Source organism: Paenibacillus sp. J22P218 (assembly GCF_056269195.1).
The window spans coordinates 1-57,234 of the sequence record NZ_JBWDNL010000003.1 but is presented as its reverse complement, the minus strand read 5'-3'; the positions used below and the strand labels follow the sequence as shown (position 1 = coordinate 57,234).

Annotated in this window: 53 protein-coding genes and 3 pseudogenes (1 of these 56 only partly in view); 36 read left to right on the top strand and 20 right to left on the bottom strand. The window is 50.7% G+C overall.

Annotated features, from left to right (window positions below; all coding sequences use genetic code 11):
* Both AC0YN0_RS14970 and AC0YN0_RS14965 read left to right on the top strand, forming a co-directional pair.
* Positions 1-344, top strand: the 3' portion of a protein-coding gene (locus AC0YN0_RS14970) for a pyridoxamine 5'-phosphate oxidase family protein (protein ID WP_475821957.1). Its footprint begins 256 nt before the window's first position; the window shows 344 of its 600 coding nt (coding positions 257-600); its start codon lies off the left edge, out of view; the stop codon is at positions 342-344.
* Positions 345-517: 173 nt separating this feature from the next.
* Positions 518-733 carry a hypothetical protein gene (locus AC0YN0_RS14965; RefSeq protein WP_337100273.1) on the top strand — a complete coding sequence of 72 codons (216 nt, stop codon included), beginning with the start codon at positions 518-520 and terminating at the stop codon, positions 731-733.
* A 172-nt stretch (positions 734-905) separates the two neighbouring features.
* Here AC0YN0_RS14965 and AC0YN0_RS14960 read toward each other — a convergent pair whose 3' ends face one another.
* Entirely contained in the window at positions 906-1,244 is a 339-nt protein-coding gene (locus AC0YN0_RS14960; RefSeq protein WP_442049618.1) for a hypothetical protein, read from the bottom strand.
* A gap of 160 nt (positions 1,245-1,404) precedes the next feature.
* Here AC0YN0_RS14960 and AC0YN0_RS14955 point away from each other — a divergent pair, with 160 nt between their 5' ends.
* Positions 1,405-2,640, top strand: coding sequence for a multidrug effflux MFS transporter (locus AC0YN0_RS14955; protein WP_475821956.1), 1,236 nt, complete (start codon positions 1,405-1,407; stop codon positions 2,638-2,640).
* Here the strand turns inward: AC0YN0_RS14955 and AC0YN0_RS14950 are convergent.
* From AC0YN0_RS14950 to AC0YN0_RS14940, 3 genes are all read right to left on the bottom strand, one after another.
* Entirely contained in the window at positions 2,612-3,295 is a 684-nt protein-coding gene (locus AC0YN0_RS14950) for a class I SAM-dependent methyltransferase (RefSeq protein WP_475821955.1), read from the bottom strand. The genes AC0YN0_RS14955 and AC0YN0_RS14950 overlap by 29 nt on opposite strands.
* 138 nt (positions 3,296-3,433) lie before the next feature.
* Positions 3,434-5,182: a sensor histidine kinase gene (locus tag AC0YN0_RS14945; RefSeq protein WP_475821954.1), complete on the bottom strand. Its 1,749-nt coding sequence runs from the start codon at positions 5,180-5,182 to the stop codon at positions 3,434-3,436.
* Positions 5,179-5,928 (bottom strand): response regulator transcription factor, encoded by a 750-nt coding sequence (locus tag AC0YN0_RS14940; RefSeq protein WP_475821953.1) that lies wholly within the window; start codon positions 5,926-5,928, stop codon positions 5,179-5,181. The genes AC0YN0_RS14945 and AC0YN0_RS14940 overlap by 4 nt, the downstream gene beginning before the upstream one ends.
* Positions 5,929-6,084: 156 nt before the next feature.
* Between AC0YN0_RS14940 and AC0YN0_RS14935 the strand changes: the two genes are divergently transcribed.
* Entirely contained in the window at positions 6,085-7,302 is a 1,218-nt protein-coding gene (locus tag AC0YN0_RS14935; protein WP_475821952.1) for a DUF418 domain-containing protein, read from the top strand.
* Here the strand turns inward: AC0YN0_RS14935 and AC0YN0_RS14930 are convergent.
* Both AC0YN0_RS14930 and AC0YN0_RS14925 read right to left on the bottom strand, forming a co-directional pair.
* Entirely contained in the window at positions 7,297-8,391 is a 1,095-nt protein-coding gene (locus tag AC0YN0_RS14930) for a winged helix DNA-binding domain-containing protein (RefSeq protein ID WP_475821951.1), read from the bottom strand. The genes AC0YN0_RS14935 and AC0YN0_RS14930 overlap by 6 nt on opposite strands.
* An 86-nt stretch (positions 8,392-8,477) precedes the next feature.
* The gene (locus AC0YN0_RS14925) at positions 8,478-9,161 is read right to left on the bottom strand and encodes a DUF559 domain-containing protein (RefSeq protein ID WP_475821950.1); all 684 of its coding nucleotides are present in this window, start codon (positions 9,159-9,161) and stop codon (positions 8,478-8,480) included.
* A 408-nt stretch (positions 9,162-9,569) separates the two neighbouring features.
* Between AC0YN0_RS14925 and AC0YN0_RS14920 the strand changes: the two genes are divergently transcribed.
* From AC0YN0_RS14920 to fumC, 4 genes are all read left to right on the top strand, one after another.
* Complete coding sequence (locus AC0YN0_RS14920; RefSeq protein WP_475821949.1) at positions 9,570-9,893, top strand: Dabb family protein; 324 nt, start codon at positions 9,570-9,572, stop codon at positions 9,891-9,893.
* Positions 9,894-9,978: 85 nt separating this feature from the next.
* Positions 9,979-10,647, top strand: a complete 669-nt coding sequence (locus AC0YN0_RS14915; RefSeq protein WP_475821948.1) for a bifunctional 2-keto-4-hydroxyglutarate aldolase/2-keto-3-deoxy-6-phosphogluconate aldolase — start codon at positions 9,979-9,981, stop codon at positions 10,645-10,647.
* An 89-nt stretch (positions 10,648-10,736) separates the two neighbouring features.
* The gene (locus tag AC0YN0_RS14910; protein ID WP_475821947.1) at positions 10,737-11,606 is read left to right on the top strand and encodes a glycoside hydrolase family 43 protein; all 870 of its coding nucleotides are present in this window, start codon (positions 10,737-10,739) and stop codon (positions 11,604-11,606) included.
* Positions 11,607-11,706: 100 nt separating this feature from the next.
* Positions 11,707-13,092, top strand: coding sequence for a class II fumarate hydratase (gene fumC, locus AC0YN0_RS14905; protein WP_337100263.1), 1,386 nt, complete (start codon positions 11,707-11,709; stop codon positions 13,090-13,092).
* Positions 13,093-13,181: 89 nt separating this feature from the next.
* Here fumC and AC0YN0_RS14900 read toward each other — a convergent pair whose 3' ends face one another.
* Entirely contained in the window at positions 13,182-13,745 is a 564-nt protein-coding gene (locus AC0YN0_RS14900) for a guanylate kinase (protein ID WP_475821946.1), read from the bottom strand.
* Positions 13,746-13,916: 171 nt separating this feature from the next.
* On the opposite strand from AC0YN0_RS14900, the pseudogene AC0YN0_RS14895 reads away from it, so the two are divergent.
* The 4 genes and pseudogenes from AC0YN0_RS14895 to AC0YN0_RS14880 all read left to right on the top strand — a co-directional run.
* Positions 13,917-14,750: pseudogene (locus tag AC0YN0_RS14895) on the top strand (ABC-F family ATP-binding cassette domain-containing protein); the annotation flags it as partial.
* 198 nt (positions 14,751-14,948) lie between these two features.
* Positions 14,949-15,263 (top strand): annotated as a pseudogene (locus AC0YN0_RS14890) (ATP-binding cassette domain-containing protein); the annotation flags it as partial.
* Between the two features lie 18 nt (positions 15,264-15,281).
* On the top strand, positions 15,282-15,872 hold the full coding sequence (locus AC0YN0_RS14885; protein ID WP_475822504.1) for a hypothetical protein: 591 nt from the start codon (positions 15,282-15,284) through the stop codon (positions 15,870-15,872).
* 18 nt (positions 15,873-15,890) lie between these two features.
* Positions 15,891-16,523, top strand: coding sequence for a fumarylacetoacetate hydrolase family protein (locus AC0YN0_RS14880; RefSeq protein WP_475821945.1), 633 nt, complete (start codon positions 15,891-15,893; stop codon positions 16,521-16,523).
* Positions 16,524-16,723: 200 nt separating this feature from the next.
* On the opposite strand, the gene AC0YN0_RS14875 is transcribed toward AC0YN0_RS14880, so the two are convergent.
* The 3 genes from AC0YN0_RS14875 to AC0YN0_RS14865 all read right to left on the bottom strand — a co-directional run bounded on the left by AC0YN0_RS14875 (position 16,724) and on the right by AC0YN0_RS14865 (position 20,390).
* On the bottom strand, positions 16,724-17,161 hold the full coding sequence (locus tag AC0YN0_RS14875; protein WP_475821944.1) for a Dps family protein: 438 nt from the start codon (positions 17,159-17,161) through the stop codon (positions 16,724-16,726).
* A gap of 210 nt (positions 17,162-17,371) precedes the next feature.
* Positions 17,372-19,357: a glycoside hydrolase family 15 protein gene (locus AC0YN0_RS14870; RefSeq protein WP_475821943.1), complete on the bottom strand. Its 1,986-nt coding sequence runs from the start codon at positions 19,355-19,357 to the stop codon at positions 17,372-17,374.
* 4 nt (positions 19,358-19,361) lie between these two features.
* Positions 19,362-20,390: a LacI family DNA-binding transcriptional regulator gene (locus AC0YN0_RS14865; protein ID WP_475821942.1), complete on the bottom strand. Its 1,029-nt coding sequence runs from the start codon at positions 20,388-20,390 to the stop codon at positions 19,362-19,364.
* 418 nt (positions 20,391-20,808) lie between these two features.
* Here AC0YN0_RS14865 and AC0YN0_RS14860 point away from each other — a divergent pair, with 418 nt between their 5' ends.
* The 4 genes from AC0YN0_RS14860 to AC0YN0_RS14845 all read left to right on the top strand — a co-directional run bounded on the left by AC0YN0_RS14860 (position 20,809) and on the right by AC0YN0_RS14845 (position 26,004).
* Positions 20,809-22,134, top strand: coding sequence for a sugar ABC transporter substrate-binding protein (locus tag AC0YN0_RS14860; RefSeq protein ID WP_475821941.1), 1,326 nt, complete (start codon positions 20,809-20,811; stop codon positions 22,132-22,134).
* A gap of 75 nt (positions 22,135-22,209) precedes the next feature.
* Entirely contained in the window at positions 22,210-23,523 is a 1,314-nt protein-coding gene (locus AC0YN0_RS14855; protein ID WP_475821940.1) for a carbohydrate ABC transporter permease, read from the top strand.
* Positions 23,520-24,350, top strand: coding sequence for a sugar ABC transporter permease (locus tag AC0YN0_RS14850; RefSeq protein ID WP_442052986.1), 831 nt, complete (start codon positions 23,520-23,522; stop codon positions 24,348-24,350). The genes AC0YN0_RS14855 and AC0YN0_RS14850 overlap by 4 nt, the downstream gene beginning before the upstream one ends.
* 4 nt (positions 24,351-24,354) lie before the next feature.
* A complete protein-coding gene (locus AC0YN0_RS14845; RefSeq protein ID WP_475821939.1) occupies positions 24,355-26,004 on the top strand; it encodes an alpha-amylase family glycosyl hydrolase in 1,650 nt (549 codons plus the stop codon).
* A gap of 759 nt (positions 26,005-26,763) precedes the next feature.
* On the opposite strand, the gene AC0YN0_RS14840 is transcribed toward AC0YN0_RS14845, so the two are convergent.
* The 4 genes and pseudogenes from AC0YN0_RS14840 to trxB form a co-directional block, all read right to left on the bottom strand.
* Positions 26,764-27,402, bottom strand: a complete 639-nt coding sequence (locus AC0YN0_RS14840) for a hypothetical protein (RefSeq protein ID WP_475822533.1) — start codon at positions 27,400-27,402, stop codon at positions 26,764-26,766.
* Positions 27,403-27,480: 78 nt separating this feature from the next.
* Positions 27,481-27,657: pseudogene (locus tag AC0YN0_RS14835) on the bottom strand (transposase); the annotation flags it as partial.
* A gap of 313 nt (positions 27,658-27,970) precedes the next feature.
* Positions 27,971-29,758 carry an alpha-glycosidase gene (locus AC0YN0_RS14830; protein WP_475821938.1) on the bottom strand — a complete coding sequence of 596 codons (1,788 nt, stop codon included), beginning with the start codon at positions 29,756-29,758 and terminating at the stop codon, positions 27,971-27,973.
* A gap of 204 nt (positions 29,759-29,962) precedes the next feature.
* On the bottom strand, positions 29,963-30,904 hold the full coding sequence (gene trxB, locus AC0YN0_RS14825; protein ID WP_442050707.1) for a thioredoxin-disulfide reductase: 942 nt from the start codon (positions 30,902-30,904) through the stop codon (positions 29,963-29,965).
* Positions 30,905-31,063: 159 nt separating this feature from the next.
* Between trxB and AC0YN0_RS14820 the strand changes: the two genes are divergently transcribed.
* The 5 genes from AC0YN0_RS14820 to AC0YN0_RS14800 all read left to right on the top strand — a co-directional run bounded on the left by AC0YN0_RS14820 (position 31,064) and on the right by AC0YN0_RS14800 (position 36,703).
* On the top strand, positions 31,064-31,738 hold the full coding sequence (locus AC0YN0_RS14820) for a response regulator transcription factor (RefSeq protein ID WP_442050708.1): 675 nt from the start codon (positions 31,064-31,066) through the stop codon (positions 31,736-31,738).
* Positions 31,738-33,132 (top strand): sensor histidine kinase, encoded by a 1,395-nt coding sequence (locus tag AC0YN0_RS14815; protein ID WP_475821937.1) that lies wholly within the window; start codon positions 31,738-31,740, stop codon positions 33,130-33,132. Before AC0YN0_RS14820 ends, AC0YN0_RS14815 begins: the two co-directional genes overlap by 1 nt.
* Positions 33,133-33,231: 99 nt before the next feature.
* Positions 33,232-34,110: a UTP--glucose-1-phosphate uridylyltransferase GalU gene (galU, locus tag AC0YN0_RS14810; RefSeq protein ID WP_475821936.1), complete on the top strand. Its 879-nt coding sequence runs from the start codon at positions 33,232-33,234 to the stop codon at positions 34,108-34,110.
* A gap of 191 nt (positions 34,111-34,301) precedes the next feature.
* The gene (locus AC0YN0_RS14805) at positions 34,302-35,564 is read left to right on the top strand and encodes an FxLYD domain-containing protein (RefSeq protein WP_475821935.1); all 1,263 of its coding nucleotides are present in this window, start codon (positions 34,302-34,304) and stop codon (positions 35,562-35,564) included.
* An 11-nt stretch (positions 35,565-35,575) separates the two neighbouring features.
* A complete protein-coding gene (locus AC0YN0_RS14800; RefSeq protein WP_475821934.1) occupies positions 35,576-36,703 on the top strand; it encodes a S1C family serine protease in 1,128 nt (375 codons plus the stop codon).
* Between the two features lie 82 nt (positions 36,704-36,785).
* Here AC0YN0_RS14800 and AC0YN0_RS14795 read toward each other — a convergent pair whose 3' ends face one another.
* Both AC0YN0_RS14795 and AC0YN0_RS14790 read right to left on the bottom strand, forming a co-directional pair.
* Entirely contained in the window at positions 36,786-37,682 is an 897-nt protein-coding gene (locus AC0YN0_RS14795; protein ID WP_475821933.1) for a hypothetical protein, read from the bottom strand.
* A 148-nt stretch (positions 37,683-37,830) separates the two neighbouring features.
* Positions 37,831-38,442, bottom strand: coding sequence for a superoxide dismutase (locus AC0YN0_RS14790; RefSeq protein WP_337104389.1), 612 nt, complete (start codon positions 38,440-38,442; stop codon positions 37,831-37,833).
* A 355-nt stretch (positions 38,443-38,797) separates the two neighbouring features.
* Between AC0YN0_RS14790 and AC0YN0_RS14785 the strand changes: the two genes are divergently transcribed.
* The 7 genes from AC0YN0_RS14785 to folE all read left to right on the top strand — a co-directional run bounded on the left by AC0YN0_RS14785 (position 38,798) and on the right by folE (position 43,081).
* A complete protein-coding gene (locus AC0YN0_RS14785) occupies positions 38,798-39,220 on the top strand; it encodes a GNAT family N-acetyltransferase (protein WP_337104390.1) in 423 nt (140 codons plus the stop codon).
* A gap of 111 nt (positions 39,221-39,331) precedes the next feature.
* A complete protein-coding gene (locus tag AC0YN0_RS14780) occupies positions 39,332-39,886 on the top strand; it encodes a DUF402 domain-containing protein (RefSeq protein WP_442050714.1) in 555 nt (184 codons plus the stop codon).
* Positions 39,886-40,470, top strand: coding sequence for a signal peptidase I (gene lepB / locus AC0YN0_RS14775; RefSeq protein ID WP_475821932.1), 585 nt, complete (start codon positions 39,886-39,888; stop codon positions 40,468-40,470). The genes AC0YN0_RS14780 and lepB overlap by 1 nt, the downstream gene beginning before the upstream one ends.
* A 39-nt stretch (positions 40,471-40,509) precedes the next feature.
* Complete coding sequence (gene rnhA, locus AC0YN0_RS14770; protein ID WP_337104393.1) at positions 40,510-40,944, top strand: ribonuclease HI; 435 nt, start codon at positions 40,510-40,512, stop codon at positions 40,942-40,944.
* A gap of 3 nt (positions 40,945-40,947) precedes the next feature.
* Complete coding sequence (queG, locus tag AC0YN0_RS14765; protein WP_475821931.1) at positions 40,948-42,105, top strand: tRNA epoxyqueuosine(34) reductase QueG; 1,158 nt, start codon at positions 40,948-40,950, stop codon at positions 42,103-42,105.
* A gap of 110 nt (positions 42,106-42,215) precedes the next feature.
* Positions 42,216-42,434: a YneF family protein gene (locus tag AC0YN0_RS14760; protein WP_337104395.1), complete on the top strand. Its 219-nt coding sequence runs from the start codon at positions 42,216-42,218 to the stop codon at positions 42,432-42,434.
* A gap of 53 nt (positions 42,435-42,487) precedes the next feature.
* A complete protein-coding gene (folE, locus tag AC0YN0_RS14755; protein ID WP_475821930.1) occupies positions 42,488-43,081 on the top strand; it encodes a GTP cyclohydrolase I FolE in 594 nt (197 codons plus the stop codon).
* A gap of 66 nt (positions 43,082-43,147) precedes the next feature.
* Here the strand turns inward: folE and AC0YN0_RS14750 are convergent, their stop codons facing one another.
* Positions 43,148-44,224, bottom strand: a complete 1,077-nt coding sequence (locus AC0YN0_RS14750; protein WP_475821929.1) for a Fe-Mn family superoxide dismutase — start codon at positions 44,222-44,224, stop codon at positions 43,148-43,150.
* Positions 44,225-44,325: 101 nt separating this feature from the next.
* A complete protein-coding gene (locus tag AC0YN0_RS14745; protein ID WP_475821928.1) occupies positions 44,326-45,402 on the bottom strand; it encodes an alpha/beta hydrolase in 1,077 nt (358 codons plus the stop codon).
* Between the two features lie 273 nt (positions 45,403-45,675).
* Here AC0YN0_RS14745 and AC0YN0_RS14740 point away from each other — a divergent pair, with 273 nt between their 5' ends.
* Positions 45,676-46,419: an IclR family transcriptional regulator gene (locus AC0YN0_RS14740; protein WP_337104399.1), complete on the top strand. Its 744-nt coding sequence runs from the start codon at positions 45,676-45,678 to the stop codon at positions 46,417-46,419.
* A 204-nt stretch (positions 46,420-46,623) separates the two neighbouring features.
* Here the strand turns inward: AC0YN0_RS14740 and acnA are convergent, their stop codons facing one another.
* The gene (acnA, locus tag AC0YN0_RS14735; protein WP_475821927.1) at positions 46,624-49,335 is read right to left on the bottom strand and encodes an aconitate hydratase AcnA; all 2,712 of its coding nucleotides are present in this window, start codon (positions 49,333-49,335) and stop codon (positions 46,624-46,626) included.
* 227 nt (positions 49,336-49,562) lie between these two features.
* On the opposite strand from acnA, the gene AC0YN0_RS14730 reads away from it, so the two are divergent.
* The 7 genes from AC0YN0_RS14730 to AC0YN0_RS14700 all read left to right on the top strand — a co-directional run bounded on the left by AC0YN0_RS14730 (position 49,563) and on the right by AC0YN0_RS14700 (position 56,668).
* Positions 49,563-50,861: an amidase domain-containing protein gene (locus AC0YN0_RS14730; RefSeq protein WP_475821926.1), complete on the top strand. Its 1,299-nt coding sequence runs from the start codon at positions 49,563-49,565 to the stop codon at positions 50,859-50,861.
* A gap of 39 nt (positions 50,862-50,900) precedes the next feature.
* Entirely contained in the window at positions 50,901-52,010 is a 1,110-nt protein-coding gene (locus tag AC0YN0_RS14725; protein ID WP_475821925.1) for a D-alanine--D-alanine ligase, read from the top strand.
* Positions 52,011-52,110: 100 nt separating this feature from the next.
* On the top strand, positions 52,111-52,428 hold the full coding sequence (locus AC0YN0_RS14720) for a hypothetical protein (RefSeq protein ID WP_337104403.1): 318 nt from the start codon (positions 52,111-52,113) through the stop codon (positions 52,426-52,428).
* A gap of 3 nt (positions 52,429-52,431) precedes the next feature.
* Complete coding sequence (gene uvsE, locus AC0YN0_RS14715) at positions 52,432-53,451, top strand: UV DNA damage repair endonuclease UvsE (protein ID WP_475821924.1); 1,020 nt, start codon at positions 52,432-52,434, stop codon at positions 53,449-53,451.
* Between the two features lie 82 nt (positions 53,452-53,533).
* Positions 53,534-54,355, top strand: a complete 822-nt coding sequence (locus AC0YN0_RS14710; RefSeq protein ID WP_475821923.1) for a sulfite exporter TauE/SafE family protein — start codon at positions 53,534-53,536, stop codon at positions 54,353-54,355.
* A gap of 121 nt (positions 54,356-54,476) precedes the next feature.
* Complete coding sequence (locus tag AC0YN0_RS14705) at positions 54,477-55,331, top strand: inositol monophosphatase family protein (RefSeq protein ID WP_475821922.1); 855 nt, start codon at positions 54,477-54,479, stop codon at positions 55,329-55,331.
* Between the two features lie 167 nt (positions 55,332-55,498).
* On the top strand, positions 55,499-56,668 hold the full coding sequence (locus AC0YN0_RS14700; RefSeq protein WP_475821921.1) for a PQQ-dependent sugar dehydrogenase: 1,170 nt from the start codon (positions 55,499-55,501) through the stop codon (positions 56,666-56,668).
* A 266-nt stretch (positions 56,669-56,934) separates the two neighbouring features.
* Here the strand turns inward: AC0YN0_RS14700 and AC0YN0_RS14695 are convergent.
* The coding region (locus tag AC0YN0_RS14695) for a hypothetical protein (protein WP_475821920.1) at positions 56,935-57,234 on the bottom strand (300 nt) is incomplete at its 5' end.

Below are 57,234 nucleotides of genomic sequence, written 5' to 3'. Positions count from 1 at the left end.
GGCTGGGGAATAGACGAATCGATTCCATGCACAATCTGTTCGCGAATCCGAGACTGGGCATGATTTGTATATTGCCGGGGATGGAAGAGGTGCTGCGGATTAACGGGAAGGCAACGATTATACGCAATCAAGCGTTGATGGAGAGCATGCAGATTAACGGCAGGCCGCCATTATATCTCGTTAAAGTGGAAGTTGAGGAGTGTTTTGTTCATTGTCCGCGTGCGCTGAAATTTTCGAAAGTATGGGATGCCGAAACGTGGTTGCCGCGTGAGGAAAGACCGAGTACGAAGGAAATGTTCGAGGCTCATATTCAGTTGAACGGTTATGTCATCGGGAAAGATTAGCTTTCCCGAGCATGGCCATAAATCCAAGCGGAGAAATATGGATTAAAAGCACAAAACTTATTTATACCATACATGAATCATCCAAGGCAACAGAAATTTTCGGAAAAGTATTGTGGTTTTCGCGATACTGTAGTATCTTCATTATGTGGAAAAAATAAGGGAGGTGAAAGACGATGGAGAAAATGGCGATGCAAATGATGATGAACATGTGCATGGACGAAATGATGTGCAAGATGAAGTCCATGAAGATGATGATGGACATGATGATGGAAATGAACATGATGGACGGCATGGATATGAACATGATGATGATGAAGATGCAAGAGTGCGATGAAATGTCGACGATGATGATGAACATGATGCGCAATATGGAGCAAGTATCGATGTAATCTTATCGAACTATGAATCTGGCCATTCATAGCTCGAAGCAGTACCTATCCATAACGGCAGAGCGGATATCCGCATGCCATAAGTTACGAAAGTGCAACAACCGCGAATCGTTTGGCAGAGCAGACCGCTGCATGCCGACGCTTTTTTTTTATTTCTACGCATAATTAGATGCTAAAATGCGTTCAAGGTTTTCAGCTTGCTGGCGATCATGACGCGTTGAAGCTTGAACTCCCATACCTTCTCCCGAAGCTGACGCTGCTGCGCCTCGTCCTGATTTCTCCGAAGCTGCTCGTATATATCCAACATTTTGCGATTGATCGCATCGAACCGAAGCCATAGGTCTACACGTAAGCCGTGTTCGATCTCAAGATTGATATGGTTGTCTTTGGCGCGCAGCGCCTGAAGAATGTCATGCTGCCATTCGGCGTCGCCGATCTGGGTTGCAAAGTTATATAGATCTAGATAGTCGTCTACCCATTTCGTTGCTATTTCTTTCGCCGAATTCGCCATCGTTAACCGCTCCAATCATCGTTATGTATCTTTACCTAGTATTATACTCGGAATTATAGGAGTTGCAAGTCATTTAACAAAAAGTTTTCGTTGAATCGTTTTGCCCTCAGTGATAACATGAATAACAGTTTTTAAGGCAGGGGAATGAGGGGATTAATTCATGAATCATACCGAATCAATAGCAGTGCCTGCGCAGCGCGGCAGCCGATTGTGGATCGCCATTGTGCTGGGCTCGTTAGCGGCGATAGGTCCGTTGTCGCTGGATATGTATCTTCCGGCATTGCCGGCACTTGCGGAGGAACTTGGCTCGACGACTTCCGCGACGCAGCTCAGCTTAACCGCATGTATGCTGGGGCTTGCACTAGGGCAGTTAATCGCGGGGCCGATCAGCGATGTTAGGGGCCGCCGTTTTCCGCTAATTGTAGGCATAGCCGTCTATGCAATTGTCTCGGGTCTTTGTTTCTTCGCACCGAATATATGGGTGTTCGTCGGCCTTCGGTTCATTCAGGGACTTGCAGGAGCGGCAGGCATCGTGATATCAAGGGCGAGTGTACGTGATTTGTATTCCGGCGTGGAGCTAACGAAGTTTTTTGCGCTGTTGATGCTTATCAATGGTGCTGCACCGATATTAGCGCCGATTGTTGGGGCTGAGGTACTTGTATTTACGTCTTGGAGAGGCGTATTCGCTATACTAGGCGTGCTTGGCACGCTCATGCTATTAGCTGTTGTGTTCGGTCTCAAGGAAACGCTGCCGGTGAATCGTCGCTCCAGCGGCGGTATTCGGGGCACGCTGTCAACCTTCCGCCGACTAGCCGGTGACCGATTGTTCATGGGTTATGCGCTAACGCAAGGGTTCGTCATGGCGGCTATGTTCGCTTATATCTCGGGTTCGCCTTTCGTGCTGCAGGAGTTGTTCGGCGTGTCACCGCGCACGTACAGTCTTATCTTCGGAATGAACGGCGCGGGCATTATTATCGCCAGCCAAGTAGCGGGGAGGCTCGCTGGCCGTGTGGCTGCGCGCAAGCTGCTGGCAAGCGGACTTACATTGACAGCGGCCGGAGCGGTATTGCTGCTGTTAGCCATATGGACGAATGCTGGTCTGAGTTTGATTATTCCAGGGTTCTTCCTGCTTGTTTCAAGCGTCGGGCTCGTATCGACGACAACGACCTCGCTCGCCTTGCAAAGCCAAGGGCAATCCGCGGGGAGCGCCTCGGCACTGCTTGGCATGCTTAGCTTCATTATCGGCGGCTTGGCAGCGCCGCTCGTAGGTATTGGCGGGAACGATACGGCATTGCCGCTCGTTATCGTCATTGCAAGCCTTGTCGTTGTTGCCTTCAGCTGCTTCCGCTTCCTGGCAGCAGAACCGGTTAAGCCTTCTGCGCGAAAAACACATTAAACTCATGATAACGATAAACGGCATCGACATTCGTGAAGCCTGCCGCAAGCAACCAGCTGATCTGATCGGATGCCTTTGCATTGATGTCTTGTTTTCGCCGCTCGATAGAGGCTTCGATCGCTTCGATCGGAAGATAGGTAGCGTGAATGGCTTGCTTCCATAGCTCCATGTAGCGTTGATCGATGGAGGGGGTCAAGCCTTCGGCTTGATCGGCGTTAACGAAGAGGCCTCCGTCCTTCAGTAAGTGGTAAATCGTTTGGAACAGTGATCTTTTGTCTGGATGGGTCAAGTGATGAATGGACAGGGAGGATACGACCGCATCGTAGCTTCCTGCATGCTCATAAGGGTAGTTCAAATAATCCGCCGCTATATAGGTTATATTCTCATAGGCGGAGAGTCTGCGCCGTGCTTGGTCTAACATTTGCTCGCTGAAATCGATCAAGGTCACATGAGCCTGCGGGTACTTCGCCAGGATGAAGGCGGACAGCAGGCCAGTGCCTGCGCCGAGATCGATGATGCGCGGCTGCGGTGTATTAAGCTCTAGCCATTGAACCGCGGTTCCATAGAAGTCGTCGAAGCACGGAATGAGCTGGCGCCTCTGTTGGTCATATTGTTGCGCCACGGCGTCGAATTGCTGTTTCACGATTGGATTCATGTTCATCCTCCCTTGTAATGGTTAAGCCTTATACTACACAAGGAGCAATATTTGCGGAAATATATAAAAGTTATATTGTTTATAGGTTGTAGCTATAGTTAGCCTGTAATAACAAGTAAAGAGCCCTATAAAGGGCTCTTATTTCGTTGCTTTCGTGAAAAAAATGCCGATTTCCGTGCCGCTGCCCGGCGCTGACCGCACCTCGATACGTCCGTGATGGGCTTCTACAATCATCTTCGCAATGCTCATGCCAAGACCGGAGCCTTCGGACGATTGATCGGTATTCGTACCTCGATAATAACGATCAAACAGCTTGCGGCTCGTTTCTTCGTCCATCCCTTGTCCATTGTCCGCTACTTTAATAAAGGGCTCGTCATTAATCATTCCCGTCGTGACGGTGATCGTTGTGCCGGGACGATTATGCTTCACCGCATTCGACAATAGGTTATCCAAGAGGCGGTTCAGCCAAGTGGCATTACCGATAAGCGGAATAGGCAGCTCGTCGTCTTCATAAATGAACTCGTATCCCGTCAATGTTGCGTCGTTGACATACTTAAGCACGGCTCTGCGGATCAGCTCGCCAAGCTCCAACTCATGCCGCTCCACGGCTTCGGAGTGATGCTTTAACTGGTATACGTGAGAGAAATCGGCCACAAGCTCCAGCATATAGTCGCCCTTCTCGCGAATCATGCGTCCCATCTCGCGCAGCTCCTCCTGATTCCAGTCAGAGGAGGGGCTCTCCAGTATGTAGCCATAGCCTTGGATGGTAGCAAGCGGCGTACGCAAGTCATGGGATATGCCGCTCATCCATTCCTCACGCGTTTTCTCCAGCTCGGCACGGTCTTTCTCCGTCTGTGCCAGCTTCTCGGCCATCCGATAGAAGGACCGGATGACCTCTTTATACAGACGATAACGCATTCGCAGCTTACCGTTCTTGCGGAATACGCGTCGCCGGTCGCGATCCGTCAATACTTCCTCGTAGTGTCCTTGCTCCATGCGCTCGAACCATCCAGTGAACATAATGAGCGGTTGACCGTAACGGTAGCCGTGCCATGTCGTAATACCGATGGAGAGTAAAAGGAAAGCGATGCCGATTCCAATCAATATCCGAATGATATCCTGCATAACGGGCTGATGCTTGATCGCTCCCGGCTCTATCGGGGCATGGACAATCCACGTCGGCGATTGATCGTCATGTTGATAGACGGTAATCGCAGCGTCGTATTCGCCTGGCGCTTGGCGCATAGCGAGCACTTCGAGCGGCGCATAGCTTTGGACGTCGGAGTCGGTCCGAGACTCACCGATCTTTTGAATGATTTTGCCCAAACGATCGATAATCGTTAAGGTACTGCCGGATTGCAGCAGCTCGGCATGCAAGTCAGGCAGATGCTCTTCGGCGACTAGTCCGTCCTTCTGATAACGGTCGAACCATTCCTTCAACAGCTCCAGCTGTTCGGTTTCGTAGCCAAGCAAGAATAGAATCGGAGACGAATAAGTAAGATCGAATTCGGTCTCTACCGCAAAATGCTCATATCTCCCCGTGTCCGAAATCGTCAGCAGCTCAGCGGCTGAATAGGAGGTAGGCTGCTGAGCCTCTGTATTCCATGCATAAACCACTTTCCCGTTCTCATCAATGACTTGCAGCCAAACATGATGCTCGGCGAAGAAGTTCTTCCAATGAGCTGGAAGCGTAACGACGCCATTTTCATAATAGGTTTCGGAGACGATGGAATCTAGAGCACCTGCGGGAAAGTTGCGCTTGATCTCATTGTTAGAAAGCTGATTGTATAGAATCATGAAAATGACGAGCACGGCTATGAGCAGGAACACTGAATTAATGAGCAGCTGATAGGTAAAGTGAAAGGCCATCCGTCGTCTGACCTTCATATGCAGGCCTGCTCTTTTGATAATTTATAACCGAGTCCGCGAACGGTTAGCAGATGAGTAGGTACGCTCGGATCAAGCTCAATGCGCTCGCGCAGGCGGCGGATATGCACCATGACGGTGTTGTCGTCCCCTAGTCCGTCCATTCCCCAAACCGTTTCATAAAGCTGCGCCTTCGAGAAAACGATGCCCGGATGCTTGCAGAAGTGCAGCAGCAGTTGAAATTCCTGCGCGGGACAGGGAACCGAGGTGCCGTCGATAAGCAGCTCGCCGGCAGCTTCGCTTAATTGGAACCGGCCATAGCGATAGACAAGTGGAGCTGTGGAGTGCGGCGTGTGCAGTGGCAGATCTCTCGGCAAAGGGCTGAGCGCGTTCATTTCATCGAGCCGCCGCAGCCTTGCTTTAATACGGGCTGCAATCTCCAGCGGGTTGAAAGGTTTCGTAATATAATCGTCGCCACCCATCGCGAAGCCTGTTAGTATATCAAGGTCGGATGCTTTGGCCGTCATGAACAAAATATGAGGGTTGCCGAATGCTCGGATTTTTGAGCAAAGCTCAAGGCCGCTGCCATCTGGTAGCATAATGTCGAGCAGCACAATATCCGCTCCGTGGCGGGCGATCGTACTGAGCGCCTCCGCACAGCTGCTGGCCGTATGAATATGCTGGAAGCCTTCTTTTTGAAGCACAAGCTGGACCATTTTGACAATGGAGAGCTCGTCATCGACGATTACAATTCGATGGTGGTACATAAGGAAATCCCGCCTTTTAATAATCTGTATAGCATCATGCTAGCATATAAACCTTAACGGGAGTTGAACGATTTTGGAAAAATTAAGGTGATGTTTCGGTGTTGTTTGTTTCATGTTCAAAAGGATGGATTACGATTGGTTAGAGGTGATGAGAGGATGAACGATAGGTTGGAAACGGGAAATCGCGTACGAATAATCGATACGATCCGCGGATTTAGTTTACTTGGAATTTTGATTTCGAACATGCTTATTTTTCAGTACGGGATTTACGGAAAGGATGAAATGGAGCACTTCAATCCGTCAGGGTTGGATATATGGATGCATAAGCTGTTGACGGTGTTTGTGGAAGGCAGCTTCATGCCGATCTTTATGTTTTTGTTCGGATACAGCTTGTTCAAGCTGAGAGAGGGTTTGGTTCATAGAGGACTGCGGCCGGGGGCTCCGCTTGTCAGACGGTTTCTGCTGCTGATTGGATTCGGCTTGCTGCATAGTTTGTTTTTGTGGGAAGGCGATATTTTGTTCGCGTATGGGGTTACAGGCTTCGTCTTGCTCCTGTTCGTAAATCGGAAGGTCAAGACGCTTGTCATCTGGGGAATTGCATTATGCTCGGTGATGCTGTTGACGGGTCTCGTGCCGGAGGAAGAGACGGCGGAAGGGATTGCCCGAATGAGCGAATACGTGGAACGGTCGATTTCCGTATATGGGGGAGGAAGCCATGCGGAAATTATGGATTTTCGGCTAAATGAAGATCCGCTTGGATTGCCGTTAGGCGTCATCTTGGTATCTGTTGTCATTACGCCGCTTATGCTGCTGCCGATGTTCTTATTCGGCATTGCTGCCGCTCGTAAGCAATGGTTCCATAACCCACTGCGTGAGCGCAATACGAATGCAAAGCGTGCCCTCTTGTTCGTCCCAATTGGATTAGCATTGAAGGCGGTCGCGGTATGGCAGATGTCAACGTCATGGAGTTACGCGTTGATAATGGTAGGCGGGTTGCTGCTTGCCTTAGGATACATCTTTACGATGGCGGCTGTGCTCGGATCGTTGGCTAAGGGCAATATCATCGTATCGGCCTTCGAGGGCATTGGGCGGATGTCGATGACGAATTATATTATGCAGACCGTCATTTGCACGACGATATTTTATGGTTATGGGTTAGGCTGGTTTGGCGATATCGGCGTGCTGGGCGGCTTGCTGCTCGCTTTGTTGATCTATAGTTTGCAGGCAGTCGCAACGAGCTTCATGCTGCGGCGGCTCAAGAATGGTCCGCTGGAGCGGGTTCTGCGGATGTGGACGTATTTGACGCTCAGCGGCAAAGCGCGAACAGCAGGGAGACCGGCTGGCGGCGAGCAGGAGCAGAGCGTGCAATTATAGGAAAAGGATACGGTGCGAGCAATCGTCTCCGGCTGCGAATTTGAGCAGTTTTTCTCCTTCTCGGGCGAGTGCGGACCGTTCCTCCTCCGAGCCGATCGGCTCGAATGGCTGGATGCTCAAGGTAGATTCGCCTTTGCGCTGCTCCAGCTTCCATAGTCCACGAACGAAGCCGTCGATGAGGAAGGCGGAGCGGATAATGCCGTTGACCGTGAAGACGAGCGGTTTGTGCGAATCGTCCATAATGCGGCTGCGGTCGGCGTAGGATAGCAGCATGTTGTCGAATTCGGATAAGAAGCGCGGCGGAGCGGGCGTGTCTCCGTCAGGCAGCGGCGCATCCGGAACGTCGAACAACTCCACGCCTTGCTCGTCGCGGAAGGTGCGCAGGGTGGGACGCATGCGCTCAATCGTTTCTTTGAGCTTGGTCATGCCGGACCATACTTGCATATCCTTGATGGAGGCAGGGCCATAAGCAGCTAGGTAGCGCCGGAGCATGTCGTCCGGCGCTGCTTCTGTTGCAAGCGGCTTGCCGAGCCATGCTTCGGCAGTCGTGTGGTATGCTTGGCCGCCGGTGCCCCAAATGCCGCGCGGCGTCACCTGCACGAGCGGAAGCAGATTGCGGGCGGCGTTAGCCAGATCCGCATTGGCGTAGCCGGGCAGCTTCTCGGCGAGGAGCTTGCCGAGCTCGTCGAGCGTTCGCGGTTTCTCTTCTGTGAGCGTACGCGCGCAGAAGAGAAGCTCCTGGCGCTGCTCGCCGGTAAGGCGACTGCGGATCGCGTTGTGAAGGGAACGCTCCAGCATCGAATGCAGAATGGTGCGGAAGGAGAGGCAATCATCCGCGGTGACGAGATGGATCGTGGAGCGGTGAAGCGCGATGCGCACGACTTGGCGGTCGAGCAGCAATTGCGACAGCTGCTCCTGCTTGAAGCTCTCAAGCCGCGTCCACAGCGCGTAATACGGCGGGTCTTGCGCCTGAGCTTGAATGGCGACAAGCCGCTTGATCGCTTCGAGTGGAGTGATGCTCTCCCGCTGCAGCAGCATCTGCCTCGAGAGCAGCGCGCGGTTCAGTTCTCGCTTAGTGAGTGTCCTCATTGCCTATCACCTCTATTTGAAGTTTCGGATTTTACTAGTATTGTCTGGATTATAACGGCTGAACCCTGACAACTGTCTGTCAGCGTTTATTCGAAAATTTCCGTAAGTTGCGTGGCTGCATATTCAGTCGGTTTATACCGGCGAACGCCGTTTCCTGTAGAGAGCGGCTCAAGCAGTCCCTTGGCGGCTAAAGCTTGCAGTCGATTACGTGCTGTTCGAAAGTTGATCTGCAAGGCGTTCTTCACATCAATTGGTCGAATGGAGCGGACTAATGACCAGGCAAGTCGGAGCACTTCTCGTTCGTGGGCATGCAAAGTCGGGGCTAGATTGACTTGGCTGCGAATGAGGTAAGGTGCAAGGGCAAGCTGTAGAAGCATCTGAGCAATATCGGGTCGCCTCTGCACATCATCGAAAGAAAAGTGGAGCATTTTCCAACCGATTCCGGTTAAGAAATTGTCACGGTTCAAGGCGTAGCTATGCTTTTCACGGTCCATATCTTTGATATGTGATTGGAACCCGTCGATCTCTATTCCAAACTTTGCGTTTGCAACTACAAATGCGAAGTCGAGGAATTGCGACTTGCGATTCCAGTCGTATACCTCATATTCGGGATGCAAATGCTCGAATGATCCCATCAACGGCCACCACACATTTTGGGAAAAGAGCTTCTCTGCATAGCCGTGTCCGCGCAGTAGCCTTCCCTTTCGTTCCCCGCTGCGTTTCTCCGTATGTTCATTAAGAAATCCGTCGTATGCTTGATCAAAATTCATAGAATCCCATCCTCCTTATAGTAAAAAAAGAACGCCCCAAGGCCGTAGCGGCTTTGGGACGTTCTTCGTCTGCCCTCATTATAGAATGGAGAAGGGAAGGATTCAATTCTATTTTGGCGCAAGTGATGTCTTGTTGCAGAGACTGCAACAGATGAGGACAAAGCAGTTAGCGAAACATGCGTTGGTTGCACTTTCTGCAACTGATTGGCGAGATTCTTGGGTGTAGGAGGCTTGTTAGAGCGGATCTGTTGCATAATGTGCAATGAGTGACAGTAGAAGAGGGAGTAAATGGCTAATCTGTTGCAGAAAGTGCAATAGAACGTATCAGACGATCGAAACTAGCTCTCACCAGCCTATTTATGGTATTTTAAAACTATTAAAATTAGCTAGATTAGAGGAGAGATATCGATGTCGGAAACGAATAAGCAGTGGATATTGCATTCGGTTATTTTTAGCTTGAAGCATGAGAAAGGTTCGGAGGAGGCACGCAAGTTTCTAGCGGATGGGGAACGGATATTGACTTCGATTCCGGTAGTTTCCAACTTCCACGTCTATAACCAGGTTAGTGCGAAAAACGACTATGATTACGGCTTCGCCATGGAGTTCGCAAGCCAGGCCGATTATGAGGCGTACAACGAGCATCCGCTTCACCAGCAATTCGTTCAAGAACGCTGGGCAACGGAAGTGGAGAAGTTTTTGGAAATCGATTATACGAAACCGAACAAAGATTGAAGATTTGCTCTAAACCGCCTATAATGGGCAGTAGAACGAACATTTTCGAACAAATAGGAACACAAAGGGAAAAGGGGCTAACAGGATGAAGAAGCTTAAGGTGCTGCAGCAGCTTACAGAAGCGGGTGTTGTAGCCGTATTGCGCGCAGACTCCCCGGAGGAAGTAGCAGAAATGGCGCGCCGTGCAATCAAAGGCGGCATTAAAGCGATTGAGATTACGATGACCGTTCCATTCGCGCTCCGCGCAATTGAGCAATTATCGAAGGAATACTCGAGCGATGTATCGCCTGATGCGGATAACTTCGCTATTATTGGCGTGGGCACGGTGCTTGATCCGGAGACGGCTCGCGCAGCGATATTGGCAGGCGCCGAATATGTGGTTGCGCCGGCGTTAAACCCGGACACGATTAAGCTTTGCAACCGTTATGCGATTCCCGTTATGCCGGGCACAATGACGATTCACGAAATTCAAAGCGCGCTTGAGCTGGGCGTTGACGTCGTGAAGCTGTTCCCGGGCAACCTCTACTCTCCAAGCGTCATTCCATCCATCAAAGGACCGCTGCCGCAAGCGAACATTATGCCAACGGGCGGCGTATCGCTTGATAACCTGAAGGACTGGATCAAGGCCGGAGCAGTTGCGGTAGGTATTGGTTCCGACTTGACGAAGGATGCAGTGAAGACAGGCGACTTCTCGCTGATCGAGAAGAAGGCAGCAGCCTATATCGCCGCTTATCGCGAAGCGAAAGACCTTTAGCAGCAAATAGAAATAATAAGCGCCATAGGGGCAACAAACTCCGAGTGGCGCTTTTGTATACATATATAGTTGAAGAGGAGAATTACGTCATGCTGAAACGTGAGCAAATCCGAATTCGCGACCCTTTTATATTGCCTATTCAAGACGATGGTTTGTATTATATGTACGGCTCGACCGATCTCAATACATGGGGCGGCCCGGGTACGGGCTTCGACGTCTACAGCAGCAAAGATCTGGATAACTGGGAAGGACCTTTCGAGGCGTTTCGTCCAGAGCCAGATTTTTGGGCGGATCGGAATTTTTGGGCGCCGGAGGTCTATGCGTACAATGACCGTTATTATATGTTCGCTTCCTTCAAGTCGGAGGATCGCTGCCGCGGCACGCAGGTGCTTGTCGCTGAGCATCCGCTTGGACCGTTCCGCACGTTGACGGACAAGCCGGTCACGCCGGAGGATTGGGAGTGTCTAGATGGGACACTTTACGTGGACGCGGACAACAAACCGTGGATGGTGTTCTGTCATGAATGGATTCAGGTGCAGGATGGCAAAATGTGCGCGATTCCGCTGACGGACGATCTCCGTGAGGCGGCTGGCGAACCGATCTTGCTGTTCACCGCTTCGCAGGCGCCATGGTCGGCCGCGGGCAAGGACTCCTCGAACTATGTGACGGACGGTCCATACTTGTACCATACGGAGAATGGGGAGCTGCACATGCTTTGGTCCAGCGGCTCAAAGACCGGCTATGCGATTGGCATTGCCCGTTCGGAATCGGGAACGATTGAAGGGCCATGGCTGCAGGACGAAACGCCTTTATTCGCGGAGGACGGCGGCCACGGCATGCTGTTCCGCACGTTCGAGGGGCAACTGATGTTGTCCATTCATGCTCCGAACAAGCTGACGGAGGAAAGGGCTGTATTTATCCCTATGACCACGAAGGATGGCAGGCTGCAACCGAGCTAAACAGCGCTGGCAAGCTTGCTTCTGACGGCGAATAGCGTTATAACAGAAACAGGACTGTTTAAGAGAGACCAATCATAGATCAAAAGGAGTCGTTAGGCGAATGGATTATCGGATTGAGAAGGACACAATGGGTGAGATTAAAGTTCCTGCAGACAAGCTATGGGGCGCACAAACGCAACGCAGCCTGCAAAACTTTAAAATCAGCGGAGAGCGCATGCCGATCGAAGTCGTCTATGCGATGGCTATTATTAAGAAAGCTTCGGCTTTTGCCAACAACAAGCTAGGCGTACTCGATGCAGAGAAAGCGGCTGTTATCGGCGAAGCGGTTGACGAAGTATTGGCTGGCAAATGGGATGAGCATTTCCCGCTCGTCGTATGGCAGACAGGCAGCGGCACACAAACGAACATGAACGTGAATGAGGTTGTTGCGAACCGCGCCAACCAAATTCTTCAGGAGAGAGGCAGCGAAGCTCGCATTCACCCGAATGACGACGTGAACCGCTCCCAAAGCTCCAATGATACATTCCCTGCAGCGATGCATATTGCCGGCGTTATCGCGCTCGAAGATCGCCTCTTGCCTGCGCTTGACCTCCTGAACGGAACGCTTCGCGCGAAGTCGGAGAAGTTCGCTGATTTGGTGAAAATCGGCCGTACGCATCTGCAAGATGCGACGCCAATTACGCTTGGCCAAGAAATTAGCGGCTGGTATTCGATGCTTGACCGTACGCGCGCGATGCTCGTGCAAAGCGTAGAAACGATGCGCGACTTGGCGCTCGGCGGCACGGCAGTAGGTACAGGCCTTAATGCACATCCGGACTACGCGGTAGCGGTAGCCGAAGAAGTGACGGCTTTGACAGGCAAAACCTTCATTACGGCAGCTAACAAGTTCCACTCGCTTACAAGCCATGACCAAATCGTGTACACGCATGGTGCGATCAAGGCGCTTTCGGCTGATCTCATGAAAATTGCGAACGATGTTCGCTGGCTGGCAAGCGGCCCTCGTTGCGGCATCGGCGAAATCGTTATTCCCGAGAACGAGCCAGGAAGCTCCATCATGCCGGGCAAAGTTAATCCAACCCAAAGCGAAGCGATTACAATGGCTGTATGCCAAGTCATCGGCAACGATACAGCGATCGGCATGGCGGCAAGCCAAGGCAACTTCGAGCTTAATGTGTTCAAGCCGGTCATTATTTATAACTTCCTGCAATCGGTCGCGCTTATGGCTGATGCCATGGTATCGTTCAACGACAACTGCGCGGTCGGCATTGAGCCGAACGAAGCGGTTATCAAGCGCAACCTGGATCAGTCGCTAATGCTCGTAACCGCGCTCAACCCGCATATCGGCTATGAGAACGCGGCAGCAATTGCGAAGAACGCCCATAAGAAAGGCCTTACGCTGAAGGAGTCCGCTATTGCAAGCGGCCTGCTGACGTCTGAGCAATTCGACGAATTTGTTCGTCCTGAGAATATGATTGGCAAGCGCTAACGAATAGATTTGTACAAAAAGAAGCCGGGTACTGCTCCTTAAGGAGTCTGCACCTGGCTTTCTTGTGTCCGTACCGTGATCGTCAAACGTCACGAATTCGAGTCGAGATAACGGCTTACAATCGTTTTTATTTGCTCGACGGTTCGATCGATCGTCATATTTTCAATAATGTGCTCGCAATGCTTGCGGTAAGTCACTTCTTCGGTGTAGTGGCTCAAATAGTTGTCCATGATCTCGAAGCTTGTTCCCTTGCTTTCGAGACGTTCGGATACGGTTTGCTTATCCGTATAAATGAAGATGCGTACGGCGCGTTCGCCATACAGGCTGCGAATGCGTTCAGTGCCTTCGCTGTTCAGAATAATGTAGACGCTCTTGCCGCTGTTCATCGCTTGATCGAGGTCGCGTCTGCCGATGCCGTAGCGGTGATGATCGATGCGAACAAATTCCGCGAAAAAATCATTATGGTACAAGCTATCGAACTGCTGCTCGGTTACGTAGCGATAGTCGGCATCGGGGAGCTCTTTATTGCGCGGCGGGCGGTCAGTGAAGGAAGCGATATGAACGATGCCGCTGCCTTGCAGCGCGCGGTGTGCGGACGTCTTGCGCCCAGAGCCGCTTGTGCCGGTGAAGATGAACAGATAGGGGTTATTCATGCAGAATCACTCCTCTCATATACCTATTATATCGGCATCTCGGGCAGTGGCGATGATAGGAGCGCCAACATCCATTTCGAAGTGAAGATCGTGTCCGATTATGGTATGATACGAATGGTTGCACAGCAAGCAGCAGCCTATTTCTAATAACGAAAAAAGTAGGTTTGTCTTATGCATTTATTATCGGTTGAACATATAACGAAAAGCTATGGCGAGAAGCTGTTATTCGAGGACGTGACGTTCGGACTTGAAGATGGCGATAAAGTAGGCATTATCGGCGTGAACGGTACCGGCAAGTCGACCTTCCTGAAGGTCATTGCCGGAATAGAGCCTGCCGATGCCGGTTCAGTGGCAATCGGCGGGCGTGTCACGGTTCGAATGCTGGCGCAGGACCCGGCATTCGAACCGGAGGAGACGGCGCTGGAGCATGTGCTCGGCGGCCAGTCGCCGCAGCTTCGCGCCGTGCGTGCTTATGCCGCGGCGATGGAGGCTATTGAACTAAAGCCGAACGACACGGCGCTTCAGGAACAGTTGATTGCAGCGAATCAGAAGATGGATGAGCTGGATGCTTGGCAATTGGAGAGCGACGCGAAGGTCGCGCTCTCGAAGCTCGGTATTTATGATTATGAAGCGAAGGTCGGCACGCTCTCCGGCGGACAGCGCAAGCGGGTCGCGATGGCTGCGGCGCTGCTGCAGCCGTCCGACGTGCTCATTCTGGACGAGCCGACGAACCATATCGACAACGATTCCGTTGCTTGGCTGGAAGGCATGCTGCAGAAGCGGCGCGGCGCGCTGCTGATGATAACGCATGATCGGTATTTCCTCGATCGCGTCAGCAATCGGGTAATAGAATTAGATAAGGGAAAGGCGCATTTCTACCAAGCCAACTACAGCCGGTTCCTTGAACTGAAGCTGGAGCGCGAGGAGCGGGAGGCCGCTTCCGAGTCGAAGCGCCAGAACCTGCTGCGCAATGAGCTTGCTTGGATTCGCCGTGGCGCGAAGGCGCGGACGACGAAGCAGAAGGCGCGTATTGACCGCTTCGAGGCGCTGAAGGCAGATGCCCCGAAGCAGGCTGGGGGCAAGCTCGACGTATCGGTTGCATCCTCTAGACTCGGACGTAAGATCGTGGAGATCGAAGATGTGGCGAAGAGCTACGGCAGTCGCAAGTTGATTCGCGACTTCAGCTACATTGCCGTACCGGAGGATAGGGTCGGCATCGTTGGCCGCAACGGCAGCGGCAAGTCGACGCTGCTGAAGCTGATTGCCGGGAAGCTGACGCCCGATGAAGGGACCGTTGATATCGGACCGACAGTGAAGCTTGGCTGGTTTTCGCAAGAGCATGAAGAAATGAACGAGTCATTAAGAGTCATCGAATACATTCGTGAGGATGCCGAGCAGGTAAAGACGGCTGACGGCTCGCTCATTTCCGCTGGGCAAATGCTGGAGCGGTTCTTGTTCTCGCCGACAATGCAATGGACGCCGATCGCGAAGTTGTCCGGCGGCGAGAAACGCCGCTTGCAGCTGCTGAGAGTACTGATGAACGCACCAAATGTGCTGCTTCTCGATGAACCGACGAATGATCTCGATATAGCGACACTGACCGTTCTCGAAGACTATTTGGACGATTTCCCAGGCGTCGTATTTGTTGTCTCCCATGACCGCTACTTCCTGGATCGGACGGTTGACAAAATTATTGCCTTCGAGGGTGAGGGCGTTATTACGCATCACACGGGCAATTACTCGGACTATCAGGAGACGATCGCGAAGCGGGACGGGGCAGGATCGGGCGCATCTGCCGGATCAGCTGCTGGATCTTCCAAATCGTCATCGAAGGCAGCGGGAACGCCGCAATCTGAGGAAACCTCTAAGCAGGGCAGCAAGGAACGGGCGTTGAAGATGTCGTACAAAGAGCAGAAGGATTACGAGCAGATCGACGGCTGGATCGAAGCGGCTGAAGCAGAGCTAGCAAAGGTTGCCGAGCATATGGAAGCTGCTAGCAGCGATTCGGTGCGTCTGCAGGAGCTGGCCGCCGAGCAGCAGCAACTAGAAGAGAAGTTGGAGCAGTTGATGGATCGCTGGACGGAACTGAATGAATTGGCGGAGAAGATCGCCGCACAGAACAAATAAAGGGAGGCTCACTCAACCATGAGCGCTAACGAAATTCGCAACATCTATTGCATTGGCCGCAATTACCGGCTGCACGCATTGGAGCTCGGTAACGCTGTTCCGACATCCCCTATGGTATTTACAAAGCCAACACATGCGCTTGCGCCTATGAATGGCAACATTGTTGAACTGCCGAGCGGTGTAGGCGAGATTCATTTTGAATTGGAGATTGTCCTTCGAATCGGGCGTGACTTCGAGCCTGGCATTCATGCAGACGAGATCATCAGCGGCATGACGCTTGGACTCGATCTGACATTACGAGATGTGCAGTCGAAGATTAAGGCGAAAGGCGAGCCTTGGCTTCCTGCCAAAGGCTTCAAAGGTTCAGCGCCGCTCGGGGAATGGATTGACTACCCCGGCCAAGCTGCGCTTGAGCAGCAAACCTTCACGCTCGTACGCAGCGGCCAAGAGGCACAGCGTGGTCAAGCAGCCGATATGATCTTCGATGTTGCTACTCTCATTGAGTTTATAGGAACGAACTACGGCCTTGGAGCGGGGGACATCATATATACCGGCACTCCTGCTGGCGTAGCGGCGTTGGCGGATGGTGATACTTTAGATGCCTTCTGGGGCGAACAAAATCTCGGGAGCTGCATAGTCAAGTTTGTCTAAATAATGAAGAAAAAAGCGGATGAGCCTAAGCTCATCCGCTTTTCTGACCACATCAGAATGTTTAAGTGCTTTACAGCGATAAAGCGTGAAGGAGATCATTCAGATTGGCGATAAAAACTTCCTCTTAAACGCGGTCGTTCATCCTCGAACTACTCCGATAAGAGTTTTTCTCATTCATCGTATCATAACTACAATCCAAGTTATCTTCCGTTAAATGCGCTCAGCATCCACACATGTTTTTCAAGCGTCGTATGGATGGCGAGCAGCATATCGGCGGTTGTTTCGTCGCCTGCAGCTTGAGCAGCTTCCATACCTTCCTTCAGCTCACCAATAATTATGGTGAAGTCGGCGATCAATTGATCGACCATTTGCTCGGCAGTTTCTTCGCCGGACGCTTCCTTGATGCTTGCGGCTGATAGGTAGTCGCTCATTCTCGCTAACGGCTGACCCTTCACGGCAAGCAGGCGCTCGGCTATTTCGTCAACATGCAGTGCGGCTTCTTCGTAGAAGAGCTGGAATTTCTCATGCAAGGTGAAAAATTGCGGGCCTTTCACATACCAATGGTAGTTGTGCAGCTTAATATACAGGACGCTCCAGTTGGCAATTTGACGGTTTAAATGTTGTTGTATCGTATTCATTTCGATCATCCTTTCCGAAAAGTAGTGTTTGTAGACAATGGGAAATCCATACATCTATTTAACTGATATAGGAACAATATAACTAACCCATCATAAATATTTAGATCAATTCCTTATTTATAATTATTACAAACTATAAGGAAAATGTCAATGCATATCATACAAAAAAACGGAAGAGAGCAGCTCTCTTCCGTTTTCGCGTCAATTGACTTATAGCGTGTTAGTTTCTTGCAATTGCTGGGCGGCTGCTTCTTTCTCTTCGGCTTCCGCCAGCATAAAGATCGCTAATACGTACATGGCATGCGACCACGTAAGCGGCACGACCCAAGCGGTTGCGCCTGTTTCCTTGTCTACCTGCTCAGGCAATAAGCCTGTTTCGGTGCGGTGCTCAATTGACCATTGCAGCAGTTCCCTCGCCTTATCCAAGCTGCCAGTTTGGATGCGATAGTGTGCCAGCCAAAGCGTCGTAAGAATCCACGGATTCCCGCCGATGTAATGATCGTTTTCGTAACGCTTAATGCCGCCGACACCCGGTACAGTAAGCGCCGCTTCAATCGAATCGGCAGTACGCTGCATATAGTCGTGATCCTTAGGCACGGCGTTGAACGGAATCGATATGCCTAGAAGGCTTATGTCAATCATCGGATCATGCCGCAGCGTATATTTGCGATAGCCTTTGTCGAGCTCGACGATGGAAGCGTCCATGCCTGATGAGACTGCTTCCTCGTATGCCGCTGCACCTACCGAAATATTTAAGCCGCGATAGAAGCTGCTGCGCTCCTCATTCCATCCGCTCTCAAGGATAGCGGAAGAGATCTGATTAGCAGCAGAAGACCATTGTTCTGCGGCCTCATTATTGCCAAGCAGGTGGGCGAAGCTAGCAGCGGCGGTCAATCCGCCGTATACGGCTGCTGAAGAATAGGTATGGGAAGCTTCTCGCTCTTCCCATAGGTCAATGCTAGGTCTCGGCAAACCTGTTTCCGGATCGAGGAAGCTGGCTAGGAAACTGGCGCCTTTCTGGACAGCCGGCCATACTTGCTTGGCGAATTCAATATTGTGACCCTCCAAGTAATGCTGCCACATGCCCCATAAAATAGATGCGCCTTCGTCAATTTGCAAGCCCCAGGAAGGAGCGAGACTGCCATCATGATAATGACGCTGCTGCCAAGAGCCGTCCGGCGATTGAGAAGTAAGCGTCCAAGCATAGAAACGGTCAGATAGCTCACCAAGCCCCGCCTTATCGAGAGCAGTCGTGATGAACGCTGCGTCTCTTCCCCAGCAATAGGAGTAGCCGCCGCAGCGGGAGAATGTCTCGTCGAACTCGGGAGCTGCAATGATGCTTCCCGTCTGATGATCAGCCATCAGCTTAAACATAAGAACGGATCGTTCATATAAGCCGGTCATATCTTCATTAGCGACCGGGGAGGGAGAAGCAGCGGCTAAGTATTGACGCCAATAGTCAGACGTTTCGTTAACCCATTCGGAGCTGTCCTTAGACTTCGCTATTTCCAGTTGAGCAAGAGAACTAGCCTCATCGCGTCCAGCCGTAATATAAAGCGGAATGGTTGCAGAATCACCGGCTTTAAGTTGCTCAATCCGCCATGATAGCGCTCCGTCCGGGCGCATATTAATGACGTTGCCGGCAAGCTGTCCCTCTTGAACGGATTCCCAGTCGAGTCCCGCTTGAAACTTTGTGCATACGTTTGCACTCGAAAGCGCAAAAAAGTACGTATGTCTAAAATGAATTAAAGCGTCAGCAGTAGCGTTGAAGGTCGTCGTATTGTACAAACGATTTTCGCTGACTAGGAAGGAGGAATGCATGATAAATTCAAACGAAACAGCTGCTTCGCTCGTATTTGTAAAGCGGTATTCTCGCACGAGAATATCTTGCTCTGGAACGGCGAAGTGCAAGCTTTCCACTTGTATCGGCTGTTGCTCAGAACGAGCTCCGATGCTAACAATGTTCGTTTTTGGCACATAAGCGATTTCGTGTTTCCAGCCGTCTGTCTCGCTGTCGAACCATGATACGGAGGAATTGCCCAGCAGCTTGATGCCGGTACGCATGGCATCGACATGCTGAGGCATGTCGATGTTCGGCCACCAGAGGCGGTACAGTCTGCCCGTACGGCCAAGCGAAGCGAGCATTTTGGAGTTGCCGATTATAGCGTCGATAAGATAAGGCTTGTTTGTATTCATAAATTCAGCTCCTTTTTGCGACGGTATGGATAGATGATTCACGTACGATTAACCGATGAGGGATAATCATCCGCTGCTGATGTACACTCTCTTCCTGGATAAGGCGAATTAACATTTGCGAAGCGGTATAGCCAAGCTGGTACGTTCCAATATCGATGGAACTGATCGGCGGTTGGGCTAGCTCGGACAGCGCAATATTGTTGAAGCTGACGAGGCTTAGATCATCCGGTACTTTGTAGCCCAGTTCAGTTAAGCCGCGTAGAACGCCGAAGCCGACAACATCGTCGATAACGACAAGGCCGCTTGGCCGCTCAGGTAAGCCCATAAGGAACGACATGGCGCGATAACCGCTTTGTTGCAGGAACTCGCCCTCAACGACCCATTCGGAGCGGAAAGGAAGACCCGCCTCGCGAAGCGCGCGTTGGTAGCCTTGCATCCGGTCGCGAGCGACGGTAAGCGTCGGCGGTCCGCTGACGAAGCCGATACGTTCATGTCCTTGCACGATAAGATGCTGTGTTGCATCATAAGCTGCCTGTTCATTGTTATTGTCCACGGACAGGATGTTCGGATGCTCATCGGTTCTGCCGATAAGGACGGTAGGGAACTTATGCTTATCGAGCATATCGATGAGAGGATCGTTAACCCTAGACGATAGCAAAATAATACCGTCAACTCGTCTGCCGAACACAAGGCGGGACACTGTTTCCGTTTCATCATGCGGCGAGGTTGCGGCAGTAAGCAGCATATCGTAGCCGGCCCTCGTGGATTGCGTCAATATACCGCGAAGCAATTCACCAAAAAAGAAGTCTTGGAACAATTCTTCGGCAGGGCGGGGGAGCACGATCGCAAGCGTTTGCGTCGTCTTGGAAACGAGACTTTTGGCCATGACATTAGGATGGTAGCCCATTTCCTCCATAATTCGTTTGACCTTTTGTGAAGTTTCTTTGCTTATTCTAGGGTGGTTGGAGACGACCCTGGATACCGTTGAAGGGGATACCCCGGCGACTTTTGCAATATCTTTAATGGTTACCATAATGACTTCTGCCCCCATTGCGCAATCGTTTGTGCTATATCATTCATCCTAATGCAATTGTTGCTCAAAAGTAAATATATATATTAGGAAAGCGCTTCAAAATCCGTGAAAAACTAATAGAAACAAAGAAAAACGACGAAAATCGAAGAAATCAATTTATTTTCTCGATAGAACGAACTGTGCAAACGTTTTAACAAAAGCAAACCCTTGTTGTATGATGGGTACACGAATAGAGCGCTTACATTACTTGAAAATCGCCAAAACAACGATGTAAAACAGCAAACATGCTTCTTTACGTCGTTTTTTCTCGAAACTTGTACAAACGTTTGCGCTACTTGTGCAAGGAGATAACTGGCGAAATAGTAGGGCGTGCAATTCAGGAGTACAGCAAACACATTATGGAAGGGGATCTTTACGCATGAAAAAGTGGTTTGTGACGTCTTTAATCGTTGCCCTGTTTATCGTATCTGCATGTGGAGGCACGAATAACGGAGGCAAAACGGAAAATGCAAACAGCGGTACCAACACAGAGAACAAGGCGAACAACGCAGGTACCGCAACAGAAGCGCCTCCCGCAGTAGAAGAATCGACGGATATCGTTCCAGAGGAAGGCGCATCGCTTCTTGTATGGGATAGCAAAAACCAACGCACCGTGCTTGAAGAAATCGCCAAAGAATTCACGGCTCAATACAACATTCCAGTGAAAATCGAAGAAGTAGAGTCGCCGGACCAAGTTGGCAAGCTGACTACGGATGGTCCAGCTAATATCGGCGCTGACGTTGTAACGTTCCCGCATGACAACCTAGGTAAAGCGATTGCTGCCGGTCTTGTTATGCCGAACGACTTCTACGGCGATCAAACCATTGCTAACAACGCTGAAGCTGCTGTTAATGCAGTAACGGTTGACGGTATTTTGTACGGCTACCCGCGTTCCGTTGAGACATACGGCTTATTTTACAACAAGGATCTTGTTCAAACGCCGCCGGCTTCATTCGAAGAGCTTATGGAGTTCTCCAAAACCTTTAATGATGCAGCAGCCAAAAAGTATACGCTCATGTGGGAACTTGGAAACTTTTATTTTAATTATATCTTCTTCTCTTCCACCGGCGGTTACGTATTCGGTGGCAATGGTCAAGATGCAGCAGACATCGGTTTGAACAACGACGGCGCTGTAGAGGGCTTGAAGGCTTACCAAGCATTGAAACAAATTTTGCCGATCAACTCCGGCGATGCTTCGGCCGACATCATCCAAGGCAAATTCCAAGATAAATCGCTCGCAATGACGATTACTGGTCCATGGAAAGTGGGCGACTTCAAAAACCTAGGCATTAACTTCGGCGTAGCTCCACTGCCAACGATTAATGGCAAACCTGCTGTATCGTTCTCCGGCGTGAAAGCTTGGTATGTTAACACATTCACGAAGTATCCGAACGCTGCGAAGTTATTCGCAAGCTTCGTATCGAACAAAGAAAATCAGTTGAAAGACTTCGCAGCAACAGGCGCTATTCCTGCTAATAAGGAAGCGATGGAAGATCCAACGTTCAAGGCGGATGAAATCTCGAGTGCATTCGCAGCGCAGTTTATTAATTCGCAAGCTATGCCTTCGATTCCAGAGATGGGTAACGTTTGGACGCCTGTTGGCGCAGCGCTCTCCGACATTTGGGACAAAGGCACAGATCCAAAAACATCGCTCGACAATGCGGTACAACAAATTAAAGATGCCAACTCCGGCGCAACGAAATAAACAATAACAGGAATGATCGTTCGCCCGCCGAAGAGTGCTTCGGCGGGTGAACATCATGGAAGGGAGCCAGGCGGTATGAATCGTCATCGCAACACCGCGGCCGTTTTGTCCGGGCTATTCATGGGACTTGGACAGCTATATAACCGGCAATATTGGAAGGGACTTATTTTGCTGATCACCTGCGCCGGCTCGCTCGGATACTTCATACCGAATTTGGCCCAAGCCATTTGGGGAATAGTGACGCTCGGCGAGAAGACGGGCGGATTTGTGAAAGTCGGCAAGATGTATGAGCCAATTAAAGGCGATCATTCCATATTTCTGTTAATAGACGGACTTATAGCTATCTTTCTTTTGGTCGTATTTCTTATCGTTTATATTATGAACATTCGCGACGCGTATCGTACGGGAAAGCAGAGGGACAATGGCGAGGAATCAGCTACCTTCCGGCAAACCATTGCCTACATCACAGATCGGAAGTTTCCGCTGTTAATGCTGGCTGTGCCTGGGCTCGGCGTGCTGTTTCTGACCATTATGCCGATTATATTCATGGTGCTGCTCTCGTTTACGAATTACTCGATGCCTCAACATATTCCTCCAGCCAAGCTCGTTGACTGGGTTGGTTTCCAAACGTTTATTGATTTGCTTAGTCTCAAGACCTGGAGCAGAACATTTCTAGGCGTATTTACTTGGACGATTATATGGGCGGTCGTAGCTACAATCACTTGCTACTTCGGCGGTCTGTTCGTTGCGCTAATCATTGAACAGAAGGATATGAAGTTCAAGAAGCTATGGCGGACAATATTCATTCTTCCCTATGCCATTCCGCAGCTCATATCGCTGCTAATAATGAGAAATTTATTTAACGGCGAATTCGGGCCGATCAATAATTACTTGTCCAGCTTCGGTCTTGGCGGACTGCCATGGCTGACCGATCCGTTCTGGGCGAAGGTTACTGCAATTGTTGTTAATATGTGGGTAGGTATTCCGGTATCGATGGTTCTAATTATGGGAGTATTGACGGCGATTCCGAAAGATCTCTACGAAGCAGCCGACGTTGATGGCGCATCTGCATTCCAAAAGTTCCGCATCGTCACGATGCCGTTCGTGTTATTCACGACAGCTCCGATTCTTATTACTCAGTTCGCGGGCAACATTAACAACTTCAATCTGATTTTCTTGTTGACTAATGGTAACCCGGTTAACGGCGATTATCAGTATGCGGGCAGTACTGACTTGCTCGTCACATGGCTCTACAAATTGACGCTCAACAACAGCCAGTTCAATATGGCATCTGCGATCGGCATCATTATTTTCATCATTATTGCATCGTTCTCGATCATCAACTACCGCCGGACGAAATCATTTAAAGAGGAGGATATGATCCAATGACCAAGGGCGTACGCTTGACGCTTAGCTATTTGTTTCTTATTGTGATTGCGATCTGCTGCATTTATCCTGCTCTTTGGGTACTCGTTTCTTCCGTTAGACCAGGCACGTCGTTGTACAGCGCTACCTTTTTTCCGAAAACGATCACTTTTGATCATTATTACGAGCTGTTCCACTCCAAAGTTTTTCAGTACGGCAGATGGTATCTGAACACATTGAAGATTGCGACATTGTCGATGATCTTCTCTACATTGCTGTCCACGGTCAGCATGTACGCACTGTCGCGCTTTCGCTTCAAAGGCAGACAGACGATTCTATCTACCATACTCGTACTCGGTATGTTCCCAGGTTTCATGAGCCTTATTCCCGTTTACATCTTCTTGCTGCAGCTTAATCTGCTTGATACCCATGCGGCAATCATTATCGTATATGCGGCAGGTGCTGTATTGTTCAACGGTTTTGTCATCAAAGGATTCTTCGATACGATTCCGCGAAGTTTGGACGAATCGGCACGTATTGATGGAGCGAATCATTTGCAAATCTTTTACCGCATTATGCTGCCGCTAGGTCGCCCTATTCTTATCTACGTCGCACTTACTACATTCGCCGGAGCATGGGTAGACTTTATATTCGCTAATCTTGTGCTGCGTACGAAGGAGAAATGGACGCTTGCAGTCGGTATGTGGGATCTAGTCAATTCTTATCAAAATAGCAACTTCACCATGTTTGCTGCCGGCGCTGTGCTTATTGCCGTTCCGATTACGCTGCTGTTCGTGCTGTTGCAACGGTTTCTCGTTCAGGGCCTTACATCAGGCGCTTCGAAAGGGTGACGGTATGAGACGAGTAGCTTCAATAAAAAGAGGGCTGCGGCTTGCCGCAGCTCTTTTGCTGACTGCCGTTTTGATAACAACAGGCTGTTCAAGCAATTCCCCCGCGAATAACGTTTCCGAAACAGCTGTACCTGCCACTGCTCCGCCAGTTCAGACAGAGCTTGCAGTCGATGAGCAGCCTGGGAAAGTGTTCTACGAAATATTCGTCCGTTCCTTCTATGATACGGATGGTGACGGTATTGGAGACTTGAATGGGGTGACCGCCAAGCTTGATTACTTGCAAGAACTTGGTATCGGAGGCATATGGCTGATGCCGATCACTGCTTCTCCAAGCTATCACGGTTATGATACGACCGATTATTACGCTGTTAATCCCGATTACGGTACGCTTGACGATTTGAAGAATCTAATTGCAGAAGCGCACAAGCGCGACATCAGCATCATTATGGATCTGGTCGTGAACCATACGAGCAACGAGCATCCTTGGTTCAAGGATGCGCTTGCCGATCCAGCCAGCCCTTACCGCAATTGGTATCAGATCGTGACAAAGGAAGAGAAGGTAAAAGCAGATGGCGCTGTAGGCGGGAATCCTTGGCATGAGTCAGGAGCCGATAAATATTTGGGCGTCTTCTGGGGAGGCATGCCCGATCTGAACTTCGATGAGCCGAAAGTGCGCGAGGAAATGATAAAGATTGGCCAGTATTGGCTGAAGCAAGGCGTTGACGGCTTCCGGCTGGATGCGGCCAAGCATATATACGGCGATTTCTCATCGACGATGAGCACGCCGGACGTGCAGGCAGCTAATCAATCCTGGTGGCAGCAGTTCCGCTCGGGTCTGAACGAAGTGAATGCTGATGTGTATTTAATTGGTGAAGTATGGGATTCCCTGTCGGTCATCGCGCCATACTTCGATAAGGCGTTTAACTCCGCCTTCCACTTTGATCTAGCGGGACGCATTCTAGGCGCGGCGGCCAATGAGCGAGATGCTGACTTCGGCTTCTCGTTAGCTAGAGCATATAGCGTCTACGAGAAATCATCGGGAGGCAGCTTCGTGGATGCGCCGTTCCTAAGCAACCACGATCAGAATCGACCGATGAGTGTCCTGAACGGCAATGTCTCGCAGGCGAAGATGGCAGCGGCCATTCTATTAACCCTCCCTGGCAATCCGTATATTTATTACGGTGAAGAACTTGGGATGAAGGGGGCGAAGCCGGACGAATTGATTCGTGAGCCAATGGTTTGGTATAGCGATCCTCAAGGTGGTGAAGGCCAAACAACCTGGGAGACTTCCGAGCATAACACTACGGCAGGGGTTGTATCGATGCAAGCTCAGCAATCAGATGAGCAATCGTTACTGAGCCACTATCGCAAGCTTATTAAGTGGCGCAATGAAGAGGCTGCGCTACGCGACGGAACCATCGCCGAATATACGCTTGAGTCCGCTAATCCGAAGCTAAGCCTTTACGTCCGCCTCACCCAGAAGGAGCGCGTTCTCGTCGTTCACAATCTATCAAGCGAGCCCCAGTCAGCCATTCTCGCTCCATCGGACCGATACGGATCATTCACAACAATCGCACACCAAACTGATCCAACTGCGACGCTGACCAACGACAATTTTTCCATCCCACCATACAGCACGGTTATACTTAAATAGCGTTATCTCTATAATCGCAGTTAGATCCCTGTTAGCCATAGCCACTAGAAGTAGTAACACCTAACAGGAACGGCCCCTCTATATGAGCCGTTCCTATTAGGTGTTATTTTGCCTTTATCACACTCTCCCCACAACTCAGGAATGAATGAAGCCCTATCTAATGGTGAGGCGTAAGGCAATTTCCTCTGGCTGCAAACAAAATCAAAAACGGGCTGATCCTATGTATACTTTTTACTCCTTTATCACACTCTCCCCGTAGCTCAGGTACAGGAGCGTCTCGCTTATCTATTTTTCTGAGGAAATGGTACGGACAACACTAGAAGATAAACTCAATGATAAGTGCGCAGCAAAAAAAAGGAACAAGGCCCGCAGCGGTTAAGCCGGGAAGTAATGAAACGAGAAACCGAGGAGGCGTAGAATACAGACATGAAAGGAGAACGGGGGGACAGGCACAAGCAAAAGGGAACAAAAAACTAGAAACTTATAGTTTGCAACACTGGGGCGTAGGAGCATGAAAAAACAGAATACAAGTAAGAACGAAATGAGAAACACGAAATAAGAAACACAAAATAAGAAACACAAAATAAGAAATAAGAAATACCAAATGCTAAATAAGAAATGTAAATGAGAAGTAAAATTGCGAAAAGAAGTAAGAAGTAAGAAGTAAGAAGTAAGAAGTAAGAAGTAAGAAGTAAGAAGTAAGAAAAATGAAGAAAGAAAAAAGAAAAAAGAAAAAGAAAAAGAAAAAGTAATAATGGGCTACATCGCTAATTTCAGTAAGGAATAAGTAGTGTGCATAATCGTTGTTGGGTTTGGAATAAGCGAATGACTTAGGAGCAGCTCGAATGACTGGGAAGAAGTAAGGTGCTTGGTGTTTTTGCGGAAACAGTATTCGTCCATATAAAACTGAGCTTTGGCCGCACTTATGCCATGGAAGGTGTCATTCATCCATCGAAATGCAGAAGGGGCGAAATGTCGCAGACGCGGATAGCTTCCCCAGGGGATGAAGGGCTTACGTATCATGTCAATATGAGTAGTCGAAGGACTAATATGAGCTGCTTTAAACGAGCTCTCGGCTACCGGGGACAATGGTTTTCTTGGCTCTTGTTGGGACGGAGCAAACTTTAATTTGTAGTAGGAAGGTTTATTAGTTGCCATCATGCGGGCCACGATGACAGAACGTTCTCGTTGGAGCGTTTCGGCAGAGTGGAAAATGCGTCGTGTATAAATATCGGGTTTTGCTTCAATTTGTCCGGAAAGTAGAATGGATTGATCTAGTTCGGTGATGGCGTGACGAATTTTGTTAAGCATACTCCAAGCTGTTTTGTACGTGACTGTAATAAGCTTAGCGAGATGCACCGCATTTATGCTGGATTTGCTAGCCGCAACAATATACATAACGAGCAGCCACTTGTGCAGAGGTGTTCGAGTTTTGTCCATAATCGAACCGGCAGTAAGCGATGCTTGGTGTCTGCATTTCCGGCATTCGTACAATGGTAACCTACGTGTGTTAATCATATAGTAAGACGTGTTGGAACAGCGTGGACAGTAGTATCCAGTCGGCCATTTCATCCTAAATAGGAGCGGAATACAGTCTGAATCATTAGCGTATTGCGATTGAAATTGTTCGAGATTGAATTTCAATTGTATCACTCCTATCAAGTAAAATGAGAACAAGTGTTCTTATTTCAGGATAACAGATCCTCGGAGTTAAATCAATATTTTTATATGAGGGCGGGCTTACCTGTTGAATAAATTCGATGAAAGTGACCGGTTCTGAGCAAAAGGGAGAGTGTGATAAAGAGAAAAAAAGCGATCTCCACTTGAATTGGTAAAATGGATTTGAGGAGGAGGCCCACGTAAGACGCTAGTTGATGGAAGGAGCGGATGAATGAAAAGCTCCTTGCAAGTGGCTATTGGAGCAGCCAAATGAAGGAGCTTTTTAAAAGTGCTAAACTCAATAAGATTAAAGGATTTGTTTGAAAATATGATAGCCGTAGCTAGGAAGGGTGATTTGGAATTGGCCGCTAGGGCTGCTGACGATATTAGCAGATGAGTCGGCGCTATTGCTTGAAAGAAGCGTTGTCCAGCTCGATAAGGAAGGGGATGCTTCATTAACGACAGAGAAGTTTAGATCAGCCGCTTCGTTACGAGCGTTCATTACGATAAGCAATCGTTCATTGCCTTCTTGGCGTTCATAGGCGAGCGTGCCGTCCTCTGAGCCGATATGGAGGAAGCGGATATACGCGCTGCGAAGTGCGGGATACTCATGACGCAAGTGAATCGCTTGTGTGTAAAAGTGCAAAAGATCTTGATTCTGCTCCTCGGGCTCCCAGACCATGCATTTGCGACATCCAGGGTCTCCGCTGCCGTTCAAACCAACCTCGTCACCGTAGTAGATACAAGGCGTTCCTGGATAAGTCAGCTGGAACAGGGCAGCAAGCTTCATAGCTTCAATATTATCATCGCATATCGTCAAGAGGCGCGGTGTATCATGGCTATCTAGTAGGTTAAATCCTGTTTCGGTTACCTGCTGCGGATATGCGGCAAGCTGCGTGCCGATAGCTGCGGCGAAGGCGTCGGCTTCGATGGTTTGGTGGCCGAAGAAATCTAGTACAGCATTCGTGAACGGATAGTTCATTACGGCATCGAATTGGTCGCCCTGCAGCCATGCCATTGAATCATGCCATATTTCGCCCAGTATATAAGCCTCGGGGTTGACGGCTTTGACGGTCAAACGGAATTCGCGCCAGAACTGGTGGTCAACCTCGTTGGCGACATCCAGCCGCCAGCCGTCTATGCCGATTTCCTCGAGCCAGTATCTAGCAACCTCGAACAAATAATTTTTCACCTCAGGATGCTCGGTGTTTAGCTTGGGCATCATTGGCTCAAAAGCGAAAGTTTCATAAGTTGGAATGCCGTCAATAACTTCAAGCGGCCATTGCCGTACGTGGAACCAGTCAGCATACTTTGATTGCTGTCCCTTCGCGATAGCGTCAACGAATGGAGGGAAGGTGCGGCCGGAATGATTAAAGACGGCATCAAGCAATACACGTATACCGCGCCCATGACAAAGATCGACGAGCTCTTTCAGCTTTTCATTCGTGCCAAAGTGGGGATCGACCTTCAAATAGTCGCGCGTATCGTATTTATGATTGGTTGTCGCCTCGAAGACAGGCGTGAAATAGACAGCGTTAATGCCAAGCCCCGCAATGTGATCGAAATGGTCGATAACGCCCTGAAGGTCGCCGCCGAAGAAATTGGTTGGTGTCGGATCCGTGCTACCCCATGGAAGTACATTGTCAGGATCGATGGAAGGGTCTCCGTTTGCAAACCTCTCGGGAAAAATCTGATAGAAGACAGCGTTTTTCACCCACTCTGGCGGCGCAAAAACATCGATAGGATTGATATAAGGAAAGTCGAAGAAAGAGTTTGATGTATCCGGCTCTGCAAGCTCGAAGCCTCTATCGCTAAGCAGAATAGATTCGCTGCCGTCAATGAGTTGAAAGGCATAACGAAGTCTGCGGTAGGGAGGAACTACGGCTGTTTCCCAATAGTCAAACAAAGCGTCAGAAGACATAATCTTCATCGGGACATTGGTCTTCGTTTGCTTCCAAGCATATTTGTCGCCGACAATGGCGTATACGGAATCCAGATCGTTTTTTTTCGTGCGGATTCTGAGATGAAGCGTCTTCCCGTCGTAAGCATAAGCCCAGTTCTGTTTGGGCCGGTGGTATACGGCTTCTAATAACATGCCTTACATCGCTCCTTCAACGAATGTTCGTTATACATGTAATATAGAGATAAACATGAAAAAGGTACAACCTCTGCTTTTACAGCCGAGGTTGTACCTTTTTCCTAGAATAGGAATGCGGTAGCATTGCCTTTATATTTTATCTCTCAACATTTTAATTATACATAATTTGTACGATTCGTACTAGTGGATTATGAAAATTTTTTAAGAATTTACGGTTTCGTGAGCGAGCGATTCCAAATATCTCTCGCAATCAAGTGCTGCCATGCAGCCGCTGCCTGCTGCCGTAATTGCTTGGCGGTAGTTGCGGTCCTGTACGTCGCCGCAAGCGTAGACGCCGGGAATGTTCGTTTCTGAAGTGCCAGGCTTCACAATAATATAGCCTTGCTCGTCTGTATCGATTTGGCCGCCGAGGAAACCGGTGTTCGGCGTATGGCCGATCGTAACGAACAGTCCATCCGTCTCCAGCAGTTCTTCTTCGCCTGTTTCGTTGTTAAGAACTTTAAGTCCTTGCAAGCCCATTCCCGTCGCAGCCACTTCAAGCGGTGTACGGTTCAAGCTCCAAACGATCTTGTCGTTGGCGCGTGCGCGATCCTGCATGATTTTCGAAGCTCGCAGCTCTTCACGGCGGTGAACAAGACGAACTTCGGAAGCAAAGCGAGTCAAGAACACTGCTTCTTCCATTGCGGAATCGCCGCCGCCGACAACGATAATTTTTTTGCCGCGGAAGAAGAAGCCGTCGCATGTGGCGCAAGTGCTGACGCCGCGTCCGATGTTTTCTTGCTCGCCTGGAATGCCCAGGTATTTCGCAGATGCGCCGGTTGAGATAATGATCGACTCCGCTTGCAGCTCGCCAATTCCTTCTACGTCAAGCGTGTATGGACGTTTGCTGAAGTCGACGCTTTTTACAGAGCCAGTCTTAAATGTAGCGCCGAAGCGTTGTGCTTGCTTGCGCATATTGGACATCAACTCGCTGCCGAGAATGCCTTCAGGGAAGCCTGGGAAGTTCTCGACTTCCGTCGTTGTTGTTAATTGTCCGCCTGGCTGCCAGCCCTCAATAACGAGCGGCTCCATGTTGGCGCGTGCCAGATAGATAGCTGCCGTTAATCCGGCAGGACCAGTACCGATAATAATTGTTTTGTGCATATGAAATGCCCTCCTATGATGTGGCTGAACGTTCTGAATTGAATCTTAATTTAAAATTATTATAAACTGTAACCAATGTCAATACTGTTCATCTAACGTTCATGTTCATGTAGTATGATAACAAGGATGGAATGGCAAGCGGACTGGAGGAGATTGGCTATGCCCAAAATAGTTGTAGCGGATGACGATGCGAATATTCGCGAGCTCGTCAGCCTTTTTTTGAAACGGGAAGGCTTTCAGGTCATAGAGGCAGTTGACGGCATCGAGGCGTTCGATAAGCTGGAGACCGTAAAGCCGGATATGGCAATTATCGATATCATGATGCCGCGAATGGATGGATGGGCGCTTTGCGCAGCATTGCGCGAGAGCTATGATATTCCGCTGCTTATGCTGACGGCCAAGGGGGAGACGACCCACAAGGTGAAGGGCTTCGAGCTGGGGGCGGACGATTATATGGTGAAGCCGTTCGATCCGCCTGAACTTGTGGCGCGTGTGAAGGCGCTGCTGAAGCGGTATCGCATTGCATCGTCGCATTCAGTGGAGTTCGGCGGCGTCGCGATGAATCAAACGGACTTCCAAATGAGTGCGAGCGGCGAGAAGATCACGCTCCCGCCTAAGGAATTCGAGCTGTTGTTCAAGTTGGCAAGCTATCCGGGCAAAACCTTCTCCAGAGATCAATTGATCGAGCAAATATGGGGAATGGATTACGCCGGCGATGAGCGAACAGTCGATGTACATATTAAACGGCTCCGCGACCGTTTTCCGGAGGAGAAATATCGGTTCCGCATTGTGACGATCCGTGGCCTCGGTTATCGACTGGAGGAATGCGGCTAATGCGAAGCTTGTATTTTCGGATTACGGCGACGTTTTTGCTTATTGTCATTATAAGTATCGGAGTCGCTTTCTTATTCACGAACCAGATGTTCAAGCGAGATGCGAGAGGCCAGCTTCCGGGACAAATAAACAGCGCGATTGAACGAATCGAGCAGCTTTATGCCGTGTCCGCTCCTGCGTCTGTGGATCAATACCTGCAGGAGATGTCCAAGCAGCTCGGTCAGAACATCGTCGCCATAAGCGTACGGGGATCCTTGGTTACGGCTGGCGAGGGCAGTGAACGGCTTCTAAATCAAATTAATCGCGAGCAGCTCTCCAATGTATTTAACGGATACCGCGTAAGTATTAACGTGAACAGGACGGAGGAGAATGGACCGCCTTCGCCGTTTGCTATTGGGAAATTGGTGCGGCTAGGAAATATGAATTGGGCGTTGTTCGTCCAGCCGAATCGTTTCCCGCAGAACAGCAACTTTATATGGACGGCCGTGACGCTGCTGGCAACATTGCTTATTGTGGGAAGTATTCTTATTCTGGTGGCGGCGAGATATTTGGTTAAGCCGCTGAAGCTCATGACCTCCGCAGCCAGAAGGATGGCGGAAGGGGACTTTACGGTTAGGCTACCTGCGCGAAGAGGCGATGAGCTTGGCGAGCTGGCGGATGGCATGAACAAAATGGCGGTCAGTTTATCTCAGCTTGAAACGATGCGGCAAGACTTTGTTTCGAACGTGTCGCATGAGATTCAGTCCCCGCTTACGTCGATCGGAGGTTTCGCGGAAGCGCTGCGCAGCGAAGAGTTGACGGAGTCGGAGCGGAATCGCTATGTCAGCATTATTAAGCAGGAAAGCACAAGATTATCGCGGCTAAGCGAAAACCTGCTGAAGCTTGCGTCGCTCGACTCTCAGCAGCATCCATATCATCCGGAAGCGTACAGGCTCGATCGGCAGCTTCGCGACGTGGTGCTTGCAAGCGAGCCGCATTGGGTGGCAAAGCGGCAAACGGTCGAGCTGATGATGGAGGAGACTGTCATTACAGCGGATGAGGACTTGATAAGCCAAGTATGGTTCAACCTGCTCGCTAACAGTATGAAGTTCACGCCGGAGGATGGCAAAATATCGTTCCAGCTTACTGAGCGGGACGGTATGGCGATCATTCGTATCTCCGATACGGGCGTAGGTATCGCTGAAGAGGATCGAGAACGAGTATTCGAGCGCTTCTACAAGGCAGACGTATCGAGAGATCGGAGTCAAGGAGGAAGCGGCTTAGGCTTGTCCATTGCGAAGAAGATTATCGATATTCACGGCGGTGCGATCACGGTGGATCGGGAAGCCAATCAGACCGCAGGCGCCAGCTTTGTTATACAATTGCCGCTTACTCCTCGCTTACAGTCTAGCTAGTTGCGAGCCCTATAGCATATAGCTTGGCTAATATTAGAAATAAGGTTATGATGAACTAAAAATCATTTTAAACCTTAGGGAGAGGGGCTTGTATCTCGAATGGACAAGCGTATAACCAAAGCAATTATTCCTGCGGGAGGACTAGGGACGCGATTCCTGCCTGCAACTAAGGCACAGCCTAAGGAGATGCTCCCGCTTATTGATAAACCGGCCATACAATATATTGTAGAAGAGGCCGTTCAATCCGGAATTGAAAGTATCGTTATCGTAAGCGGACGGAATAAACGGGCGATTGAGGATCATTTTGATAAGTCGGCCGAGCTGGAGGCTGAGCTGGAGGAACGCGGCAACGAGGAAATGCTGGCGATTGTGAAGGAAATATCGCAGCTGGCCGATATTTATTACGTTCGCCAGAAAGAGCCGCTTGGACTTGGGCATGCGGTATTATGCGCGCGTCGCTTCATCGCTGACGAGCCATTCGCTGTTCTGCTCGGTGATGATATATTGGTGTCTCAGCCGCCGTGCTTGCGGGATATGATCGATGTGTATGAACAGGAGCAGTCCTCGGTCGTAGCGGTCATGGAAGTGCCATGGGATCAGACGCATAAATACGGGATCGTCGATATTGAAGCGGGCAAGAAGGTGGCGCGCGTGCGCGACATCGTCGAGAAGCCGCTGCCTGGACAGGCGCCCTCCAACTATGCGGTCGTCGGCAGGTATGTGCTTGATCCGGCTATATTCAATCTGTTGGAGCGGGCGCAGCCAGGCAAAGGCGGAGAGATTCAACTGACAGACAGCTTGCAGGAGCTCAATCGAATCGCAACCTTGTCGGCGTACCGATTCGACGGCAGGCGGCATGACGTTGGCGATAAGCTCGGCTTCGTGCAAGCGACAATCGACTTCGCGTTGGAGCGCGAAGACTTGTCTGCCGATGTGAAGCGTTATTTGCTGGAGCGATTGAAGCTTACTAATCTATAGGTTTAAACTTATGAGACAGGTCAGTTTATACTGGCCTGTTTTCTTATTTCTGCCGATATATAAGCTTGTAAATATTTCATTTCCCAACTGTTGGTATAAAGCACATCTGTCATGTAGAATAGAATGAAGTAGATTGATAGGGAATGAAAAAGCGAAATAGAGAGAGAACATACTGCTGGGAGTTGAAGGAAGTGCAGTGCCATCAATGCGGGAAATTACAGCCAGAGGATGCAGTATATTGCAATAAATGCGGCAAACAGCTGCTTGTAGAAGCTGATGAACAGTCACTGGTAACAGCCATAGATGCTGTCATCGATACGATAGAAAATGAATCGGCTGTCGGCGCGGAGCTGAGCCATTCCTATATACAGGTACAACAAGATGCAGTAGTGATCAGGCAGCGCAATGGGGGCAACTGGTGGATGTGGTTAACACCAGTGGCGCTAGCTGTTCTGGCAGCAGCAGCGGTGACCGTCTATTACGGCTATGAGTCTCGGCTGAATGATAAGGTTATTCTACTGCAGCAGCAGGCAAGAGAAGACGCATTGGCGGGCAAATATGAGGAAGCGCTGGCATCGCTTGATGAGGCTGCCGGGTTCCGTCCGGACTTTGCCCCGGTGCAGGCGGATAAGGACATTATTAAGCGCGCAGCGGGTTATGAGGGAATGCTGGAATCGGCAAAAGGACATTTGGCCGGAGGCAAGCTTATCGAAGCAGAGCGTCTTCTTATACAGGTAAAGGAAGACCTTAAGGATACGGTAGAACCTATCTTCACCCAAGCAAAAAAATCGCTCGACTCGCTCAGCGGAGAGCTTGCGCTGCATAAACTGACAAAGGAGCTTGATACGTCGACGACGATCAATGAACTGGCTGCCAAGCTTAATATCGCCAGCGGCCTTGATGGCGATGAGGCGATTGCCGTTCGCGAGCAGATTAAGGCGAAAATCGTAGACATCGGTTACGAGGAAGCGGACAGTCTGCTTAATAAGAAGAAATATAATGATGCCATGGATGCGGTCGACAAAGCGCTTCTTTATGTTAGTGACGATGAACGTTTGCTTGGGCTTAAGGGCAAGATCGCGAACGAGAAGGATAAGTACGAGCAGGCGGAGCAGCAGCGTCTCGAGCAAGCGATGCAGAAGGCGGCCGAAGAGGATCTGAAAAACCAAACGGCTGCGGTGGAGGTCGTTCGTATTGAGGGCACGCTGGACGAATTCGGCGACCTTGCCATTCACGGAGAACTCAAAAATGCAGCTACACGTCCTATTTATACGGTTGTAGTCGAATATACCGTCTATGATGCTCAGCATAACAAGATTGGTACCGGCACTGCAGAAGCAACACCCGACTACATTGAGCCCGGTGAGGCGATGAGCTTTAGCGGCACCGTATACGGCGTATATGTTGAAAATACAACCGTTGTCGTGGATCACGCGACATGGTATTTGGACTAGGAGGCGATAGGATGCGGACGGGAGCATGGATTAGTCTGATCGCCTCATTCTTCATTATCGGAGGCGCGGGCATCGCGGCATGGGCAATACGCGCCGAGGTGCCGAAGCAATTGACGGGAGCGCCGATGCTTGCTATTTCTGACGATAGCAAGTCGAAGGGGTCTAAGACGCTTAAGGATGTTATTTTTGAGACGCAGAAGCTAGTTGTGATGATTGAGACAGAGAGCGGTACGCAGGGTTCGGGCTTCCTTTATAACAATAAAGGCGATCTCATTACGAATGCCCATGTCGTTGCTGGAGCGGAGGCAGTGAAGATCAAGACGGCCGATGCTCGCGAGTTGGAAGGCGAGGTTATCGGCATAAGTACGGATATAGACGTAGCCGTCGTTAGAGTGCCTGGTCTTGCCGGCATAGAGCCGCTTGAGCTTGTACGCGATCAAAAAGCCGAGGTTGGCGACGAGGTGCTTGCTGTCGGGAGTCCGCTGGGGTTTCAAAATACGGTGACGACCGGCATAATAAGCGGCCTCGGAAGAAGCTTTGATATTGAACCCTATAAATATAGCGATTTATATCAAATATCCGCTCCTATTGCACCGGGCAACAGCGGCGGACCGCTCGTCGATCAAGCATCAGGGGCGGTGCTTGGCATCAACTCTGCGGGAATCGAGCAAGGTTCGATCGGGTTCAGCATTCCCATTGTTAATGTTATCGAGATGGCAGAGGCTTGGTCCGCGCAGCCGATGGATGAACTGCCTGTGTTCTCGTTCTCAGACGAATCGGAGTTACTCCCTGAGAAAGCTTCACTGGAGGAATATGCGGAATACTTGGTGACACACTTCTACGACAGCTTGAATAATGCCGATTATGTATACGCTTATTCTCTGCTGGGCGGCAACTGGAAGGAAGGCACTAGCTACGAGAAGTTCCGCGAAGGGTACATTCCGACTCGCAACGTCGTCATTGACGATATGATCGTGAAGACGATTGGCTCAGACGAAGCAACGGTTACAGCGATTATATCGGTTGACGAGCGTGTCGATGGCAAATATGTGCTAAGCAAGTATCAAGTGACGTACCGTGTCGGTTATGAAAACGACATTCTAAAGTTATTAAGCGGCAAAGGCAAGGTAATCGGCTAATTGCCGGTTGTATGGAGCAAAGAGCTCGAAGCTGGCGTCGGGGGGAGACGCTGCTTCGAGCTCTTTGCTTGTTAAATAGAGTCTATTGCTGAGACTCGTTAATGATTGAGCCCTCTTCAGCTTCTTCACGAAGAAGAGGATTGAAAATCAGATCGATGCCGACAGCATCATTAGGCTGAAGAGGGAAGTTTAACAGCGTCGATGGAATGACGCGTCCGTTCAGTCTCAACTGGTAGCTGACGCGTCCGCCGATGCGAATGCCGTTAACAGCGAAGATTTGCCCGTTGCGCGTAAATTGGACGGCGCCAGTCTGAGCAAGCGCCCAATAAATCGTTAATCCCGGGCGATACGGTACGAAGTAACGCTGCGTTGCGTTCGGGAATGCTGCGCCGCCGTTAATGACAACGATGACGTTCGCTTGAGGACCCGGAGGGAATGGCAGCGGGAACGGAATCGGAACAGGGAATGGGAACGGGAACGGCGGACGTGGCGGCGGGAAAGGTCCCGGCCCTGGCGGGAAAGGCCCCGGTCCAGGCGGGAAAGGCCCCGGTCCTGGCGGGAAAGGCCCCGGTCCAGGCGGGAAAGGCCCCGGTCCAGGCGGGAAAGGTCCCGGTCCTGGCGGGAAAGGCCCCGGCCCTGGCGGAAAAGGCCCCGGTCCAGGCGGGAAAGGCCCCGGCCCTGGCGGGAAAGGCCCCGGTCCAGGCGGGAAAGGTCCCGGCCCTGGCGGGAAAGGCCCCGGCCCTGGCGGGAAAGGTCCCGGCCCTGGCGGGAAAGGCCCCGGACCAGGTCCTGGTCCCGGTCCCGGCACTGGACCAGGCGGAAGTCCGCCCGGCCCTAAAAGTCCGCCCGGACCGAGCAGTCCGCGTTCCGCTCTGGCAAAGCGTGGTCCGCCGCAGCCGCAGTCGCTGCCTGCCGGTGTCGCTTGCCGCTCGGCTTCATAGTATTGCTGCTCGTAAAAGTTGCCGTAAGTATCATACATGCAAACATTCAGTCTCCTTCATGTAGCAGATTAGGCAAATATCATGATGTATCCTATGCGGCATCTGCCTAACCGGTGTAAGGAAGGAAGAACAAAAAAAGCGGCGCTGCCCCAGGTGGGGACAGCGCCGCTTTCCTATTAGCAACGATTACTTAACAGCAGCTTCGTAACGTTTGCCAACTTCAGCCCAGTTTACAACGTTCCAGAACGCTGCAATGTAGTCAGGGCGTTTGTTTTGGTAGTTCAGGTAGTAAGCATGCTCCCAAACGTCCAGTCCGAGGATTGGCGTTTCGCCTTCCATGATCGGGCTGTCTTGGTTAGGCAAGCTGTATACTTTCAATTTGCCGTTAGCAACTGCAAGGAATGCCCAGCCGCTGCCGAAACGAGTTGTTGCTGCTTTCGCGAAGTCAGCTTTGAAAGTATCGAAGCCGCCAAGCTCGCTCTCGATTGCCGCTGCAAGAGCGCCAGTAGGAGCGCCGCCAGCGTCAGGGCCGATTGTTTCCCAGAACAGGCTGTGGTTAGCGTGGCCGCCGCCGTTGTTGCGAACAGCAGTGCGAATGCCTTCAGGTACGCTTGCCAGATCGGAGATCAACTCTTCGATCGATTTGCTTTGCAATTCAGGAGCGGACTCAAGAGCTGCGTTCAGGTTCGTCACGTATGCGTTGTGGTGACGGCCGTGGTGAATTTCCATTGTAGTCGCATCGATATGCGGCTCAAGCGCGTTGTGCGCGTAAGGCAATGCTGGTAGTTGATGTGCCATTATTATTACCTCCTAAATATATGTAGCTTAGCAATTCCATTATCCCTTATCCGATCGAATAAATCAACATTAATGTTGCTAAAGTCGGATGGACAAAAAGAGCGTCTAACCGCAATCCAACATAGCGTAACACAGAAGCAAAACAATTATTCAGAGCATTGCTGGTTAACGTAATTTTAACAAAAAAAGAGATAAAATGAATGAAAACGCTTTATATAAAGCGTTTTCACGAGTAAATCGAAGATTTGTTTAATTTTTATAAGGAATTTCGAAGATTTTAGAAGGAATTCGTATGATTTTGTCGTATAATATTCTAGAAGCAGCACTATGACAAGAAATAGAAGGTGTTAATTTAATGAACGTACGTTCCTTCCAGTTGTCCGATTACAGACCGATTACAGCTCTTCTCGAAGAAGTGTTAACCGAAGAGTGTTACGAACAAACGATGGAAGCTTTTGCACGTCAATTGTCATGGGATAGCGATTTGGTTCTTGTCGCTGTCGAAGATTCCGAGCTTGTTGGAATGATTATCGGAACGATCGATAATAACAAAGGTTATTATTATCGAATCGCCGTATCGCCACAACATCAACGGAAAGGAATAGGCAAGTCGCTTATTCAGGGGCTGCGTCAGCGCTTCGAGCAGCGTCATGTTACAAAGATACTTATTACCGCGGACGAGCACAACGAGCCGGTATTGCCGTTATATGAGTCCATGGGCTACGCGTCCAACGACTTTTTCCGGTCTTTCCAGAAGCTGAGCATCGTAACGGGTTAAACGCGGATTTTCTGCAATTATAATTTGTGCAGGGGCATATCTGCATCGCCATTGCTTTTGGCGGTGAGATATGCTTTTCTTATTACTATAGACATGTGTGAGGAGAACGGTATGGTACGATACATGCACTGTGTTATCAAGAGCTTCAAGCATAACGGTCACATCCATCGTACATGGCAGCGCAATTGGCTCGTTCCCAGTGAGCTGCTTGTTCCGGAGCATCGAGAAGAGTCCATGATCGTTCTAATTAATCGACAGACGCCGATACAGGAATCGGACGGCAAGCAATGGATCAGCCGTGTTCCTGCCGTATCCTTCTTCATACCTGGCATTTGGTTCAATGTCGTAGCCCTTATTGAGGAAAACGGCATACGTTACTATTGCAATATCGCTTCTCCTCCTTATTTGCAAGGGGACGTGCTGACCTATATCGATTATGACCTTGATGTTATTCGTACGACGGACGGCGGATGTTTTGTCGTCGATCAGGATGAGTACGAGCTTCATAGCCATATGTATCACTACCCGCAGATGGTGGATGACAAAGTCCAAGAAGGGCTGGCGGCTTTGCTGTTAAGAATAGAAAGCGGACAAGCGCCTTTTCAAGATGAGCATGTTACAGCCTACTACGAGGCGTGGCTTCAGGCAAACGGCGAGGTGGAATAATGACTTTGGCAGAATCGGAAACGGCTTCATCCCCCAATAAACCTAATGAAAATAACCGCACTTGGCGCTCTGAGGCTTGGGATTGGCTCAGGACGCTTATTGTTGCATTCGTGGTTGTCCTTATTGTACATTTTTTTGTATTCAATTTATCTACGGTAGAAGGCCATTCCATGGAGCCGACGCTGCTTGATGATGAGTGGCTGTTCGTGAACAAGTTCGTGTATTTGGTCGGCAAGCCGAAAGCGGGAGACGTCGTTATATTGAAGGAACCCGATGACGGAAGCGGGGAGAAGAAGTTTCTCGTGAAGCGTGTCATCGGCGTTCCTGGCGATCGGATCGAGATCTATGACAATCAGCTGTACCGCAATGGCGAGCTCGTCATAGAAGATTATATCGACACTTCTATTGAAGGCATGAATTATGGACCAAGCGTCGTAGAGGAAGGACGATACTTCGTGATGGGAGACAATCGTCATCTGCAAGCGAGCTTGGACAGCCGAATTTTCGGCACGGTGCCGCGCAGTCTGATTAAAGGCAGGGCGGATTATATATTATGGCCTTATAACAAAATACACGGATTGTAGTTTATTCCACTCGTTTAGAAGTTGGGAGGTAGAACATTAATGAAAGAAGTTATGATCTATACGGACGGAGCTTGCTCCGGTAATCCTGGACCCGGCGGCTGGGGCGCTGTGCTCTTCTACGGATCGAAGCAGAAGGAAATATCCGGCGGCGAGAAGCATACGACCAATAACCGTATGGAAATTCAGGCGGTTATCGAAGGGTTGCGCCTGCTCAAGGAGCCTTGCTCCGTCAAGGTGTACAGCGATTCGGCTTATGTCGTCAATTGCTTTCAGAAAGGCTGGATACACGGCTGGCTTCGCAACGGGTGGAAAAACAGCAAGAAGGATCCGGTGGAAAATCAGGAACTTTGGAAAGCGTTATGGGAGCTTATGAAGATGCATACCGTTGAATACGTCAAAGTAAAGGGCCATAGCGACAATGAATGGAACAATCGCTGCGACGAGCTTGCGCGCGAAGCGATCCGCAGGCTGTAAGCGATGACTGACCGCTACAGGAAGCTGAAAGAAGAGATGAAGGCTGCGGCGGCCGAGCTTGGCATCGATAAGATCGGAGTCGCCTCGGCTGACCCTTTCACCGAGATGAAACAAATATTAATCCGTCATCGCGAGCTTGGCAGGGAATCCGGCTTCGAGGAGAAGGATCTCGATAAGCGCACGAATCCGGCGTTGTTGTTCGACAATCCGCAATCGATCATCGCGATCGCGGTTGCTTATCCTTCGAAGATGGACAATCCTCCGAAGTCCGAGCGCGGCGCTCGTCGCGGCATTATGTCCCGTTCCTCTTGGGGCGAGGACTACCACCGCGTATTGCGCGACCGACTGGCGCGGCTGGAGGCTTGGCTTCGCGAGCGTGTTCCTGATCTGCGGGTTGAGAGCATGATCGATACGGGCGAGCTCGTCGATCGTGCGGTAGCTGAGCGCGCCGGCCTTGGCTGGAGCGCCAAAAACTGCGCGGTCATTACGCCGGAGTGGGGCTCATGGGTGTATCTCGGCGAGATGATAACGAATATCCCGCTGCCGCCGGACGAGCAAATGACCGATCAGTGCGGTTCCTGCACGATCTGCATCGATGCTTGTCCTACGGATGCGCTGGTTGGACCGGGACAGCTTGATTCGAACAAGTGTATTTCCTTTATTACGCAGACGAAAGGGTTCGTAGAAGAGCCGATCATGCGCAAGATCGGGAATCGGATTTATGGCTGCGATACATGCCAAACGGTATGCCCGATCAATAAGGGGAAGAACTGGACGCATCAGCCGGAGCTGCAGCCTGATCCCGAGCTCGTTATGCCGCTCCTGGAGCCGCTTTTGTCGATGAGCAACAAAGAGTTCCAAGAACGTTATTCTCGCAGTTCCTCTGCGTGGCGGGGGAAGAAGCCGATCCAACGCAATGCCGTCATAGCGCTTGGCAATTACAAGGAAGCGTCTGCCGTACCGGAGCTAGTGAAGGTACTGGAGTCGGATCCGAGGCCGGTGCTTCGCGGAACGTCGGCATGGGCGCTAGGCCGAATCGGCGGTACGGTTGCCGAAGAGGCGCTTCATGCAGCTTATGCCAAGGAGAGCGACGAGGAGGCTAAGGCCTATATGGCGAGGGCGATCGACGCTGTTGGGTCTAGCAGCAAATCTATAGATTGAGATGATTGCTTGTTCAAGCTGTTCCATCCTGATTGCGAACGAAGGATGAACATGCTATCATGAATGCAATTATTACAGCAAGAGATAGAGAGGGTTGGGTGAATTTTTTTATGTGGTTAAACATTGTACTTCCTATCGTGACATTAGTGGTCGGCGCAGTTGGCGGCTTTTTCATCGGCGTATTCTATTTGCGCAAGCAGCTCGAGAAGATGCAGAACGACCCTGAGATGATACAGAAGATGGCTAAGCAAATGGGCTATAACTTGAATAAGCAACAAATGAATCGCGCTCAAAACATGATGAAAAATCAAAAGTTCCCTCGTAAATAAAGGCGCTTGTTAGGTTGTAAACAGTTGTTATGATCCGGAAGGAGTGACCCTACGTGGCGGGTAAGAAAGATTACGTCAATACAAAGGTAACGAGCAACCGGGAGCAAATCGAATACCACGTCAGAGAGATATTAAAGCTGGTAGGCGAGGACGTGGAACGCGAGGGACTTCTAGAAACACCTGCACGCGTCACTCGGATGTATGAGGAAATATTCGCAGGCTACGAGGTTGACCCTCGCGAAGTGCTTGGCGTAACGTTCGATGAGCAGCATGAAGAGCTCGTCATCGTGAAGGATATTGTGTACTACAGCCAGTGTGAGCACCATATGGCGCCTTTCTTCGGTAAAGCGCATATCGGGTATATCCCTAGCGGCAAGATCGCGGGGCTCAGCAAGCTCGCGCGCCTGGTCGAGGCTGTTACGCGCAGATTGCAGGTGCAGGAGCGTATTACTTCGCAGATCGCCGATATTCTCGAGGAGGAGCTATCGCCGCATGGCGTCATGGTTGTTGTCGAGGGCGAGCATCTGTGCATGTGCGCACGCGGCGTGAAGAAGCCGGGCAGCAAGACCGTCACCTCGGCGGTACGCGGAGAATTCCGAAGCAGCTCCGCGCTGCGCTCGGAGTTTCTTGCATTGCTGAAGCAATAGAATAATGAATAAAGGCTGATCGTTCTCTTAACAGAGAGCTGTCAGCCTTTTGTTATTGCTATGGCATTAGTAGGGCTGCCAGACGAGCTGGCGCGCTTCCTCGAAGCGTTTGTTCACATTCGGCCAATGAACGACGCTCCACCAGTCCTTAATGTAGTCAGCCCGCTTGTTCTGATGCTTCAAATAATAAGCATGCTCCCATACGTCGAGCGGCAGCAATGGAATTGCGTCCCACTGCGATAAGTTCTGATGCTTCTCGGCTGTTAAGATTTCAAGCCGTCTGCTGCGCGGACTCCAGACGAGGATCGCCCAGCCGCTGCCTTCGACCTTGGCAGCCGCTTCGCTGAACTGCTTCTTGAAGGCGGCATAGCTGCCGAAATCGTTCGCGATCTGCGTAGAGATCGGTCCGACGGCATCGCCCCCGCCGTGTGGCGACATCACGCTCCAAAACAACGTATGAAGATAATGTCCTGCTCCATTGAAGGCAAGCTCGCGTTCCCAGTGCTTGACCAGGTCGAAGTTGCCGGTTTCGCGCGCGTTTTGAAGCTGCTTCTCGGCTTTATTGAGTCCGTCGACATAGGATAGGTGATGAATGTCATGGTGTATTTGCATCGTCTGCTCATCGATATAAGGCTCTAAGGCATCATAATCATAGGGAAGCGGAGGCAGTGTATGTCCGCCAATGGGTACTTGGGCAATCGGTGCTCGCTGCTCGCGATTGCCTGGACTGTTCGCGGCTTGCCTGTATGCGCCGACCAGTCCCCGATAATAGTTGGTCTCGCGGATGGAATGGGCAATAATTGTCCGGGTACTTTGCGGCACATTGCTGGACAGCAGCATCTCGAGCTGCTCGACATAGCGATGGGATTGTTCGAGCGCGGTATCGATAAGCGATTCGACGGTAAGCTCGGCCTGCTCAGGAAGGCGGGCAGGGTAAGGAAGCCATGATTCCAGCCATTGATTGGCGTAATGCACCGTTCCGGCAAATACGGGCTCCCATGATTGCAGCAAGCCCGCATATTGATGGTCCAGTGACGGCGCGCTTTGCAGGATGACGGCGTTGTGCTCTTTCTCTTGCATTTTCCAGTGACGGACAAGTTCCATTGCTCTTACAGGCATTAGTTTGCCATAAATAAAAAGCACGGCCATCGCCTCCTATATGCTGCAACTATGGAATGCATCTAAGGTAGATGTATTCGTCGCATAAAGGGGTTATGTCGTGCTTGCATAGGTTTAATGTTAGGTTAGGAAGCTTTGTCGGCTTGCAATTGACCGTCGACTTGACTTAGGAAAAGCGCAGCCCGTTGGATGTATTCGCGCGGATGGACCTGGAACAGCATTTCATGCTGGCCGTCAGGCACGATCCAGGAACGGGAGAGCGGATTGCCTTGTACGGATGCGACAACCTCGGCCGTCTCGTAATCAGCCTTCACATCGTTGGTGCCATGAATCACGTAGATTGGCATCCCGTAATCATTCGACATCACTTCTTCGGCGGGGATGGAACCAAAGTTCGAACCCGTCCACAGCGGGATTAATGATTCGATGAGCGGCAATGAAGGGAAGCGTGGCAGCTCTACGAATTGATTCAAATTATCGAACAAAGCCTCAGGGCTTGGGATGAACATGCTGTCGAGAATCATCGCATCAATCTCGTCGGTCTGCAGAGCAGTCTGAAGCGCCGTACCCGCGCCCATCGAGAAGCCCCATACGACGATGTCTTCCGCACCGCGCGACTTCGCATAATCGATGGCTGCGAGCAGCTGCTGAGATTCCTCAAGGCCGCCTGTGGCCGGCGCTTTGTATTCCTTGGAAGCATAGCCATAGTCGAATAGCAACACGTTGTAGCCTAAGCCGTTCAGCAGCTTCGAGAGATCATACATGGGAACCCATGTCTCTTCGCGATTAGCTCCGTAACCGTGGCTGAATACGACGGTTCTTGTGGAAGCCGCTTCAGATGCGTCAGCAGCAGCGAGCTCTGATCCGCCAGCGGGGACGAACCAGCCGCTAACGGTTGTCTGTCCGCTATGACTTGGAAATACGACATCCTCATATTCAAGGCCAATGGCCGCTTTCGGATTGGATGTGAGCGGTGCAACGTATGGATAGGCGAGCATCCAAGCAACATAACCATGAAAGATAACGATCGCAAGCAAGCACATGGCCGTGACGGAGGCGAGGGAGGCTACGACCAGATGCTTGACACGGCTCTTTGCTTTCTTCTTGGCAAATAGCTGATCAGGGTCGATGAAAGGGAACGGCTGCAAGCTGCCCGGGAATCCGGATTCAAGCGGCCGTGATGTCATGGTAGTTATGCTCATATCGTCATCCTCCTTCAATGTTGCTTCCAGATGCGTCGTAGTAGTAGGGAGAGAAGCGGTCGATAAACGTTCAATGAATGTAAGCGTTATTTTTCTAGTACTTTTATCGTAGTCCTACGCTAGTAGCCTGTCAATTGATGTCGATAAGATGTTAATGCTTTGTAATATAGCTGTAACGTAGAGACTTTCCTTTACGGCTCGAGAGCCAATAGGGTATACTAAAATGAGAATGAGTTTCATTGAATGAAACATGGGGCAGGGAGGATGGGCGGCATGGAGGAAGGCAAGTCGACTGTACGCGCGGTAGATCGTGCGCTTGATATTTTACTCTGCTTTACGACGAAGACGGATTGGGCGATGACGGAAATCGCCGAGCATATCGGGCTGCATAAGAGTACGGTGCACCGCATGCTTGCCACACTGGAGGAGAAGGGTTTCCTGGAGCGTGATCGGGCGACGGAACGCTATCATCTAGGTCTTAAGGTATGGGAGCTGTCCGCTAACTTATCCCGATCGGACGATCAAGCGACGATATGGCTGCCGGAGATGGTGCGGCTGCGCGACAGGTTAGGCGAGACGGTCAGCATTTATGTTAGGGACGGATCGGAGCGTATACGAATTCAAGCGGTACAGAGCAATCAGCCCGTTCGGCGGGTAGCGCCGGTGGGCGCACGGCTGCCGCTATATGCGGGAGCATCGAGCAAAGTGCTTATTGCTTATGCCGAGCCTCACGTCCAGCAGGAACTGTTCGTTGATCCTGCATGGCTGTACGCCATTGACCTGGATCAGTATAAGCAGCAATTAGACGAGATTGTAGCCCAAGGTTATGCAACGAGCTTCGAGGAGCGCGAACCGGGCGCTGCGGCGTTGTCAGCGCCTATTCTAACACGCTCGGGCAAGCTGGTAGCGGCATTATCGGTATCAGGGCCTGCAAGCCGTCTAACGATGGATACGATGCGGAGCTACGCGCCCGTTATGATAGAATCAGCCAAGCGGCTGGGGATGATGATTGTATAAAATAGAAACAAAAAAACAGGCCCTCGAGGAAATCCTCGAGGGCCTGTTACATTTAATCATATTACCACATTAGAGAGTAAAACATTCAATGCTAATGAATGCGGACTTTCTGATTGGCGATAAAAACTTCTTTGCTTCCGAAGCGAGTTTGCTACGCAAACTTGTAGGTCGCTCATCCTCGAATTACTTCGATTGAAGTTTTTCTCACATGTTAGCGATCATTTGACGAAGCACCGTTTGCAGGATGCCGCCGTTGCGGTAGTAGTCTACGTCAACGAGGGAGTCCAGACGAACGATTGCTGGGAATTCGAACGTTGTGCCGTCTTCGCGAGTAGCGGTAACGGTAACGGAATCGCCCGGTTGAACGTCGTTGCTGAGGCCAGTAATGTCGAATGTCTCCGTACCAGTGATGCCAAGCGTTTTCCAGCTTTGGCCTTCTTGGAATTGAAGCGGAAGCACGCCCATGCCGACAAGGTTGGAACGGTGAATACGCTCGAAGCTTTCCGTAATAACGGCTTTGACGCCTAGCAGGTACGTACCTTTGGCAGCCCAGTCACGCGAGCTTCCTGTTCCGTACTCTTTACCGGCGATAACGACAAGGTTTTTGCCGCTGTCTTGGTATTTCATCGATGCGTCGTAGATGGACATGACTTCGCCGCTTGGCAAGTAAGTCGTTACGCCGCCCTCAGTACCAGGAGCAACTTGGTTGCGAATACGAATGTTCGCGAACGTACCGCGCATCATCACTTCGTGGTTACCGCGACGGGAACCGTACGAGTTGAAGTCTTTGCGATCTACGCCGTTGTCGATCAAGTATTTGCCGCCTGGGCTGTTAACCGTAATGTTGCCGGCAGGGGAGATATGGTCAGTCGTAACTGAATCGCCCATAAGCGCAAGAACGCTAGCCGAAGGAATATCGGCAATATCGGAAAGCGCGTCGCCGATGCTTTCGAAGAACGGCGGGTTTTGGATGTACGTCGATTTTTCGTCCCACTCGTAGCTTTCGCCTTCTGGTACGGAAATCGCGTTCCAACGCTCGTTTTGCGTAAATACGTTCTCGTATTTGTCGCGGAACATTTGCGGGTTCAACGATGCTGCAACCGCGTCTTTAATTTCTTGGTTAGTAGGCCAGATATCTTTCAGGTATACCGGTTGACCGTCTTGGTCGTAGCCGATTGCATCATTGGAAAGGTCGATGTTAACCGTACCAGCGATTGCATAAGCAACAACGAGCGGCGGCGATGCCAGGTAGTTCGCTTTAACCTGAGCGTGAACGCGGCCTTCGAAGTTACGGTTACCGGACAATACAGCCGCTACCGTCATATCGTTGTCAGCGATCGCTTTGCTTACTTCGTCCGGCAATGGACCGGAGTTACCGATACAAGTTGCGCAGCCGTAGCCTGCAACGTGGAAGCCAAGCGCTTCAAGCGATTCGATCAGGTTTGCTTTTTTCAAATATTCCGTAACGACGAGCGAGCCCGGCGTCAGGGAGCTTTTCACGTAAGCCGGTTTCTTAAGACCGCGCTCTACTGCTTTCTTAGCAACGAGGCCTGCAGCAAGCATTACGCTTGGGTTGGATGTGTTCGTGCAGCTTGTGATAGCTGCGATCGCAACAGCGCCCGTACCCATTTTGGAAACTTGGCCGTCATTATGGTTAACGGTTACGACTTGCTCGATTTTCTCGTCGCTCAGGCCGTATCCGCCTTTGTCGATTGGCGTGCGGATGATGCTGTTGAACGATTCTTTCATCGATGTCAGCTCTACACGGTCTTGCGGACGCTTAGGTCCAGCAAGCGATGGAACGATTGTCGATAGGTCAAGCTCAATAACGTCAGTGAAGACAGGGTCTGGCGTTTCGTCCGTACGGAACATGCTTTGCGCTTTGTAGTAAGCTTCAACAAGCTCGATTTGCTCTTCTTGACGGCCAGTTTGACGCATGAACGAAAGCGTCTCGCTGTCGACAGGGAAGAAACCGATTGTTGCGCCGTACTCAGGAGCCATGTTGGCAACCGTTGCGCGGTCAGCAAGGCTGATGTTGGACAAGCCAGGTCCGAAGAACTCGACGAATTTGCCGACAACGCCTTTTTTACGAAGAATTTGTGTAACCGTCAGCGCAAGGTCAGTTGCTGTAGAACCTTCTGCCAAGCTGCCTGTCAATTTGAAGCCGATAACTTCCGGCATTACGAAGTAAAGCGGTTGTCCGAGCATGCCTGCTTCCGCTTCGATACCGCCAACGCCCCAGCCTACTACGCCAAGACCGTTGATCATCGTAGTGTGTGAGTCCGTACCTACAAGGGAATCAGGGTAAACGACTGTTTCTCCGTCGACTGTTTTCGTTGCGGCAACGGATGCCAAGTACTCAAGGTTAACTTGGTGAACGATACCTGTGCCCGGAGGCACTGCGCGGAAGTTATCGAACGCCGTTTGTGCCCAGCGAAGGAAACGGTAACGTTCTTCGTTACGCTCGAATTCAACTTTCGTGTTGTATTCAAGAGCTTCGGGGCTGCCGAATGCGTCAACCATGATCGAGTGGTCGATTACGAGATCGACAGGAACGAGCGGGTTGATTTTCTTAGGATCTCCGCCTGCTTTTTTGACGGTGTCGCGCATTGCCGCAAGGTCAACGACAACCGGTACGCCGGTGAAATCTTGCAGTACGATACGAGCAGGGATGAAAGGAATTTCTTTGTCCTCGCGTCCGTCAGCCCAAGTTGCTAGCTGCTTTACGTGCTCAGGTGTAATTGCGCGTCCGTCGAATTGGCGAACGGCTGCTTCAAGCAATACTTTGATCGAGAAAGGCAGTTTTGAAATGTCGCCAAGGCCTTGCTCTTGTAGTCCGTCGATACGATAGTAAGCATACGACTTGCCGCCAGCGTCAAGCGTAGTGCGGACGGAGTATTGATTTTGTTTAGACATCGTCATTCTCCTTTGTGTAAATGTCGTCCTTGTTTCACTGTATGAAACAGGATTTCAAATTCCTTATAGCTATAGTATAGCGCTAAAATGACCCCTGCGTAAAGTCCAATTATGTCCTTGTGGACACACGGAAGGGGCTGAAAATACGTTTCACGCGATGTTACATGAATTGTCGTATCGTTTCATATAATTAATCAGTTATTCTGTGTCATGCAGGAGGGATAGCGATGTCGCGAACAGGTCAAAGGCCGCCAGCAAATCAAAGTTATAAACGAAATCAAGCGCCCCCGCAGCAGGGAAGCTCCCCGCGCCAGCCGGCTGTTAAGCTGAAGGCTAATGCCGGACTGCAGCAACGGGCAGCGGAGGAGCCGCGGCAGCATATGGCGGCCAATCAGCCCGGTCCACAGTCTCAGGCAAGCGCTAATCAGTCAAGCAAGCAACCAAAGCTTACGTCTCTCCTGCGTTCATCGGATTATGGACAGCACCGGCAGCAAGGAGAGGCGGAAGGGTGGAAATCAGCCGTTCATCGTTACATTAGTTTGTACAATCAGGCCGAGACGGAACAGCATGCCCAAGTGCTGTCCGACTTTGTTACGGACGCAGAGCATTGCGAACGTCTTCGCTGCCGTCTTGAGCGATTGCGCGAGCGCGAGCTGCTGCGCGGCGTCCTGCCAGCCGGTAGCGAGACGAAGGCCGAGCTTGTCCGCGTTAACGAGTCTCCAAACGAAGTGTCGGTGCTCATTAAGCTTCATATAAGAAGAAGAATGGAGCAGCATGGCCGCTTCTATATGGAGGAGAGGTCCGAATACGAGCGGCTATGGCTGTGTCCCGCGGGCAAAAGCTGGGATGTTATGCGCGTCGAGCCGATCATATCCGAACGCAGGCCGCGATATGGAGCATCAGCCGACAACTGGATGACAGTAGATGATTATACGTTCTCCGAAGGCGAGCGCGCTACGCCCTCGATGCCATACTTAAATTATGACCTATTCCCGCAATTCAAACACCGTCAGCCGGGTATTCCGTACAGGAGAGATTTGGTTGCGGCTTATGCCGACCGATGGTGGAACGAAGGCAATCCCGCCTATGAGCTGTTTGAGGTAAATTGCACGAATTACGTATCCCAATGCGTCTTTGCAGGTAATGCCCCAATGAACTATACTGGTAAAAGAGAAAGCGGCTGGTGGTATAAAGGTAGAAATAAAGGTCAGGAAAATTGGAGCTTCAGCTGGGCCGTATCCAATGCTTTAACTCATTATTTGGGTGGAAAGCGGGCATCAGGCTTACGCGCAGAAACCGTGTTATCGGCCGACGAGCTGCAGCTGGGCGATATTATTACGTATGATTGGAATGGGGATAACCGCTTCCAGCATAGTACAATCGTGACCGCGTTCGATGCCGCGGGGATGCCGCTCGTTAACGCGAATACCGTAGCCAGCCGGCATCGTTATTGGGATTATCGCGATTCTTATGCATGGACGGAACAGACGAGATATCGTTTTTTTCATATTGCCGACCTTATGTAAGAATTGTAATGTAAATTTATTCGTACCGGAGGATGTGCCATGGGAAGCAAAGTTCGAGTTGGTCTTGTATACGGGGGGAAATCGGGAGAGCATGAGGTCTCTCTGCAAACGGCGTTTGCCGTTATGGGCGAGTTCGACTACAACAAATACGCTATCAAACCTTTTTATATTACGAAGCAAGGCGAGTGGAAGACAGGACCGGTGCTTGAAGGTCGTCCAGCAAGCGTGGAGGAACTGCGTTACGAGTCCAGTGAGCCTGCGAATACAGGAGCGGCGCTTGCGCCGCTGTTCGCGGGTATAGGCGGTTCCGGCGCGAGCGGCGAGCAGCAGATCGACGTCGTATTTCCGCTGCTGCACGGCACGTTCGGCGAAGACGGCACGATCCAAGGTTTATTCGAGATGGCCAACATTCCATATGTAGGTGCCGGCGTTCTCGCATCTGCCGTTGGCATGGACAAGATTATCATGAAAAAAGTGTTCGCCCAAGAGGGCTTGCCGCAATGTGTGTACCGGTACTTTAACCGTACGCAATGGCAGAAGGACTCCTCCTATTTCATTATGGAATGTGAAGTGTCGCTCGGGTATCCATGCTTCGTTAAACCAGCCAACCTTGGCTCCAGCGTAGGCGTATCGAAAGCGAGAAACCGCGAGGAGCTGATCGCTGCCGTTAATTACGCGCTCCGTTTCGACCGCAAGGTTATCGTCGAGGAGTTCGTCGATGCGCGCGAGATCGAGGTCAGCGTGCTTGGCAACGACGAGGCGAAAGCATCGCTGCCAGGTGAGATTGCTCCGTCCAATGAGTTTTACGATTATAAAGCCAAATATATCGACGGCAAATCCACCATGCAAATCCCGGCGAACATTCCTGCCGAGACGACGGAAGCGATCCGCGAGATGGCTGTTCGCGCCTTCCAAGCGATCGACGGCTCCGGCTTGTCCCGGGTTGACTTCTTCTTGCGGAAGTCGGATGGTCAGCTGCTAATTAATGAAGTGAATACATTGCCTGGTTTCACGCCATTCAGCATGTATCCGCTCATGTGGAAGGAAACGGGCCTTCCGTACAAGCAGCTTCTAGACAATCTGATAGACCTCGCGATGGCTCGTTACAACGACAAGCAAGCAATCGATTTCTCCGGCGACGCGATTTAAGGTTAGATCAATCGTCAAAAGGCTCATTCAACGTCATTTCGTAGAACGAATGAGCCTTAGCCGGCCTAATAACGGATTTTCGAGGAGGGAGGTTGTTACCATGGGATTTTCAACCGAATTTAATTCCGTATGCAAATTCAAGTCCGAGCAAGAGCTTTATGAATTGTTGGAGTATGGTAGGGGCAAAATGGTTAAGAGCGGATTTCGCGTCTTTCCGACGGGCCAGAAGGTTATTGCCTACACGCCTGGCAACGAAGCGATTGCGATTGTCCGCATCTTGGCTTCTATCGCTGAAATTAACTTTCAAGGCGAAGAAGTAACCGAAGTGGAGATGGAGCTTGTGAGAAAGCTGACCGAGGAAGAGTCGCGCATACAGACTGCGCTGGCTTATGAAATGTTTTTTGGAGATCGCAAATAGCCGATGATCGTCAGATTCGGTTTTGTCGCAATGAGCCTGACGCTTGAGAACGCATCTCCCTCGAAAACAATGACATACAAAAGCTTCTCCAAGCTCGATGACCGCGAAGCCGCTATACGCAAGCTGGAGCGGATCGCCGAGGAGAACCTGGGCAATACGCTGCGCATATTAAGGCATTGCCGGGCGAGCGATATTCAAATGTACCGTTTCTCGTCCAAGCTCATTCCGCTTGCGACCCATGGGGAGCTTGCGGATTGGAATCCGTTCGAGACTTTAACACCGTCGTTCCGAGAGCTAGGCGATTTCGTTAAGCGAAATAACATACGCGTGTCGTTCCATCCCGACCATTTCTGCGTGTTCAGCACGCCTCGCGAGGAAGTGCTTGCGAACTCGATCATCGACTTGGACAACCATGTGCGGATGCTTGAGGCGATGGGATTGGATGAAGCGGCCAAATGCAATATACATATGGGCGGAGCATACGGAGACAAGGCAACGTCCAGCCAGCGGTTTATTACTCAATTCGGGTCGCTTGAGCCGCGATGCCTGCACCGTGTGACGCTAGAGAACGACGATAAGACGTTTAACGTTGCGGAGACGCTAAGTGCCGCTGAGAAGGTCGGGGTACCGATGGTACTCGACATTCATCATCATGCCGTGAATCCGGGCGATATAACGGAGGACGAGTTATGCGGCGAACTATGGCCGCGCATCGTGCAGACTTGGCAGCGAGAACGCGATCGGTTAGGCATCGCTTCCGCTCGGGAGCTGCCGCCTAAGATTCATGCATCCAGCCCGAAGAGTGAATCGGACCCGAGAGGTCATGCCGACTTCGTCGAACCGCTTCCGCTGCTTCATTTCTTGCGTAAGGCTGCGTCAGCAACCGAATACCTGGATTGCATGCTGGAGGCTAAAAGCAAGGACGAAGCTTTATTTAAACTGATGGACGAGCTCCGTAAGCTGGAGGAGCAAGGAGAAGGCGTGAAGGTCATCGACGATGCAAGCGTCGAGATCCTCATCTGATAGATGGTCAACAGCACCGCCTGGGACATGCCTTGGCGGTGCTGTTCTGAACGTTGTTCACAACTAGAGAGTGGTGATTATCATGTTAAGCTGGCTGCTGCTAGTCGTGCTCGGCGCGGTTGCCGCTATATTCGGAAGCATCGTCGGTCTTGGCGGAGGCATCATTATCGTGCCCGCGCTTATGCTGCTCGGTCCCGTTCTGACGGGCGGAGAGATCGGACACGAGACGGCCGTAGGTACGTCGTTAACGGTGTTGGTCGTAACGGCGCTTGCTTCCACGTTATCCTATGCCAAGCGCAAAATCGTCGATTTCAAGAGCGCGTGGCTCTTTTTCATAACGAGTGGTCCAGCCGCTATGGCGGGTTCTGCTTTGACGGGATTGCTGAAGGACGGTGTGTTCCAGCTCGTGTTTGGTGTTTTTATGCTGCTCATGGCGGGTCTGCTCATTGCCCGAGATTATATGAAACCGTTTACTCGTGAATGGCCTATCCATCGAAGCTTCACGGATGCCTCCGGTGAGACGCACAGCTATGGTTACGCCATTGCCCCGGCGCTCCTTATCGGCTTTGGCGTAGGCTTAATATCCGGGTTGTTCGGCATTGGCGGAGGGTCTTTATTCGTACCGCTTATGGTACTGCTATTCCGTTTCCCCCCTCATGTGGCGACGGCAACGTCGATGTTCGTCATATTCCTGTCCTCCATCCTAGGCAGCGGCATGCATGCCTTTCTTGGCGAGACGAATTGGCTGTTCGTGCTGGCGCTTGTCCCCGGCGCATGGATCGGAGGCAAAGCCGGCGCATACATCGCGATGCGCTTGAGCGGCAAGGGTCTCATGTGGCTGCTGCGGGTTACGTTGTTGCTGCTTGCGGGACAGTTGATTTTTGAGGGCATAAGGGCGTTGTGACCGCGACAGTTCCATTTTTTTTGCGAAACTTGCCTACCTAGTAATACGTATGTAAAGCAATACATTGTTTGAAATGGATTTACTTCAACAAAAAATCATGTACAGAAACGAGTGATGGACCGTGAGCGATCAGCTTAATGCTTCCGTCGTTGGTGGCAAAAGCTTTACCGCTGTTGCTATCAATTGCGCCTCGAAAGCAGGCGAATGGATTAAGACAAAGCTTGGCAATCATGCAAGCCTTGATATAAAGTACTCTTCCCACGATCTTGTAACGGAGGTCGACAAGGGCTCCGAACGTCTGATCAAAAATTTGGTTTTGACCCATTTTCCGCATCATTCCTTCCTAGGAGAAGAAGGTGTAGAGCCTGGGCCGGAAGCATCCGCAAGAGCGCTGGAAGATAAGATCGATGCCGAATACCTATGGATCGTTGATCCAATCGATGGCACGACGAACTTCGTACACGGCTTTCCTTTCTTCTGCGTATCGATTGCTCTCGCGTATAAGGGCGAGGTTATCGTCGGCGTTGTGTACGATCCGGTGAAGGATGAGCTGTTTGTCGCTGAGAAAGGCAAGGGAGCTTACGTGCACGGCAAACGAATGAGCGTATCTAGCGAGGAAACGCTGCGCGGAAGTCTTGTTGCAACGGGATTGCCAGCCGATCATCAATATGCGCTTCCTGTCAATTTGCGAGGAATTGCCGCGGTAGCGCCGCAGGTGCGGAATCTTCGGATTGCCGGCTCGGCCGCGCTTCATATGGCGTACGTTGCAGCAGGCCGTCTAAGCGGCTTTTGGGAGATTGGACTTAACAGCTGGGACTTGGCAGCAGGCTCGCTTCTCATCCAAGAATCCGGCGGCATCGTAACCGATACCAACGGCAAGCCGTACGATCTGAGCGTACGCAATGTGATGGCCTCGAATGGCCGTATTCAAGACGAGTTAGTCGCGGCGCTGGCAGCAGCGAATGCGAACGAATAGCGATTTTAGAAGAAGGACAGCATGCCTCACGAGAGAGAGCGCAAATGGCTGTCCTTTTTTGCATAGAGAGAGCGTGAGCGTCTTGTGATTGGTTTCCGATAGAATGTGTCTATAATGCTAGATAAAGAGAGTTGATCGTATCTACTAGTGAACGAGAAAGGATGATCATGATGAATCAAGCACGTCTTGTCAGTTTGGCGGCAGCTGTTGCCGTATTTACTCTCCTGATTGCAGCCTGCGACAAAAACGAAGCGGAGAAAGCGGGCGTTGCTACAGAAGCACCTACAGCAACCCCCACGGCGGCTGTGACTACTGGCGTTGAGCCATCGCCGTCAATAGTGCCTTCTGATAAGCCTGAATCGAACGAGCCATACACGGTGCTAGCTGAGAACCTCAACATTCCATGGGTCATCGAATTTGATGGAGATACGGTATATATCAGCGAGCGGGAAGGAGCGATCGTCAAGCTGGAGGGCGGCGCCATGGAGCGCCAATCCGTTCAATTGAACAAAAGCGTAAGACATAGGGGAGAAGGCGGCTTTCTCGGCTTACTGCTGTCGCCTCACTTCCATGCATCGAAGCTTGCTTACGCCTACCATACCTATGAGGAGCAGGGAGCTCTAATGAACCGTATCGTCCTTATTAAGCAGGAGGGAGAGAAGTGGACTGAAGTTCGCGCACTGCTTGAGGGGATCCCAGGGGCGTCTAACCATGACGGAGGAAGAATGGCGATTGGGCCGGATGGGATGTTGTACGTAACAACGGGCGATGCGCAGCAGCCGCAACTGGCGCAAGATCGAAGCAGTCTGGCTGGTAAAATATTAAGGCTGACGCTTGATGGCAAAGTGCCTGCTGACAATCCTTTCGCGAATTCGTATGTATATTCCTATGGACATCGGAATCCGCAAGGACTTGCATGGGACGATAAGGGCGTCCTGTTCAATACGGAACACGGCCCTTCCGGCGACCCGGGCGGACATGACGAAGTGAACCGCATCGAGGCAGGCGGCAACTACGGATGGCCGACTGTGTACGGCGACGATAATCGCAAAGGGATGATCGCTCCGCTTTATCATACCGGGGAAGAGGCCATTGCGCCGTCTGGCGTTGTGATGGATGTGAGTAATCGTCTGTTGATCGCTACGCTTAGAGGTGAAGCGCTCTATCGCTATGATACGGTTGCAGGCAAAATGGAGAAGGTGTTCACTGGCGAGGGAAGGCTGCGCGATGTGAAAATTCATGATGGCCGTATTTATGTGATCACGAATAATACAGACGGCAGAGGCATTCCATCCAATACGGATGACAGGCTGTTAATGATTAATAATGTGAAGTAGGGATATGGAGGAATAGAGCTAGAAATCAGCTCTATTCCGCCAAATGAGGAGTGTTAAGGACGGATAGGGATAGAAAGTAAACTTATTCGTCAGGGTGAGTGCTGGAAATGTAGCGTCAGGCGGAAAGTTGAACAGAATAGAGCTAGAAAACAGCTCTATTCCGCCAATTGAGATGTGATAAGGACGGATAGAGATAGAAAGTATATCTATTCGTCAGGGTGAGTGCTGAAAATGTAGCGTCAGGCGGAAAGTTGAACAGAATAGAGCTAGAAATCAGCTCTATTCCGCCAATTGAGGAGTGTTAAGGACGGATAGGGATAGAAAGTAAACTTATTCGTCAGGGTGAGTGCTGGAAATGTAGCGTCAGGCGGATAGTTGAACAGAATAGAGCTAGAAATCAGCTCTATTCCGCCAATTGAGATGTGATAAGGACGGATAGAGATAGAAAGTATATCTGGACCTCTGTCAATAAAGTGGACACCCCTTAATGCACCTAACTTGCTCGTTTGTAATACATCGATTCGAATTGATTCGGTGACAAATACCCTAAAGTACCATGAATTCGC

Bases quoted from the DNA above. Each gene is read 5' to 3' on its own strand.
- AC0YN0_RS14965 (WP_337100273.1), top strand. From the start codon at position 518: ATGGAGAAAATGGCGATGCAAATGATGATGAACATGTGCATGGACGAA.
- AC0YN0_RS14960 (WP_442049618.1), bottom strand. From the start codon at position 1,244: ATGGCGAATTCGGCGAAAGAAATAGCAACGAAATGGGTAGACGACTAT.
- AC0YN0_RS14955 (WP_475821956.1), top strand. From the start codon at position 1,405: ATGAATCATACCGAATCAATAGCAGTGCCTGCGCAGCGCGGCAGCCGA.
- AC0YN0_RS14950 (WP_475821955.1), bottom strand. From the start codon at position 3,295: ATGAATCCAATCGTGAAACAGCAATTCGACGCCGTGGCGCAACAATAT.
- AC0YN0_RS14945 (WP_475821954.1), bottom strand. From the start codon at position 5,182: ATGAAGGTCAGACGACGGATGGCCTTTCACTTTACCTATCAGCTGCTC.
- AC0YN0_RS14940 (WP_475821953.1), bottom strand. From the start codon at position 5,928: ATGTACCACCATCGAATTGTAATCGTCGATGACGAGCTCTCCATTGTC.
- AC0YN0_RS14935 (WP_475821952.1), top strand. From the start codon at position 6,085: ATGAACGATAGGTTGGAAACGGGAAATCGCGTACGAATAATCGATACG.
- AC0YN0_RS14930 (WP_475821951.1), bottom strand. From the start codon at position 8,391: ATGAGGACACTCACTAAGCGAGAACTGAACCGCGCGCTGCTCTCGAGG.
- AC0YN0_RS14925 (WP_475821950.1), bottom strand. From the start codon at position 9,161: ATGAATTTTGATCAAGCATACGACGGATTTCTTAATGAACATACGGAG.
- AC0YN0_RS14920 (WP_475821949.1), top strand. From the start codon at position 9,570: ATGTCGGAAACGAATAAGCAGTGGATATTGCATTCGGTTATTTTTAGC.
- AC0YN0_RS14915 (WP_475821948.1), top strand. From the start codon at position 9,979: ATGAAGAAGCTTAAGGTGCTGCAGCAGCTTACAGAAGCGGGTGTTGTA.
- AC0YN0_RS14910 (WP_475821947.1), top strand. From the start codon at position 10,737: ATGCTGAAACGTGAGCAAATCCGAATTCGCGACCCTTTTATATTGCCT.
- fumC (WP_337100263.1), top strand. From the start codon at position 11,707: ATGGATTATCGGATTGAGAAGGACACAATGGGTGAGATTAAAGTTCCT.
- AC0YN0_RS14900 (WP_475821946.1), bottom strand. From the start codon at position 13,745: ATGAATAACCCCTATCTGTTCATCTTCACCGGCACAAGCGGCTCTGGG.
- AC0YN0_RS14885 (WP_475822504.1), top strand. From the start codon at position 15,282: ATGAACGCACCAAATGTGCTGCTTCTCGATGAACCGACGAATGATCTC.
- AC0YN0_RS14880 (WP_475821945.1), top strand. From the start codon at position 15,891: ATGAGCGCTAACGAAATTCGCAACATCTATTGCATTGGCCGCAATTAC.
- AC0YN0_RS14875 (WP_475821944.1), bottom strand. From the start codon at position 17,161: ATGAATACGATACAACAACATTTAAACCGTCAAATTGCCAACTGGAGC.
- AC0YN0_RS14870 (WP_475821943.1), bottom strand. From the start codon at position 19,357: ATGAATACAAACAAGCCTTATCTTATCGACGCTATAATCGGCAACTCC.
- AC0YN0_RS14865 (WP_475821942.1), bottom strand. From the start codon at position 20,390: ATGGTAACCATTAAAGATATTGCAAAAGTCGCCGGGGTATCCCCTTCA.
- AC0YN0_RS14860 (WP_475821941.1), top strand. From the start codon at position 20,809: ATGAAAAAGTGGTTTGTGACGTCTTTAATCGTTGCCCTGTTTATCGTA.
- AC0YN0_RS14855 (WP_475821940.1), top strand. From the start codon at position 22,210: ATGAATCGTCATCGCAACACCGCGGCCGTTTTGTCCGGGCTATTCATG.
- AC0YN0_RS14850 (WP_442052986.1), top strand. From the start codon at position 23,520: ATGACCAAGGGCGTACGCTTGACGCTTAGCTATTTGTTTCTTATTGTG.
- AC0YN0_RS14845 (WP_475821939.1), top strand. From the start codon at position 24,355: ATGAGACGAGTAGCTTCAATAAAAAGAGGGCTGCGGCTTGCCGCAGCT.
- AC0YN0_RS14840 (WP_475822533.1), bottom strand. From the start codon at position 27,402: ATGTATATTGTTGCGGCTAGCAAATCCAGCATAAATGCGGTGCATCTC.
- AC0YN0_RS14830 (WP_475821938.1), bottom strand. From the start codon at position 29,758: ATGTTATTAGAAGCCGTATACCACCGGCCCAAACAGAACTGGGCTTAT.
- trxB (WP_442050707.1), bottom strand. From the start codon at position 30,904: ATGCACAAAACAATTATTATCGGTACTGGTCCTGCCGGATTAACGGCA.
- AC0YN0_RS14820 (WP_442050708.1), top strand. From the start codon at position 31,064: ATGCCCAAAATAGTTGTAGCGGATGACGATGCGAATATTCGCGAGCTC.
- AC0YN0_RS14815 (WP_475821937.1), top strand. From the start codon at position 31,738: ATGCGAAGCTTGTATTTTCGGATTACGGCGACGTTTTTGCTTATTGTC.
- galU (WP_475821936.1), top strand. From the start codon at position 33,232: ATGGACAAGCGTATAACCAAAGCAATTATTCCTGCGGGAGGACTAGGG.
- AC0YN0_RS14800 (WP_475821934.1), top strand. From the start codon at position 35,576: ATGCGGACGGGAGCATGGATTAGTCTGATCGCCTCATTCTTCATTATC.
- AC0YN0_RS14795 (WP_475821933.1), bottom strand. From the start codon at position 37,682: ATGTATGATACTTACGGCAACTTTTACGAGCAGCAATACTATGAAGCC.
- AC0YN0_RS14790 (WP_337104389.1), bottom strand. From the start codon at position 38,442: ATGGCACATCAACTACCAGCATTGCCTTACGCGCACAACGCGCTTGAG.
- AC0YN0_RS14785 (WP_337104390.1), top strand. From the start codon at position 38,798: ATGAACGTACGTTCCTTCCAGTTGTCCGATTACAGACCGATTACAGCT.
- AC0YN0_RS14780 (WP_442050714.1), top strand. From the start codon at position 39,332: ATGGTACGATACATGCACTGTGTTATCAAGAGCTTCAAGCATAACGGT.
- lepB (WP_475821932.1), top strand. From the start codon at position 39,886: ATGACTTTGGCAGAATCGGAAACGGCTTCATCCCCCAATAAACCTAAT.
- rnhA (WP_337104393.1), top strand. From the start codon at position 40,510: ATGAAAGAAGTTATGATCTATACGGACGGAGCTTGCTCCGGTAATCCT.
- queG (WP_475821931.1), top strand. From the start codon at position 40,948: ATGACTGACCGCTACAGGAAGCTGAAAGAAGAGATGAAGGCTGCGGCG.
- AC0YN0_RS14760 (WP_337104395.1), top strand. From the start codon at position 42,216: ATGTGGTTAAACATTGTACTTCCTATCGTGACATTAGTGGTCGGCGCA.
- AC0YN0_RS14745 (WP_475821928.1), bottom strand. From the start codon at position 45,402: ATGAGCATAACTACCATGACATCACGGCCGCTTGAATCCGGATTCCCG.
- AC0YN0_RS14740 (WP_337104399.1), top strand. From the start codon at position 45,676: ATGGAGGAAGGCAAGTCGACTGTACGCGCGGTAGATCGTGCGCTTGAT.
- acnA (WP_475821927.1), bottom strand. From the start codon at position 49,335: ATGTCTAAACAAAATCAATACTCCGTCCGCACTACGCTTGACGCTGGC.
- AC0YN0_RS14730 (WP_475821926.1), top strand. From the start codon at position 49,563: ATGTCGCGAACAGGTCAAAGGCCGCCAGCAAATCAAAGTTATAAACGA.
- AC0YN0_RS14725 (WP_475821925.1), top strand. From the start codon at position 50,901: ATGGGAAGCAAAGTTCGAGTTGGTCTTGTATACGGGGGGAAATCGGGA.
- AC0YN0_RS14720 (WP_337104403.1), top strand. From the start codon at position 52,111: ATGGGATTTTCAACCGAATTTAATTCCGTATGCAAATTCAAGTCCGAG.
- uvsE (WP_475821924.1), top strand. From the start codon at position 52,432: ATGATCGTCAGATTCGGTTTTGTCGCAATGAGCCTGACGCTTGAGAAC.
- AC0YN0_RS14710 (WP_475821923.1), top strand. From the start codon at position 53,534: ATGTTAAGCTGGCTGCTGCTAGTCGTGCTCGGCGCGGTTGCCGCTATA.
- AC0YN0_RS14700 (WP_475821921.1), top strand. From the start codon at position 55,499: ATGATGAATCAAGCACGTCTTGTCAGTTTGGCGGCAGCTGTTGCCGTA.